Origin of the sequence: Actinokineospora bangkokensis, assembly GCF_001940455.1 — a bacterium.
GTDB classification, from domain to species: domain Bacteria; phylum Actinomycetota; class Actinomycetes; order Mycobacteriales; family Pseudonocardiaceae; genus Actinokineospora; species Actinokineospora bangkokensis.
This window is the reverse complement of record NZ_MKQR01000025.1, coordinates 1-57,671: the sequence shown is the minus strand read 5'-3', so window position 1 is coordinate 57,671 and position 57,671 is coordinate 1. Positions and strand designations below refer to the sequence as shown.

General features: G+C 73.1%; 52 protein-coding genes and 2 tRNA genes (1 of these 54 running past the window's edge). 35 read left to right on the top strand and 19 right to left on the bottom strand.

All coding sequences use genetic code 11. The features are described from left to right. The 6 genes from BJP25_RS22145 to BJP25_RS22120 form a co-directional block, all read left to right on the top strand. Nucleotides 1–877, top strand: partial view of a selenium-binding family protein gene (locus BJP25_RS22145; RefSeq protein ID WP_233158206.1) — the end only. Its footprint begins 962 nt before the window's first position; the window shows 877 of its 1,839 coding nt (coding positions 963–1,839); its start codon lies off the left edge, out of view; its stop codon occupies nt 875–877. 9 nt (nt 878–886) lie between these two features. Beyond that, nucleotides 887–2,629, top strand: a complete 1,743-nt coding sequence (locus tag BJP25_RS22140) for a hypothetical protein (RefSeq protein WP_075976928.1) — start codon at nt 887–889, stop codon at nt 2,627–2,629. Between the two features lie 176 nt (nt 2,630–2,805). Continuing rightward, a complete protein-coding gene (locus BJP25_RS33595) occupies nt 2,806–3,045 on the top strand; it encodes a hypothetical protein (RefSeq protein WP_075976927.1) in 240 nt (79 codons plus the stop codon). 24 nt (nt 3,046–3,069) lie between these two features. Then, the gene (locus BJP25_RS22130) at nt 3,070–3,285 is read left to right on the top strand and encodes a hypothetical protein (protein ID WP_075976926.1); all 216 of its coding nucleotides are present in this window, start codon (nt 3,070–3,072) and stop codon (nt 3,283–3,285) included. Nucleotides 3,286–3,667: 382 nt separating this feature from the next. After that, on the top strand, nt 3,668–4,930 hold the full coding sequence (locus BJP25_RS22125; protein WP_075976925.1) for a YeeE/YedE family protein: 1,263 nt from the start codon (nt 3,668–3,670) through the stop codon (nt 4,928–4,930). A 98-nt stretch (nt 4,931–5,028) separates the two neighbouring features. After that, nucleotides 5,029–5,817 carry a nucleotidyltransferase domain-containing protein gene (locus BJP25_RS22120; RefSeq protein ID WP_084794349.1) on the top strand — a complete coding sequence of 263 codons (789 nt, stop codon included), beginning with the start codon at nt 5,029–5,031 and terminating at the stop codon, nt 5,815–5,817. Between the two features lie 271 nt (nt 5,818–6,088). On the opposite strand, the gene BJP25_RS22115 is transcribed toward BJP25_RS22120, so the two are convergent. The 5 genes from BJP25_RS22115 to BJP25_RS22095 all read right to left on the bottom strand — a co-directional run bounded on the left by BJP25_RS22115 (nt 6,089) and on the right by BJP25_RS22095 (nt 8,176). Beyond that, a tRNA-Ser gene (locus BJP25_RS22115) sits at nt 6,089–6,174 on the bottom strand. After that, nucleotides 6,142–6,774, bottom strand: coding sequence for a PIN domain-containing protein (locus BJP25_RS22110; RefSeq protein WP_075976923.1), 633 nt, complete (start codon nt 6,772–6,774; stop codon nt 6,142–6,144). The genes BJP25_RS22115 and BJP25_RS22110 overlap by 33 nt, the downstream gene beginning before the upstream one ends. Beyond that, a complete protein-coding gene (locus BJP25_RS22105; RefSeq protein WP_233158205.1) occupies nt 6,771–7,745 on the bottom strand; it encodes an ImmA/IrrE family metallo-endopeptidase in 975 nt (324 codons plus the stop codon). The genes BJP25_RS22110 and BJP25_RS22105 overlap by 4 nt, the downstream gene beginning before the upstream one ends. Beyond that, entirely contained in the window at nt 7,631–7,966 is a 336-nt protein-coding gene (locus tag BJP25_RS22100) for a helix-turn-helix domain-containing protein (protein WP_075976921.1), read from the bottom strand. Before BJP25_RS22100 ends, BJP25_RS22105 begins: the two co-directional genes overlap by 115 nt. A gap of 138 nt (nt 7,967–8,104) precedes the next feature. Then, nucleotides 8,105–8,176: transfer RNA gene (locus BJP25_RS22095), tRNA-Arg, on the bottom strand. A 280-nt stretch (nt 8,177–8,456) separates the two neighbouring features. Here BJP25_RS22095 and BJP25_RS22090 point away from each other — a divergent pair. After that, a complete protein-coding gene (locus BJP25_RS22090; protein WP_075976920.1) occupies nt 8,457–9,557 on the top strand; it encodes an ABC transporter ATP-binding protein in 1,101 nt (366 codons plus the stop codon). 79 nt (nt 9,558–9,636) lie between these two features. Here the strand turns inward: BJP25_RS22090 and BJP25_RS22085 are convergent, their stop codons facing one another. The 4 genes from BJP25_RS22085 to rpmE form a co-directional block, all read right to left on the bottom strand. Further along, nucleotides 9,637–11,448, bottom strand: a complete 1,812-nt coding sequence (locus BJP25_RS22085; RefSeq protein ID WP_075976919.1) for an amylo-alpha-1,6-glucosidase — start codon at nt 11,446–11,448, stop codon at nt 9,637–9,639. A gap of 52 nt (nt 11,449–11,500) precedes the next feature. Then, nucleotides 11,501–12,361 carry a peptide chain release factor N(5)-glutamine methyltransferase gene (gene prmC, locus BJP25_RS22080; RefSeq protein WP_075976918.1) on the bottom strand — a complete coding sequence of 287 codons (861 nt, stop codon included), beginning with the start codon at nt 12,359–12,361 and terminating at the stop codon, nt 11,501–11,503. Between the two features lie 12 nt (nt 12,362–12,373). After that, nucleotides 12,374–13,453: a peptide chain release factor 1 gene (prfA, locus tag BJP25_RS22075; RefSeq protein ID WP_075976917.1), complete on the bottom strand. Its 1,080-nt coding sequence runs from the start codon at nt 13,451–13,453 to the stop codon at nt 12,374–12,376. Between the two features lie 78 nt (nt 13,454–13,531). Next, a complete protein-coding gene (rpmE, locus tag BJP25_RS22070) occupies nt 13,532–13,744 on the bottom strand; it encodes a 50S ribosomal protein L31 (protein ID WP_075976916.1) in 213 nt (70 codons plus the stop codon). A gap of 238 nt (nt 13,745–13,982) precedes the next feature. On the opposite strand from rpmE, the gene BJP25_RS22065 reads away from it, so the two are divergent. Continuing rightward, nucleotides 13,983–14,426 carry a hypothetical protein gene (locus BJP25_RS22065; protein ID WP_143219254.1) on the top strand — a complete coding sequence of 148 codons (444 nt, stop codon included), beginning with the start codon at nt 13,983–13,985 and terminating at the stop codon, nt 14,424–14,426. A 362-nt stretch (nt 14,427–14,788) separates the two neighbouring features. On the opposite strand, the gene rho is transcribed toward BJP25_RS22065, so the two are convergent. From rho to BJP25_RS22035, 6 genes are all read right to left on the bottom strand, one after another. Further along, nucleotides 14,789–16,777, bottom strand: coding sequence for a transcription termination factor Rho (gene rho, locus BJP25_RS22060; protein WP_075976914.1), 1,989 nt, complete (start codon nt 16,775–16,777; stop codon nt 14,789–14,791). A 1,829-nt stretch (nt 16,778–18,606) separates the two neighbouring features. Then, nucleotides 18,607–19,494, bottom strand: a complete 888-nt coding sequence (gene thrB / locus BJP25_RS22055; RefSeq protein WP_075976913.1) for a homoserine kinase — start codon at nt 19,492–19,494, stop codon at nt 18,607–18,609. Further along, a complete protein-coding gene (gene thrC, locus BJP25_RS22050; RefSeq protein ID WP_075976912.1) occupies nt 19,491–20,579 on the bottom strand; it encodes a threonine synthase in 1,089 nt (362 codons plus the stop codon). Before thrC ends, thrB begins: the two co-directional genes overlap by 4 nt. Continuing rightward, nucleotides 20,576–21,913 carry a homoserine dehydrogenase gene (locus BJP25_RS22045; RefSeq protein ID WP_408607185.1) on the bottom strand — a complete coding sequence of 446 codons (1,338 nt, stop codon included), beginning with the start codon at nt 21,911–21,913 and terminating at the stop codon, nt 20,576–20,578. The genes thrC and BJP25_RS22045 overlap by 4 nt, the downstream gene beginning before the upstream one ends. Further along, nucleotides 21,910–23,346 carry a diaminopimelate decarboxylase gene (gene lysA, locus BJP25_RS22040; protein ID WP_075976910.1) on the bottom strand — a complete coding sequence of 479 codons (1,437 nt, stop codon included), beginning with the start codon at nt 23,344–23,346 and terminating at the stop codon, nt 21,910–21,912. Before lysA ends, BJP25_RS22045 begins: the two co-directional genes overlap by 4 nt. A 69-nt stretch (nt 23,347–23,415) precedes the next feature. After that, nucleotides 23,416–24,330 carry a DALR anticodon-binding domain-containing protein gene (locus BJP25_RS22035; RefSeq protein WP_075976909.1) on the bottom strand — a complete coding sequence of 305 codons (915 nt, stop codon included), beginning with the start codon at nt 24,328–24,330 and terminating at the stop codon, nt 23,416–23,418. Between the two features lie 89 nt (nt 24,331–24,419). On the opposite strand from BJP25_RS22035, the gene BJP25_RS22030 reads away from it, so the two are divergent. From BJP25_RS22030 to BJP25_RS21995, 8 genes are all read left to right on the top strand, one after another. After that, the gene (locus BJP25_RS22030) at nt 24,420–25,061 is read left to right on the top strand and encodes a DUF3105 domain-containing protein (protein WP_075976908.1); all 642 of its coding nucleotides are present in this window, start codon (nt 24,420–24,422) and stop codon (nt 25,059–25,061) included. Between the two features lie 163 nt (nt 25,062–25,224). Continuing rightward, nucleotides 25,225–26,037, top strand: coding sequence for a DUF3105 domain-containing protein (locus BJP25_RS22025; protein WP_075976907.1), 813 nt, complete (start codon nt 25,225–25,227; stop codon nt 26,035–26,037). 11 nt (nt 26,038–26,048) lie between these two features. After that, nucleotides 26,049–26,765, top strand: coding sequence for a DUF305 domain-containing protein (locus BJP25_RS22020; RefSeq protein WP_233158204.1), 717 nt, complete (start codon nt 26,049–26,051; stop codon nt 26,763–26,765). 194 nt (nt 26,766–26,959) lie between these two features. Next, nucleotides 26,960–27,337: a hypothetical protein gene (locus BJP25_RS22015; RefSeq protein ID WP_075976906.1), complete on the top strand. Its 378-nt coding sequence runs from the start codon at nt 26,960–26,962 to the stop codon at nt 27,335–27,337. Continuing rightward, nucleotides 27,334–27,852 carry a hypothetical protein gene (locus BJP25_RS22010; protein ID WP_198943580.1) on the top strand — a complete coding sequence of 173 codons (519 nt, stop codon included), beginning with the start codon at nt 27,334–27,336 and terminating at the stop codon, nt 27,850–27,852. The genes BJP25_RS22015 and BJP25_RS22010 overlap by 4 nt, the downstream gene beginning before the upstream one ends. Then, on the top strand, nt 27,821–28,120 hold the full coding sequence (locus tag BJP25_RS22005) for a hypothetical protein (protein ID WP_143219253.1): 300 nt from the start codon (nt 27,821–27,823) through the stop codon (nt 28,118–28,120). The genes BJP25_RS22010 and BJP25_RS22005 overlap by 32 nt, the downstream gene beginning before the upstream one ends. 66 nt (nt 28,121–28,186) lie before the next feature. Next, a complete protein-coding gene (locus tag BJP25_RS22000; protein ID WP_143219252.1) occupies nt 28,187–28,594 on the top strand; it encodes a DUF4279 domain-containing protein in 408 nt (135 codons plus the stop codon). A 152-nt stretch (nt 28,595–28,746) separates the two neighbouring features. After that, a complete protein-coding gene (locus BJP25_RS21995) occupies nt 28,747–29,079 on the top strand; it encodes a hypothetical protein (RefSeq protein ID WP_075976903.1) in 333 nt (110 codons plus the stop codon). 27 nt (nt 29,080–29,106) lie between these two features. Here BJP25_RS21995 and BJP25_RS21990 read toward each other — a convergent pair whose 3' ends face one another. Further along, a complete protein-coding gene (locus BJP25_RS21990) occupies nt 29,107–30,030 on the bottom strand; it encodes a cation diffusion facilitator family transporter (RefSeq protein WP_075976902.1) in 924 nt (307 codons plus the stop codon). A gap of 263 nt (nt 30,031–30,293) precedes the next feature. Next, nucleotides 30,294–30,875: a hypothetical protein gene (locus BJP25_RS21985; protein WP_143219251.1), complete on the bottom strand. Its 582-nt coding sequence runs from the start codon at nt 30,873–30,875 to the stop codon at nt 30,294–30,296. A gap of 169 nt (nt 30,876–31,044) precedes the next feature. Between BJP25_RS21985 and BJP25_RS21980 the strand changes: the two genes are divergently transcribed. The 13 genes from BJP25_RS21980 (at nt 31,045) to BJP25_RS21920 (ending at nt 42,539) form a co-directional block, all read left to right on the top strand. Next, on the top strand, nt 31,045–31,872 hold the full coding sequence (locus BJP25_RS21980) for a tetratricopeptide repeat protein (protein ID WP_075976901.1): 828 nt from the start codon (nt 31,045–31,047) through the stop codon (nt 31,870–31,872). A 10-nt stretch (nt 31,873–31,882) separates the two neighbouring features. Further along, entirely contained in the window at nt 31,883–32,536 is a 654-nt protein-coding gene (locus BJP25_RS21975) for an L-threonylcarbamoyladenylate synthase (protein WP_075976900.1), read from the top strand. 84 nt (nt 32,537–32,620) lie between these two features. Continuing rightward, entirely contained in the window at nt 32,621–33,784 is a 1,164-nt protein-coding gene (locus BJP25_RS21970; RefSeq protein ID WP_075976899.1) for a glycosyltransferase family 4 protein, read from the top strand. A gap of 40 nt (nt 33,785–33,824) precedes the next feature. Further along, entirely contained in the window at nt 33,825–34,301 is a 477-nt protein-coding gene (locus BJP25_RS21965; RefSeq protein ID WP_233158203.1) for a hypothetical protein, read from the top strand. Nucleotides 34,302–34,770: 469 nt separating this feature from the next. Then, the gene (gene atpB / locus BJP25_RS21960) at nt 34,771–35,553 is read left to right on the top strand and encodes a F0F1 ATP synthase subunit A (protein ID WP_075976898.1); all 783 of its coding nucleotides are present in this window, start codon (nt 34,771–34,773) and stop codon (nt 35,551–35,553) included. Between the two features lie 94 nt (nt 35,554–35,647). Then, nucleotides 35,648–35,905, top strand: coding sequence for an ATP synthase subunit c family protein (locus tag BJP25_RS21955; protein WP_075976897.1), 258 nt, complete (start codon nt 35,648–35,650; stop codon nt 35,903–35,905). Between the two features lie 31 nt (nt 35,906–35,936). Continuing rightward, nucleotides 35,937–36,491 carry a F0F1 ATP synthase subunit B gene (locus tag BJP25_RS21950; RefSeq protein WP_269844565.1) on the top strand — a complete coding sequence of 185 codons (555 nt, stop codon included), beginning with the start codon at nt 35,937–35,939 and terminating at the stop codon, nt 36,489–36,491. An 11-nt stretch (nt 36,492–36,502) separates the two neighbouring features. After that, nucleotides 36,503–37,312: a F0F1 ATP synthase subunit delta gene (locus BJP25_RS21945; RefSeq protein ID WP_075976896.1), complete on the top strand. Its 810-nt coding sequence runs from the start codon at nt 36,503–36,505 to the stop codon at nt 37,310–37,312. Between the two features lie 41 nt (nt 37,313–37,353). Then, nucleotides 37,354–38,997: a F0F1 ATP synthase subunit alpha gene (gene atpA / locus BJP25_RS21940; RefSeq protein ID WP_075976895.1), complete on the top strand. Its 1,644-nt coding sequence runs from the start codon at nt 37,354–37,356 to the stop codon at nt 38,995–38,997. 4 nt (nt 38,998–39,001) lie between these two features. Continuing rightward, nucleotides 39,002–39,925 carry a F0F1 ATP synthase subunit gamma gene (locus BJP25_RS21935; RefSeq protein ID WP_075976894.1) on the top strand — a complete coding sequence of 308 codons (924 nt, stop codon included), beginning with the start codon at nt 39,002–39,004 and terminating at the stop codon, nt 39,923–39,925. 3 nt (nt 39,926–39,928) lie between these two features. Next, entirely contained in the window at nt 39,929–41,371 is a 1,443-nt protein-coding gene (gene atpD / locus BJP25_RS21930) for a F0F1 ATP synthase subunit beta (RefSeq protein WP_075976893.1), read from the top strand. A gap of 329 nt (nt 41,372–41,700) precedes the next feature. Further along, on the top strand, nt 41,701–42,066 hold the full coding sequence (locus BJP25_RS21925; RefSeq protein ID WP_075976892.1) for a F0F1 ATP synthase subunit epsilon: 366 nt from the start codon (nt 41,701–41,703) through the stop codon (nt 42,064–42,066). Between the two features lie 29 nt (nt 42,067–42,095). Beyond that, nucleotides 42,096–42,539 carry a DUF2550 domain-containing protein gene (locus BJP25_RS21920; protein WP_075976891.1) on the top strand — a complete coding sequence of 148 codons (444 nt, stop codon included), beginning with the start codon at nt 42,096–42,098 and terminating at the stop codon, nt 42,537–42,539. Between the two features lie 531 nt (nt 42,540–43,070). Here the strand turns inward: BJP25_RS21920 and BJP25_RS21915 are convergent. Then, nucleotides 43,071–45,089, bottom strand: a complete 2,019-nt coding sequence (locus tag BJP25_RS21915) for a protein meaA (protein ID WP_075976890.1) — start codon at nt 45,087–45,089, stop codon at nt 43,071–43,073. A gap of 128 nt (nt 45,090–45,217) precedes the next feature. Between BJP25_RS21915 and BJP25_RS21910 the strand changes: the two genes are divergently transcribed. Further along, nucleotides 45,218–45,511 (top strand): hypothetical protein, encoded by a 294-nt coding sequence (locus tag BJP25_RS21910; protein ID WP_075976889.1) that lies wholly within the window; start codon nt 45,218–45,220, stop codon nt 45,509–45,511. Between the two features lie 48 nt (nt 45,512–45,559). Here the strand turns inward: BJP25_RS21910 and ggt are convergent, their stop codons facing one another. After that, nucleotides 45,560–47,362, bottom strand: coding sequence for a gamma-glutamyltransferase (gene ggt / locus BJP25_RS21905; protein WP_075976888.1), 1,803 nt, complete (start codon nt 47,360–47,362; stop codon nt 45,560–45,562). Nucleotides 47,363–47,514: 152 nt separating this feature from the next. On the opposite strand from ggt, the gene BJP25_RS21900 reads away from it, so the two are divergent. The 5 genes from BJP25_RS21900 to BJP25_RS21880 are packed head-to-tail and all read left to right on the top strand — an operon-like array spanning nt 47,515 to nt 57,610. Further along, the gene (locus BJP25_RS21900) at nt 47,515–51,195 is read left to right on the top strand and encodes a DUF4132 domain-containing protein (RefSeq protein ID WP_075976887.1); all 3,681 of its coding nucleotides are present in this window, start codon (nt 47,515–47,517) and stop codon (nt 51,193–51,195) included. A 37-nt stretch (nt 51,196–51,232) separates the two neighbouring features. After that, nucleotides 51,233–52,315 (top strand): ATP-binding protein, encoded by a 1,083-nt coding sequence (locus tag BJP25_RS21895; protein WP_075976886.1) that lies wholly within the window; start codon nt 51,233–51,235, stop codon nt 52,313–52,315. Beyond that, complete coding sequence (locus BJP25_RS21890) at nt 52,315–54,567, top strand: DUF5682 family protein (protein ID WP_075976885.1); 2,253 nt, start codon at nt 52,315–52,317, stop codon at nt 54,565–54,567. The genes BJP25_RS21895 and BJP25_RS21890 overlap by 1 nt, the downstream gene beginning before the upstream one ends. Further along, nucleotides 54,564–55,679 carry a VWA domain-containing protein gene (locus tag BJP25_RS21885; protein WP_075976884.1) on the top strand — a complete coding sequence of 372 codons (1,116 nt, stop codon included), beginning with the start codon at nt 54,564–54,566 and terminating at the stop codon, nt 55,677–55,679. Before BJP25_RS21890 ends, BJP25_RS21885 begins: the two co-directional genes overlap by 4 nt. Continuing rightward, nucleotides 55,676–57,610 (top strand): hypothetical protein, encoded by a 1,935-nt coding sequence (locus BJP25_RS21880; protein WP_075976883.1) that lies wholly within the window; start codon nt 55,676–55,678, stop codon nt 57,608–57,610. The genes BJP25_RS21885 and BJP25_RS21880 overlap by 4 nt, the downstream gene beginning before the upstream one ends. Nucleotides 57,611–57,671: the final 61 nt, after the last annotated feature.

Here is a 57,671-nt window from a genome sequence, read left to right as displayed (position 1 = left end):
CCCGACCGTGCGCACCTGGGACATCTCCGACCGCAACAACCCCAAGCTGCGCGCGGTGTCCTACCTGCAGGACGGCCCGCGCGCCAACGCGGCCGACCCGCTGCACAACGAGTCCCGCGCGGTCATGGAGACCACCGTGACCAACCTGCCCGGCCACAAGGGCGCCTTCGCCCAGACCATGCAGGGCGGCGCGGTGCACTACACCCCGGACATCACCGCGGCCGAGCCGCACTGGTACGAGGTGTTCGACGACGGTGCCGCCGCGCAGGACATCTACGCGGGCAACGACAGCAACGGCGCGGGCTCCAACGGCGGCTGGATCCAGACCAGCCCCGACGACAAGTACCTGTACCGGGCCATCACCGGCCGCGGTAAGGGCGCGCTGGGCCCCAACGACCCGGGCTCCACCGGTGGGGTCTACGTGCTCGACATCCAGAAGCTGCTGGCGGCGGGCACGGACTTCAAGTGCCGCATCGACACCCTGGCCGAGGCGCAGAACGGCGGCGCCGAGGAGGACTGCCCGACCGTCGCGGGTGCCGCGCCGATCAACCCGGGCCAGCCCGCCGCGGGTCCGCACTGGGGCGCCTACGACAACTTCGCCCTCGGTGAGGACGGCTACTACCACGAGACGACCACCCCGCAGCGCATCGCGGTGTCGAACTACTTCGTGGCCCGCTCCGGCCTCGACGGCGACCACAAGGTGAACATGCTCAAGCTGGGCGCCGACGGCAAGGTCAGCGTCGACACCACCTTCAAGGACGAGTTCTCCGGCCAGGTCGGCATCAACTTCAACCGGCAGTCGTGGCCGCACGGCCCGTTCGGCAACGCCAAGCCGCACTCGGAGATCTTCGTCGTCGCCGACGCGGACCTGAAGTAGGGACACCCCATGGAGCACCCTCACGGTGGTCTGGCCACCGGCGGCGTGGACACCGCGCTGCTGCCGCTGGTCCTGCGCCTGGTCCTGCTGCTCACCGGCGCCGTCGTCGCGGGGATCGGCCTGCTGCGCCCGCAGCTGACCGCCCTGCCCGGGCGGTTGGTGCTCGTCGCGTCCGCCGCCTCGGCGGTCTCGGCGGCCCTCGCGGTGGTCTCGGTGGCGGCGGCGGACGTGCACTGGCTCGGCGCGCTCGGGCACGTGCTGCTCGTCGCGGCGGTGCCCGCGCTGCTCGCCCGACCGGTCGCGGCCCGCTGGGCCGCGGTGGCGCTGGGCCTGCTGCTGGTGGTCGAGACCACCGCGGGGCGCTCCGGGGTGGACTTCGCACTGGACACGGTCTACGTGGCCGCGTCGACCGCCTGGCTCGGCCTGGCGGCGGTCACCGCCCTGGTGCCCGCCGACCAGCGCCGGGCCCCCAGGGCCGACCAGCTCACCGTGACCCTCGGCGGCGCCCTCGCCGTCGTGGGCGCGGTGCGGCTGGTGTCCTCCGGGCTGGCCTTCGACCGCAGGGTCGTGGGCAGCGCGCTCGGCCTGGTGCTGGTGGCGGCGGTCGCGCTGCCGCTGCTGGTCACCGCGCTGGCCGTGGTCCGCGCGGGCACCGCCCGCCGCTGGGGCGCGGTCGGGGTGGCCGCCGGGTTCGTCGCCTGGACCGCGATCGCCGCGGTCCCGGTGCCGCCCGCGCTGCCCACCCCGGGCGTGCCGGTGCTGGTGGACCTGGCCGTGGGCGACACCCTGGTGCCGACCCTGGTCACCCCGAACCGCCCGGGCACCAACCTGGTGCACTTCCCGGCGTCGGCGGGCCGCGACCTCACCGTCGCGGTCGCCGGTGGCGCGGAGGTGCCCGCGGTGCCCCGGGCGGGCGCGGAGGGCACCTGGGCGGAGGTGGAGCTGCCGCAGGGCCGGTCGGACCTGACCGTCACCCGCGGCGGCGACACCGACCGGGTGGACCTGGACACCGGCACCGACCTGGTCGACCTGCGGGCCACCGGCCCCGACGGCCCGGAGTGCGCCAGCGCCGCCCTGGGCTCGCTGGTGGCGGGCAGGCGCGACACCCTCACCGCCTGCCCGGGCGACGCCCTGTCGCCCCAGGACGACGAAGCGCTGCGCAAGCTGGTCGGGTTCCTCAAGGCCAGGGGGGCGGCAGGCGTGGTCCTGCGCTCGGACACCTCCCCCCGCGGCTCCCGCGCGGCGCAGGTCGTGCAGGACGAGGCCACCGCCCAGGGCCTGCGGGTGGACACCGCCGGTGGCGAGGACAACGCCCTCGTCGTGGTGGGCGGCTGGGAGTCCGCGGCGGGCGCGCTGAACGTGGCGCGCACGCAGCAGAGCGAGGCGCCGGTGTACCAGTACGGGCTGTACGTGGCCCCGTGGCTGGTCAACACCCCGCTGGTCACCTCGGTGACCTCGGTCAACGCCCCGCTGCGCTTCGACCCCAGGGAGACCCAGCCGGTCACCTACGCCATCGCCGTGGGCAACGCCTTCGGCGGCGAGAGCCCCACCCTCGAAGGCCTCCGCGCCTGGCTGGGCGACCGGGTGTCCGACGTGGACGGCAAACCCCGCATCTACGCGGCGGCCCAGGTCACCGTCATGTCCATGGCCCCGGGCGAACCCCACGCCCCCGGCATGCCCATGTCCGAGGACCTCCCCGGCCAGTGGGTCGGCAAGGCCACCATCGTCCCGGTCAGCGGAGTCCTGCTGTAGCGCGTGTTCCACGAACCCGCCACCCACCCCGCGTCCCCGCCCGGCATCGTTCCCCACCTGCCACCACGGCCGCCTGCACCGCCCCAGGCGACCCGGCACAAGGACAACCGGGCTGACGCGCACCTCTTCAGGAACACCTAGCCCGCACTCAAGCTGACACCACAAGGAGAACAACCGTGAAGACCCTCTCGCGCGCGCTCGTGGCGGGAATCGCCACCGCCGCCCTCACCACCGGCGCGGCAGGCATCGCCGCCGCCGACACCACCGCCGAGACCACCGCCCCCGTGACCACCCAGGACACCCCCGCCATCTGGGTCCTCCCCGGCGTGGACCTCGGCGGCCTGCTCGCCCCCACCACCCTCGTCCCGGGCGCCCTCGCCCCCGTCTTCGGCCTCATCCGCTTCATCGGCGGCTGACCCACCCCCACAGGAGGAACCACCATGCGCACCACCATCACCCGAGGCCTCATCGCCGCGACCCTCGCGGCCACCACCCTCACCGGCCTCGCCACCACCGCCACCGCCGACCCGGTGATCGTCGACCAGCCCGACACCAGCCAGCTCAACGACATCTACACCTTCGCCCCCCTGGGCATCCCGGTCTTCGGCCTCATCCAGTCCATCGTCCGGGCCCCCACCTACATCCTCCCCCAGTAACCCCCCGCACCCCCGGGCCGCCCGACCCCCCACGGGGCCGGGCGGCCCCCCTCACGCTGCTCAACCTGAGCACCCAGCCACCGCACCAACTCGCTCCCCAAAGAACGGGCGCACAACGGATTCGGCGGCCCGGCTACGGGTCTGCCCGGGTGGGTGGTTGTGCTTGACAGGGGAAGGCGATCATGTGCTACCCACGGCCGGGGGGTGGGGCCGCAGGCCTCACCTTTTCCCCACCCCGAGCACGTGATCGCCGCAGGGGCCCCTGTCAAGCAGAACCACCCACCCGGGCACGCCAACAAAATCCCGCTTCTTTTGCTCTGCTTAGAACCTGAGCAAGCAGGAACCCCACCCGCACAAGCAAGCACCCCCCATGGAGTCCCCCATGTCCACCACCGCCGACCAGACCTCGGACGAGAGATTCTTCCCCACCTCCTGCGCCGCCCCCACCGCCCCGCCCGAGGAACCCGTCAAGACCGTCCCCCTCGCCGTCTCCGCCCTGCTCGCCGCGGGCCTGACCGCCTACGTCTGGGCGGCGCACGGCCCCAAGTTCGGCGTGCTGCTCCTGCTCGGCCTGGGCCTGGGCGTGGCGCTGTTCCACTCCCGCTTCGGGTTCACCTCGGCGTGGCGGCAGCTGGTCGCGGTGGGCAACGCCGAGGGCGTGCGCGCGCACTCGCTGCTGCTGGGCACCGCCGCCACCCTGGTCGCGCTGATCTGCGCGACCGGCGCGGGCCTGTTCGGCTCGAAGCCCGCCCCGACGGCGTCGCCGCTGGGGCTGGCGCTGCTGGTGGGCGCGGTGCTGTTCGCGATCGGCATGCAGCTGGGCGGGTCCTGCGCGTCGGGCACCCTGTTCGCGGTGGGGTCGGGGCAGTCGACGATCGTGTTCACCCTGTTCGGCTTCATCGCCGGGTCGGTCGTCTACACCGCGGCGTCGCCGGTGTTCACCGGGTGGCCGTCGCTGCCGGGTGTGCTGCTGTCGCAGCACGTGGGCTGGTTCGGCTCGTGGGCGATCACGATCGCGGTGCTGGCGGCGATCGTGCTGGCGACCCGCTGGGTGCAGAAGCGCCGCAACCCCCCGCCGGTGGGCGTGGTGCCCACCGCCCACGGCCTTGCCCGCGTGGTGCGCGGCTCGTGGCCGCTGCTGGTCGGCGCGGTCGTGCTGGGGGTGCTGGCGGGCGCGGTGTTCCTGGTCTCCGGCGGGATCTGGGGCGTCACCTCGGCGTTCGCGCTGTGGGGTGCGAAGGTGCTGCAGCTGGTCGGCCTGCACCCGGAGAACTGGACCTTCTGGCAGCAGCCCGCCAACGCCAAGCAGCTCGCCGGGTCCATCTGGGCGGACAAGAACTCCCTGACCGACATCGGCATCATGATCGGCGCGGCGGTCGCGGCCTCCCTGGCGGGCGCGTGGAAGCTGCACAGCTCGATCCCCTGGCGCACCGCGGTGGCGGCCGTCCTCGGCGGTGTCCTCATGGGAATCGGCGCCCGCCTGGCCGGTGGCTGCAACATCGGCGCCTACCTCGGCGGCGTCTCCGTCGGCAGCCTGCACGGCTGGCTGTGGGCCGTGTTCGCCCTGGGCGGCACGTGGATCGGCCTCAAGCTGCGCCCGCTGTTCGGCCTCACCAACCCGGTCCGCACCGACAGCATCTGCTGACCCCCGGCACTCGACGAGGGCGCGACCGGTCCGCGGTCGCACCCTCGCTGTGGATAACCGCGAGCGCGGATCGGCGCCCCCGTGCCACCATCCCCGCCATGGCAGCGAACCCACACACCGAGTACGGCAACCGCGCTCATGCGATGAGCGGGGAGATCCTGCGCACCGTCGTCGGTTCCGGTGTGCACGGCATCGCGATCCCCGGCACCGACGACCACGACGAGATGGGCGTGTTCGTCGAACCGGCCCCCACCGCCCTGGGCGTCGACAAGCCGTTGGAGCACTACGTCTTCCGCACCCAGCCCGAAGGCGCCCGCTCCGGCCCCGGCGACACCGACCTGATCCTGTACTCCCTGCGCAAGTACCTGCGCTTGGCGGTCCGGGGCAACCCCACCGCGCTCCTACCCCTGTTCGCCCCCGCGGAGTCCGTCATCACCACCACCCCGCTGGGCGACGAGCTGCGCGCGCTGGGCCCGCGCCTGCTGTCCCGCGAAGCCGTCCACCGCTTCCTCGGCTACATGAACGCCCAACGCGAACGCCTGCTCGGCACCAGCAAGCGCGACGTCCCCCACCGACCCGAACTCGTCGCCGCCCACGGCTACGACGTCAAGTACGCCTCCCACGCTCTCCGCCTCGCCTACCAGGGCCGCGAACTGGTCACCACCGGCACGCTCACCCTCCCCATGCCCCACCCCGAACGCACCCGGGTCCTCGCCGTCAAGCGCGGCGACGTCCCCGACAAGTCCGAGGTCCTCGCCGAGATCACCCACGTCCAGCAGGAGGTCGAAGCAGCCCTGCCCACCAGCCCCCTCCCACCCGCCCCGGACCTGGACGCCATCTCCACCTGGTCCGCGAGCGCGCACCTGCGCCACTGGCAGGCCGCCTGACCCGCCCGCGGGAGGAATCCCTGTCCACCACGTGCCCGCCCGCTCACCCCCACGAGCCCCGGCGGCAGGCGCACCCGCTCGAAGATCGCTCGAACCGCGCTCGACGTGCGCTGGAGCCCGTGACCACCGAACGGGCACGGGACGCTCGAACAGTTGTGTTCACGGGCAGGTCTGTGATTGCCCAACACCGCCCACCCGGCCCGTCCCGGCGGCCCCCGGACAGCACAAAGACCAGGTCGACCACCCGTGGTGGGTGGTCGACCTGGTCTGGTGGTGCCCCCGGCAGGATTCGAACCTGCGCTCCCGCCTCCGGAGGGCGGTGAACTACTCAGAAGTCACTCGAGTCGACCACGTGGCCGGGGACAGGAGATATGTGCTGTCGATCGGCGGCAGGCCGTCGTCCAGCCCGCGCTTCTGGGTGTAGATCGAGCGCATCGCGCCCCGATCCGGGATGTGCGGACCGCCTGCTGCTCGCTGGAGGACCGTTTCTGTCTTGACCAGTCGGACGTTCCCAACCGGTCGGCCTCCTGCGCGCAGACGCTCAATACGTCGAATCTCGAGGACGGCCATCTTTATTCCCTGACCGTCGTCCATCAACACTGTCACTTCCTTGCCTGCTTCAGCCGCCACCACCGCGTGCGCGACTACCATCGTTTCGCCCAAGTCCTTGGAGTTGCGTTGCCGCGTCTCCATAGGTACTTGCGTCATCCGGCTCACCACTGCGTCGAGTTCTGACGTCCGGTTGTCTGAGAGCACTTCGAGCCACCTCGGGACCAACTTCGGCAACGTTGCACCGACACGCTGGAATCGGGAGTCGCGCTCTGCTTTGCGCATCATCTCATCTCGGACGGTCTCTGGGGTGCTGAGAGGCCCTAGAACCTCGATGAGAAGTCGCTCCTTTCCGATGGAAAGGAAGTTCAGGCCGGGTCCCGCGTCGATTATCGGACGCTCTGTCATCCCGAGTCTTTCTGAGGGGCTGTGCTCTCAGGTTCGCAGGGGCCGCCCAGATCGACATCCAAGGCGGCCATATCGACCTGGGGGGTCTCCAGCTCGGCTGCCCCGGTCCACGTCGCAGGCGGGATGACCGGCACGATGCCCGCGTCGTGGAGGTCGGTCTCAACCTGCGCGACGGGAACCTCCAACAGGGTCGCGATAGCCTGCGCGGGTAGGATGCCCTCGGCATAGCCTCGGATGGCGCGTGCCAGCAGACGTTGAGGCGCGCGGCGCTTGTTCGACAGTTCCTGGAGTGAGCGGTATTGATCGATCCATCCGAAGCGAATGGCCAACTGAGGGGTAGTCACGGCCATCCATCGTTGCTTGGTCGCGAAGTCAATCTGCCCTGCTTGGTGAAGGGCGATCGCCGCCAGTTGCGGTGACACCAGGAAACGCTGGACTACCTCAGACAGCACAGCTTCGTCGGTGGCGGTCCTGCCCGCGACGATCGTGACAACACCTTCCACTGGAATTAGCAAATGACGAGCGAAGGCGTCCGCCCGCACTTCTTCAAGGCTGCGATCTCGGCTCCGATCGCTCCATTCTGTCCAGTCCTCGAACAGGACGTGCGCCAATTCATGCGCGAGCGTGCTCCTCTGCCGCATCGGGTGCGTGGTGCGGGCCACCCCGATGAAGACAGCGCCGCTGGCAGGATCGCGCATTGTCAGGCCGTGCTCATCGGGATCGGTATCGAGCACGGCGACATCGACGCCCGTCGTCAACTCGACTAATGCGATGAGATCGCCCAAGGGCAGGACGCCCAGGTTGTGCTCATGGCGGAACCTTGTCGCTGCGGCGCGTCCTTCTTCTTCTCTTGTCATCAGATCGTGGCGGGGATCGCTTGGTCGTCCAGATAATCGTTGAGCTGCAAGAAGTGCAGCAGAGATCCACGCAATTGCTCCATGGCCGAGTTGCTGGTCGACCTTGCCGCGCACTGCACGCGATCAGCCACTGCTGTGTTCCCAGTCAACTGGGCCACGGTGTGGCCAGTCGCGAGTGCCAAGGCAACTACTTCAGGCACCTTTGCCTCGCGGTCTCCCGAGATGATCCTCGACAAGGTCGACTGAGATATCCCGGCTGCCGCGGCCAGATCGCGTTGGCTCAGTCCCGCCGCCCTACGCGCGCGGTCGACGAGCCCTCCTAGCTCCGCAGTCATGGTCCCCCCAAGTCTTGAATCAGTCTTCCCCGTATTGATTCAGTCTACCTCTGGTCGAGCTGATCTGCCACCGCGCCTGAGGCTGAAATGCGCGAAGCCCGCCAGCTGCGGTGCAGCTGGCGGGCTTCGCGTGACAAGTGCCCCCGGCAGGATTCGAACCTGCGCTCCCGCCTCCGGAGGGCGGTGCTCTATCCCCTGAGCTACGGGGGCCCGTCGCTCTGTGCTGAGAAGACTAGCGCATCCCCACAACCGGGTTGCGCACGCCCCCGGCACCCGGTCCCGTGCCCGTTTCGGCCCCGGCGGGTGACCGGGTTGTGCGCGGTTGGGCCGGGTCCGGGCGGGCGGCTGCCCGCCCCGGGCACAGCGGGTGCCCGTTTGCGCCCGGGCAGGCGCGGGCGGCTCTGGTGGATGAGGTGTGACCTGGGGCATCCTGTGGGCTCGCGGCCGGCGTTGGATGCGGGTGGCGCTTATCACTTGGAGGCGAGGCAACGTGGCCGAGGTCCGTTATGAGGCAGCGTCGAGGGTCTACCCCGGGTCGCCGCCGGTGCGCGCGGTGGACGGGCTGGACCTGGAGGTCGAGGACGGCGAGTTCCTCGTGCTCGTGGGGCCCTCGGGGTCGGGCAAGTCGACCGCGCTGCGGATGCTGGCGGGCCTGGAGGACGTCAACGAGGGCGCGATCCGCATCGGTGACCGCGACGTCACCAACGTCCCGCCCAAGGGGCGCGACATCGCGATGGTGTTCCAGTCGTACGCGCTCTACCCGCACATGACGGTCGCGCAGAACATGGGCTTCGCGCTCAAGCTGCAGAAGCTGCCCAAGTCCGAGATCGACCAGAAGGTCCAGGAGGCCGCCCGCCTGCTCGACCTCACCAAGTACCTCGACCGCAAGCCCAAGGCGCTCTCGGGTGGTCAGCGGCAGCGGGTGGCGATGGGCCGGGCCATCGTGCGCGACCCGGCGGTGTTCCTCATGGACGAGCCGCTGTCGAACCTCGATGCGAAGCTGCGGGTGGAGACCCGCGCCAACATCGCCGCCCTGCAGCGGCGGTTGGGCACGACCACGATCTACGTCACCCACGACCAGGTCGAGGCGATGACGATGGGGCACCGGGTCGCGGTGCTCAAGGACGGCCTGCTCCAGCAGTGCGACACCCCCCGCGCCCTCTACGACCGGCCCGCCAACGCCTTCGTCGCCGGGTTCATCGGCTCCCCCGCCATGAACCTGCAGGCCGCCCCGGTCACCGCCGAGGGCGTCCGCCTCGGCGGCCTGGACATCGCCCTGCCCCGCGAGCTCAACACCGCGGTCCGCGGCGCGAACCTGGACACCGTCACCGTCGGCGTCCGCCCCGAGTCGCTGGCCCTGGCCCCCACCGGCACCGCGGGCGGCTTCGGCCTGGTGGTCGAGCTGGTCGAGGAGCTGGGCGCCGACGCGCTGGTCCACGGCACCATCGAGGGCTCCGACTCCGCCGACCGCCTGGTCATGCGCGTCGACGGCCGCACACCGCCCGCCCTGGCGCAGACCGTCACCGTCACCGTCCGCGACGCCGAGGAGCTGCACCTGTTCCACCCGGAGACCGGCGAGCGCGTCGCCTGACCCCTCCCGCGCCACGCCGCCCTGGCCACCACCACCCCGGTGACCAGGGCGGCGTTTCGCGTCCGGGGCCCGTGAAGGATCAGGTCCGCACCTCGAACCCCGCGGGCGCGTCGACCTCGACCGAGTCCCCGACGCGGACGGACAGCTCGCCGCCCGCCAGCCGGATCCCCGCTGCCTCGAACGGGCCGAGGGGCAGCGGGCGGGGTGGCCGCACCCGCAGCACGCGCGCGGGCACGTCGACCTCCAGGCCGAGCAGCCGCCACAGGACGCTGACCCCCGCCGCCGCCGACCAGGCCTGCGGGTGGCAGGAGGACGGGTAGGGCGTGCGGGTGACCTGGCCGCCGAGCAGCTCCGGCAGCTCCCCGTCCCGGTCCGCCGCGGCCAGCAGCCGCAGGGCGATGTCGGCGGCCTCCTCGGGGAAGTCCGCCGCCAGCGCGCGGGCGGTGATCGCCGTGTCGTGCGGCCAGGTGGACCCGCAGTGGTAGCTCAGCGGGTCGTGGACGGCCGAGCCGGTCGACAGGGTGCGCAGGCCGAACGGCCCGAGCAGGTCCGGTCGGCGCAGGCGGGCGACCACGAGCGCCTCCTCCTCCCGGGTGAGCAGGCCCGTGCCCACCAGGTGGCCCGCGTTGCTCGTCACCTGCCCGACCGGGCGCCCGGTGCCGTCGACGGCCAGCGCGGGGAAGCCGTCCACCCAGAACGCCGCCCGGAAGTCCGCGCGCAGCCGGGCGGCGCGCTCGCGCAGCGACGGGTCCGGCTCGCCGAAGGCGTCGAGCAGGTCGGCGCCCCTGGTCAGCGCCTCGTGCGCGTACGACTGGACCTCGCACAGCGCGATCGGCGCCGCGGCGCGGGTGCCGTCGGGGAAGCGGACGGCGTCGGGGGAGTCCTTCCAGCCCTGGTTGGCCAGGCCGGTGCCCGTCCGGTCGACGTAGCGCAGGAACGTGTCGTGGCCCGCGGTCCAGGCCAGCGCCGCCTTGAGCGCGGGCAGCAGCTCGCGCACCTGGTCGTCGGGGAGCCCGGCTCGCCAGGCGTCGTGCAGCAGGCAGGCCCACAGCGGGGTGGCGTCGACGGTGCCGTAGTAGAGCGCGGGCAGGCGCATGCCGTCGAGCTCGAAGGGGCCGCGCCGCAGCTCGTGCGGGATCTTGCCGGGCTCCTCGGCGGTCGCGGGGTCGTGCTCGCGGCCCTGCAGCCTGGCGAGCGCGCGCAGCGTGCCCGCGGCCAGGTCGAGCGACACCGGCAGGGCGAGCCGGGCGGCCCAGATGCTGTCGCGGCCGAACAGCGTCAGGTACCAGGGGGCGCCCGCCGCGGCGAAGGCGTTCTCGCCGTCGGAGAGCGCCAGCGCGTTGAGGTCGTCGACGCCGCGGGTGACCACCGTGGACAGCCTGGGGTGGCTGGTCGTGGGGCTGTGGACAACTTTCCCCGCCGAGTGGTGCAGACCGCTAGCGTCGTGGAAGGTCGCTGACCACCGCGCGGTGAAGTGCTGTTCACCGATGTCCCAGACGAGGCTGGAACCCTCGACGCGGGCACCGGGGGCGGTGACCACGCAGCCGATCCCGCCCGCCGCCCACTGGAGCGGGGGAGAGGGGTCGACGGACACCGGTTCCGCACCGGACTTGATGTCCTCGACCCCGGCGAGGTCGGAGGCGAGCACGACCCGGAGGCGCGAGCCCGCGCCGCCGGTCACGGTGATGTCCTCGACCAGGGAAGTGGGGGTGAGGGATCGACGGGTTTCGACCTGCCCAGGGCACTCGACGTCGATGCGCGAGAGCACCCGCCGGTCGCCGTGCAGCACCCCGGTGGCACCCCCTCCGACCCGGCGGTCGGCGGTGGTGATCAGGACGGACGTGCCCGCCACGGTGATCAGCAGGTCGTCGAGCCGCGGCTGTCGGGTCACCCGCTCACCCTAAGCGCGCCCACCACCCCTGCCCACCCGCGGACGGGCGGCCTCAGGTGCGGCGGGCGGTGGTGAAGCGCGGCCTGCCCGCCAGGTCCCGGTGCAGCGCGACGTCCGCGAACAGGGTGCGGGCGGCGAACAGGGCCGGGACGGACTCGCCGTGGGTGTCGTCGTGCTCGACGGCCACCGCGCCCCCCGGGCGGAGCAGGCAGGCCGTCAGGTCCACCAGGGACCTGATCACCGCCAGGCCGTCCGCGCCCGCGAAGACGGCGTGGTGGGGGTCCGCGGCGACCTCCGGGGAGACCGGCGTGCCCTCGGGCACGTACGGCGGGTTGCTCAGGACCAGGTCCACCCGCCCGTCGAGGTCGGGCAGGGGGTCGGGGGCCGTCACGTCCGCCGCGTGCAGGCGGACCGGGGCGCCGCCCGCCGCCGCGAGCGCGTCGACGTTGCGGCGGGCCCAGGCCAGCGCCGCCGGGTCCTTCTCCACCGCGTGGACGGTCGCGTCCGGCCGGGCGTGCGCCACGCCGAGGGCCAGAGCACCCGTGCCCGTGCACAGGTCGACCACCACTGGTGCGCTGACACCCCCCAGCGCTTCCAGTCCCCACCGCAGGAGCAGCTCGGTCTCCGGGCGGGGGACGAACACACCAGGGCCGACGGCCAGGTCCAGGTCGCCCAGCGGGGCGGTCCCGGTCAGGTGCTGCAACGGCTCCCTGGCGGCCCGGCGGGCCACCAGCGCGCCCAGCGCGGCCACCACCTCGTGGTCCACCAGCGGCACCATCAGCAGCTTACCGCGGGGCACGCCGAGGACGTGGGCGGCCAGCAGCTCGGCGTCCACCCTGGGGGTGTCCACACCGGCCGCCGCGAGGGCGCGCTCGGCCTCGGCGACGGCCAGCCGCAGGGGTTGCCTGGTCACCGGGTCAGCCTCTCACCCGCTGCTGTGCGCCGCGAGCCGCTCGGCCCGGTCGGCCGAGGCCAGGGCGTCGAGCACGCCGTCGAGGTCACCGTCGAGCACGGACTCCAGGTTGTGCGCCTTGTAGCCGACGCGGTGGTCGGAGATGCGGTTCTCCGGGAAGTTGTAGGTGCGCACGCGCTCGGAGCGGTCGACCGTGCGGACCTGGCTGCGCCGGGCGTCGGAGGCCTGCTTGGCGGCCTCCTCCTCGGCCGCGGCGGCCAGCCGGGAGCGCAGCACCTGCATGGCCCGCGCCTTGTTCTGCAACTGGGAGCGCTCGTTCTGGCAGGACACCACGATGCCGGTGGGCAGGTGGGTGATGCGCACGGCGGAGTCGGTGGTGTTGACGCTCTGCCCGCCCTTGCCCGAGGACCGGTAGACGTCGATGCGCAGGTCCTTGTCCGGGATCTCCTCGAAGTCCGCGGCGTCCTCGGCCTCCGGGTACACCAGCACGCCCGCGGCGGAGGTGTGGATGCGGCCCTGCGACTCGGTGGCGGGCACCCGCTGCACCCGGTGCACCCCGCCCTCGAACTTCAGCCGCGCCCACACCCCGTCGGGGTCGCTGCCGCGGCTCTTGATCACGACGGTGACGTCCTTGTAGCCGCCCAGGTCGGACTCGGTGCCGTCGAGCACCTCGGTGCTCCAGCCGTGCCGCTCGGCGTAGCGCAGGTACATCCGCAGCAGGTCGCCCGCGAACAGCGCGGACTCCTCGCCGCCCTCGCCGGACTTGACCTCCAGCACCACGTCGTCGCCGTCGTGCGGGTCGCGGGGCAGCAGCAGCTCGGTGAGCTTGGACTCCAGCGCGGGGATCCGCTCGCGCAGCGCGGCGGCCTCCTCGGCGAAGGCGGGGTCCTCCGGCGCCAGCTCCTCGGCCGCGCCCAGGTCCGCGCGGGTCGACTCCAGCTCGCGCAGCACCTTGACCACGGGGGTCAGCTCGGCGTAGCGCCGCCCGAGCTTGCGCGCCCTGGCCTGGTCGGCGTGCACGGCGGGGTCGGCGAGGTCCTGCTCCAGCTCGCCGTACTCGGCCACCAGCTCGGTGAGTGCGGGGGAGTCCACCTGCGGTCCTTCTGCTCGTCGGGGTCGGAACACGGCGACGGCGCCCGCCCCGGGTGGGGTCGGGCGCCGTGCACGGGGCTAGCGGGCGGCGCGCTTGCCGTAGCGCGCCTCGAAGCGGGCGATGCGGCCACCGGTGTCCAGGACCTTCTGCTTGCCCGTGTAGAACGGGTGGCAGGCGGAGCAGACGTCGACGGTGAACCCGGGGTTGCGGGTGCTGCCCGTGGTGAAGGTGTTCCCGCAGCCGCAGGTGACGGTGGTCGCGGCGTAGTCGGGGTGGATCGCAGTGCGCACGGTGGTCGCCTCTCTGGAGTGGCCGCCGGGTCCCCGGGTCGTGCTGGGGTGAACCGGTGCCTGGCTCGACCTGACAGTCTGCCAGATCCGGCAGACAGCTCGTTCAACACGCCTGGTCGATGCAGTATTCCGACCGCTCACCGAACCATAACGGCGTCCCACCGCCCCCTGCGCCCGCTCGCAGACGGCGCCCCACCACCCGCTGCGGGTGATCGACACTGGTCCGGTGCTGTGCGGCGTGGGCAGACCCCTCTCGGTGGCGGCGTGGCTGGTCCTGCCGCTGCTGTTCGCCGCCGCCGTCCTCGCCCTCACCGCCGCCGGTGGCCTCCTGCTCGACGCCACCTGGCCCGTCACCCTCTCCAGCTGGCTCGGCGGTGGCGCCGCGGCCATCGCCGCCGCCCTCGCCCCCTCGGTCAACTGGCGCGGCCGCAGGCAGCGCCTGGTCCTCCCCGCGACCTACCCCCTGCTCCTGCTCACCGCGGGCCTCGCCTCCGACGCCGTCGCGGTCCCCCAACCCGTCGGCCTCGCCCTCGGCGCCCCCGCCCTGCTCGCCGTCGTGGTGGGGGTCGCCCGCAGGCTGCGCAGGCCCACCCCCCGCCCGGCCGACACCGAGTCCACAGTGGTCATCCCGACCCAATCCCGCCCCACCCCCAGCAGAACCCCCCGCGGCGTCAACGCCTGACCCGCACCTGCCCACTCCGCTTCGGCCACCCCGCAGCCACACCCGTTCCGGCCGTGCACCCACTCCAGCCCCGCGCCCAGCCAGGCACCGCACCGTCCGGCCCCGCACCACCCGACCCGGAACCCGCCCCAACCCCGCAGCCACTCCCCGTCCCGCACCGATCCCCGCCCCATCTCCGGGCGCGCTGCCGCCCGGGTACCCCGGGCAAGGGGACCCCTGTTTTCAACGCTACCGACGCTCAGCGCGAGCTGGAAGACGCGCGCTCGGGCTGTGGACAGCTCGCAGGGCTGTGGACAGCTGGGGGAGCAGGAAGCACTGCGGCCCCCCACCGGGATCGGTGGGGGGCCGCAGCGGGGGTGCGCCTAGTCGTCGTTCTGCGACGGGGTGGTCTTGGCCACCTGCATCAGGAACTCGATGTTGGTGCGGGACTTGCGCAGCCGGTCGAGCAGGAGCTCGATGGCGGCCTGGCCGTCCAGGGCGTGCAGGACCCGGCGGAGCTTGACCGTGACGGCCAGCTCGTCGGGGGAGAGCAGCAGCTCCTCCTTGCGGGTGGAGGACTGGTCGACGTCCACCGCGGGGAAGGTGCGCTTGTCGGCGATCTTGCGGTCGAGCTTGAGCTCGGCGTTGCCGGTGCCCTTGAACTCCTCGAAGATCACCGTGTCACCGGCCGACCCGGTCTCCACCAGCGCGGTGGCGAAGATGGTCAGCGAGCCGCCGCCCTCGATGTTGCGCGCCGAGCCCAGGAAGCGCTTCGGCGGGAACAGCGCGGTCGAGTCGACACCACCGGAGAGGATGCGGCCCGAGGCGGGGGCGGCCAGGTTGTAGGCGCGGCCCAGCCGGGTGATCGAGTCCAGCAGCACGACCACGTCGTGCCCCATCTCCACCAGGCGCTTGGCGCGCTCGATGGACAGCTCGGCGACCGTGGTGTGGTCCGACGGCGGCCGGTCGAAGGTCGAGGCGATGACCTCGCCCTTCACCGAGCGCTGCATGTCGGTGACCTCCTCGGGGCGCTCGTCGATGAGCACCACCATGAGGTAGACCTCGGGGTTGTTCGTCGTGACCGCGTTGGCGATCGACTGGAGCACCGAGGTCTTGCCCGCCTTGGGCGGGGACACGATGAGCGCGCGCTGGCCCTTGCCGACCGGCATCACCAGGTCGATGACGCGGGTGGTGAGGATGTGCGGCTCGGTCTCCAGGCGCAGCCGTTCGTTCGGGTAGAGCGGGGTCAGCTTGGTGAACTCGGGGCGGTTCTTGGCCGCGTCCGGCTCCAGGCCGTTGATCGTCTCCACCCGGACCAGCGGGTTGAACTTCTGCCGCTGCTGCTCGCCCTCGCGCGGCTGCTTGACCTGGCCGGTGATGGCGTCACCGCGGCGCAGGCCGTACTTGCGCACCAGCGACAGCGACACGTAGACGTCGTTCGGGCCCGCGAGGTAGCCGGAGGTGCGCACGAAGGCGTAGTTCTCCAGCACGTCGAGCACGCCCGCGACGGGCAGCAGCACGTCGTCGTCGCGCACCTCGGTGTCCGGCGCCCCGCCGCCGCCCTCGACGCGGCCACCGCGGCGGCGCCGGTCGCGGAAGCGGCGACCGCGGCGGCCACCGCGCTCGTCGTCGTCATCGTCGTCCGGGCCGGTGGAGCGGTTGTCCTGCTGCTGCGGACGGCCGCGGTCACCCCGGTCGCCCCGGTCCTGGCGGTCCCCGCGGTCCTGCCGGTCACCCCGGTCCTGGCGCTCGCCGCGGTCGGAGCGGTCGCCCCGGTCCTGGCGGTCCTGCCGGTCGCCGCGGTCGGGGCGCTCGCCACGCTCGCGGCGCGCCTCGCGCTGCGGGCGGTCCTGGCGCTCGTCGGTGCGGGCGGCGCGCTGCTCGGGCTGCTCGCCGTCGGCACCCCCCGCGGGCCGGGTCGCCCGGCGGCGCCGGGTCTCGCGGCGCGGGGCGTCGTCGGTGTCGGGGCGCTCGTCCTGCGCGGGCGCCTCGACCCTGGCCGCGGGCGCCTCCTGGACGGGCTCGGCGACGCGGCCCACCGCGGCGGCGTCGGCGACGGCCTCGGCCACCTTCGCGGGGGCGGCGGCCCGGGTGGACCGGCGCGGCTCGCGCTTGGGCTTGGCCGGGGACTCCTCGCCGTTGAGCGGCAGCTGCTGGGGGGCGGCGGACGCCCCGCCCTGCCGCTCCTTGATCGCAGCGATGAGGTCTCCCTTGCGCATCCCGGTGGTGCTGGCGATGCCCAGCTGCCCGGCCAGCTCCCGGAGGTCGGCGAGCACCATCCCGGACAGGCCCGCCCGGCGCTTCGGCGCGGCGCTCGACTTGTCCGCGGTCGCCTCAGCCGCGTCGCTGCTCAACAGATCGGTATTGCTCACACAAGTCCTTCCTGACCGGTCCCCGCCTCCAACGTGGACCAGCGGACCACCGTCCGGCGGTGTGCGGGACGGTGCCTGCCTCCTCCGGTTGACCACCCCGGCCGCGACATCGGCGAGGCGCCGCGCGAGTCGTACGACCCGGCTGCCAACTGGGAGCATCTGGTCACCACAGTCGTCGGGAACCCGCGAGTCCCGACCCCGACCTCTGGAGAAGGACTGGGCCGGCGCTCCGGCAGATGATGCGACCCGGGGAAGACCCCCCGGGCACGATACCGGGCGCCCGTGCGCGCGGTGACTGAACGCCCCCGAGGGTAGACGCCCCTCACCCGAGGTGCAACAACCGGGTCACAGCGCGTCGCACCCGCCCACCTGGTGATCTCGGTCACGAGGGACCGCTCCCGGCGCCCGACCTCCACCCCTCCTCCCCGGCACCGCCCGCCTCCCTCGCTGCCCTCGCCCCTAACCCCCCGACCCAGCCCACGCTCCCGCTGGCGTCCCCCGGGCGAGGGGACCCCTGTTTTCAACGTTACCGCTGCTCAGCGACGTTCTAGAAGGGGTTGCGCCGCCCCTGTGGATAAGTCGACGGCATGTGGATGAGCGCGGCGAGGGTGGCGTCGAGGGGCGTGCGCAGGCACGGGCGCGGCTACTTCACGCGGCGAAGCCGTGGCGGTGCGCGTTGACGCGCGGGGCGGCGATGGGTGGGGTGCGTACTCGTCGCGAGCTGGCGCACGGGTCCCCCGGCCAGGGGGACCCCTGTTTCTCACGCTATCGGCGGGCCGGGCGGGGCCGGAAGATGTGAAGTTGGGCTGTGGATGGTTGGGGCGTGCGGGTTGTCCACAGCCCAACGGGTGTGGACAACGGGTTCCGAGTTGGCTCCGTTGGGTGAATGGGGCGGCTGATCGCGCGACGGGGGTTGGTTCTGGTGAGTGAAGTTCTGGTGGAGGTCTGGGGAATTGACGCGGATCGGCGTCGTGGCGGGTGCGCGGCGATGCGGGGAGCGATGCGCATGCGGCGGCTCGGGTACCCCGGGCAAGGGGACCCCTGTTTTCAACGTTACTGCTGGTCAACGCGGGGGTGGAAGGGGTGGCTCCGGGCTGTGGACAACTGGGGTGGGGTGCGTTCCATGTGGAAGGCGGCGCGTGGCGGGGGATGTCGGAGGTGCGGTTGCCAGTGATGGCTGGGGAGCGGTCTGCACGCCGTTGGTGACGGCGCGCGCGGGGTTGTGGATACGGGCGAGGTGGCAGATGTGGACAACGGTGTCGAGCTGGATAGCGATCTGGATGGGTAAAGACGTGGCGGCGGGAAACGTGCTGCGGTTCAGCTGAACGAGCAATGACAGCGAGTTGGGCACGGACAGGCATGACATCCAGCGAGAGCAACTGGTGGCAGAAGGCGACGAGTTGAACGGGGATGACTGGCCGGATGCAGGCAGAGGCATCGGGCCAGCGCGGGCACACCGAGAGGTGCGTACGCCCGGCCGAGGTGAGCGGCGGAATGAGGGGTGCCCCAACGCATGAAGCCAGTCGCCACTAGGTGAGGAAACGGGTAGCCGACCGGGCACCGACAGCCACGCCGAGCAACACAAGCAGCCAGGCGCCGGCAGTCAGCACAACCGGGTCGACGCAGCAGGGCCCACACATCACGCATCGCATCGAGCAGCCACAGCCCAAACGTGCAGCGGCACGGAAGGCGCAGCAGCAGAACACGCGCTGGTACCCGGCCAGGGGGCACAGCCCATCAGGCCAGGCAGCCGAGCATCAGCAGCTCGCCGCACCGGAGCAAGCGCACCCGGCAGATGAGCAGGACCCGTCGAACGAGCGCGGAGAGCGTCAGTCGAAGGGCGTGATGCGGACGCCTTCGGTGTCGATGGGGAGTTGCTCGATGCGGAAGCCGGTGGTGTCGACTTCTGGGGGCAGGGTGCCGGTGAGGGTGAAGGCCAGGACGGTGGGCCCAGCTCCGGAGACCGTGGCGGGGGTGCCCGCCGCGCGGAGGGCCCGGACCAGGGCGAGTGTCTGGGGGTAGGCAGGCTCGCGGTAGTCCTGGTGGAGCAGGTCCGCTGTGGCGGGGAGGAGGAGGTCGGGGGCGGTGGTGAGGGCGTGGACGGCGAGGGCGGCGCGGCCCGCGGCGTGGGCGGCGTCGGCGTGGGGCACGTGGGCGGGCAGCAGGCCGCGGGTGGTGGAGGTGGCCGACTGGGTGTCGGGGATGGCGACGACGGGGCGCAGGGCGGGGTGGGGGGTGAGGGGGGCGGCGCGGTAGCGGGGCTTGTCCTGGTCGGTGTCGGCCCAGGCGACGACGAGGCCGCCGAGGAGGCTGGCGGCGACGTTGTCGGCGTGGCCCTCGAACTCCGCGGCCAGGTGCAGGGCGTCGGGGCCCGGGGGGAGGCCCGCGAGGCCGTGGGCGGCGGCGACGCCCGCGACGATGGCGGCGGCGGAGGAGCCGAGGCCGCGCGAGTGCGGGATGCGGTTGGTGCAGCGCAGGGCGAGGCCGCCGGGGTCGAGGCCGAGCAGGTCGCAGGCGGCGCCGAGGGCGCGCACGACCAGGTGGGTGCCGTCGAGCGGGACGGCGCCCGCGCCCTCGCCCTCCACGTGCACGGTGAGGCCGCCCGCGGTGCGGGTGACCTCCACCTCGTCGTGCAGGGCGAGGGCGAGGGCGAGGGCGTCGAAGCCCGGGCCCAGGTTCGCCGAGGAGGCGGGGACCCGGACCCGGACGCCGCTCACGCCAGCTCCAGCGCCGCGGCCACCGCCGAGGCGTCCACCGGCACCGGCTCGACCTCGGCCAGGCCGAGCAGGGCGGTGTCGGGGTCCTTGAGGCCGTGGCCGGTGACGGTGCACACCACCGTCGAGCCCGCGGGCAGCCTGCCGTCGCCCGCGACCTTGAGCAGGCCCGCGACGCTGGTGGCCGACGACGGCTCGACGAACACGCCCTCGCGGGAGGACAGCAGCCGGTAGGCCGACAGGATCTCCTCGTCGGTGAGCTTGTCGAACAGGCCGCCGGACTCGTCGCGGGCGGTGACGGCGCCCTTCCAGGAGGCCGGGCTGCCGACGCGGATGGCGGTGGCGACGGTCTCCGGGTTGGCGACCGGCGCGCCGAGCACCAGCGGCGCGGCGCCCGCGGCCTGGAACCCGAACATCCGCGGCGCGGCGGCGACGAGGCCGTCGTGCAGGTACTCGGAGTAGCCGCGCCAGTAGGCGGTGATGTTGCCCGCGTTGCCCACCGGCAGGCAGTGCACGTCGGGGGCGCGGCCGAGGGCGTCGCAGATCTCCCACGCGGCGGTCTTCTGGCCGATGAGCCGCACCGGGTTCACCGAGTTCACCAGGCCGATGGGGTACTCGGCCGCGGTCTTCTGCGCCAGCTCCAGGCAGTCGTCGAAGTTGCCCTCGATCTGCAGGACCTTGGCGCCGTAGGCGACGGCCTGGGCCAGCTTGCCCTGGGCGATCTTGCCGCGCGGGATGAGCACCGCCGAGGTCATCCCGGCGCGCGCGGCGTAGGCCGAGGCGGAGGCGGAGGTGTTGCCGGTGGACGCGCAGATCACCGCCGCCATGCCCGCGGCCTTGGCGTGGGTGATGGCCACGGTCATGCCGCGGTCCTTGAACGAGCCGGTGGGGTTGCTGCCCTCGACCTTGAGGAACACCTCGGCGCCGACCCGGTCGGACAGGTGCGGCGCGGGCAGCAGGGGGGTGCCGCCCTCGCCCAGGGTGATGACCTCGGCGCCCTCGGGCACCGGGACCCGGTCGCGGTAGGCGGCGATGATGCCGGGCCCGCCCGCGCTGGCGGCGCGTGCCGGGGTGGTGGGGGTGGTCATTGGTCCTCGCCTTCGACCCGCATCACGCTGACCACCGCGTTCACGAACGGCAGCCCCGCGATCTTGTCCACAGTGGAGCGCAGCGCGGCGTCGGGTGCGCGGTGGGTGACGACGACCAGGCTCGCGTCCTGGGTCCGCCCCTCCTGCCGCACCGCCGCGATGCTCACGTCGTGCTGGGCGAACACGGCCGCGACCGCCGCCAGCACGCCCGCGCGGTCGGCCACGTCCAGGCTGATGTGGTACCTGGTCGAGGCCTGCGCGATCGGGCGGGCCGCCAGGTCGGCGTAGGCCGACTCGCGCGGTCCGCGCCCGCCCGCGACCCGGTTGCGGGCCACCGCAACGAGGTCGCCGAGCACGGCGCTGGCGGTGGGTGCGCCGCCTGCCCCCTGCCCGTAGAACATGAGCTGACCGGCGGCCTCCGCCTCGACGAAGACCGCGTTGAAGGCGCCGCCGACGCCCGCGAGGGGGTGGCTGCGCGGGATCATCGCCGGGTGCACCCTGGCCGAGACGGACTCGGTGCCGTCCTCGCCGACGACCCGCTCGCAGATGGCCAGCAGCTTGATCGTGCGGTCCAGGGCGCGGGCGGCGAGCACGTCGGCGGGGGTGACCGCGGAGATGCCCTCGCGGTGCACGTCGCCCATGGTGACCCGGGTGTGGAAGGCCAGCGAGGCCAGGATGGCGGCCTTGGCGGCGGCGTCGTAGCCGTCGACGTCGGCGGTGGGGTCGGCCTCGGCGTAGCCCAGGCGCGCGGCCTCCGACAGCGCCTCCTGGTAGCCGGCGCCGGTCTCCTCCATCGCCGAGAGGATGAAGTTGGTGGTGCCGTTGACGATGCCCATGACCCGGGTGATCCGGTCCCCGGCCAGCGACTCGCGCAGCGGCCGCAGCAGCGGGATCGCGCCCGCCACCGCCGCCTCGAAGTACAGGTCGGCGCCGGAGGCGTCGGCGGCGGCGAACAGCTCGCCCTGCGCCTCGGCCAGCAGCGCCTTGTTGGCGGTGACCACGGACTTGCCCGCCCGCAGCGCGGCGAGCAGCCACTGCCGGGTGGGCTCGATGCCGCCGACGACCTCGACGACCACGTCGACGTCGTCGCGGGAGACCAGGCCGAGCGCGTCGGTGGTGAGCAGCCCCGCGGGCACGTCGCGGTGCCGGTCGGCGCGGCGGACCGCGACCCCGACCAGCTCCACCGGCGCGCCGACCCGGGCGGCGAGGTCGGCGGCCTGCCCGGTGAGCAGGCGCACCACCTCGGTGCCCACGGTCCCGCAGCCCAGCAGGGCCACCCGGACCGGGGTCCCGGCCACCGGTGCCGCCGTCGCGCCCGTCCCCGATGCGGTCACGTCATCTCCAGTCTCAGCAGGTCGTCGGTGGTCTCCCGGCGCAGCAGCAGCCGCGCCCGCCCGTCGCGCACCGCCACCACCGCGGGCCTGGGCAGCCGGTTGTAGTTGCTGGCCATGGAGTAGCAGTACGCGCCGGTGGCGGCCACCGCCAGCAGGTCCCCGGGGGCGAGGTTGTCGGGCAACCAGCAGTCTCGCACCACCACGTCGCCGGACTCGCAGTGCTTGCCCACCACCCGGGACAGCACCGAGCCGCCGTCGCGCTCGCCCTCGGCGGCGGAGCGGGAGACCAGCCGGGTGTCGTAGAGGGCGTCGTAGAGGGCGGTGCGGATGTTGTCGCTCATCCCGCCGTCGACGCTGACGTAGCGGCGACCACCGCCCCCGCCGAGCGCGACGTCCTTGGTGGTGCCGACCTCGTAGAGGGTGACCGTGCCGGGGCCGACGATGGCCCGGCCGGGCTCGACGGCGATCTCGGGCACCGGCAGGCCCGCCTGCTCGGACTCCTTGGCGACCACGGTGCGCAGCTGCTCGGCCAGCCAGGCGGGCGGCGGCGGGTCGTCCTGGGCGGTGTAGGCGATGCCCAGGCCGCCGCCGAGGTCGACGGTGGTCAGCTCGGCCAGCGCCTCGGCGCCGTGCTCGGCGTGCAGTTCCGCCAGCAGCCCGATGACCCGGTGCGCGGCGACCTCGAAGCCGTCGGCGTCGAAGATCTGCGAGCCGATGTGGCTGTGCAGGCCGACCAGGGCCAGCCCGCCGGAGGCGAGCACGCGGCGGGCGGCCTCGGCGGCGGCGCCGCCCGCCAGCGAGAAGCCGAACTTCTGGTCCTCGTGGGCGGTGGCGATGAACTCGTGGGTGTGCGCCTCGACGCCGACGGTGACCCGGATGAGCACGGGGGCGCGCAGGCCGCGGTCGCGGGCGAGCTTGTCCAGCCTGGCGATCTCGAAGAAGGAGTCGACCACGATGTGCCCGACGCCCGCGTCGAGCGCCTCGGCCAGCTCGGCGGTGGACTTGTTGTTGCCGTGCAGGGTGATGCGCTCCGGGGGGAAGTCCGCGCGCAGCGCCACGGCCAGCTCCCCGCCGCTGCACACGTCCAGGCTCAGGCCCTCGTCGGCGACCCAGCGGGCGATCTCCACCGACAGGAACGCCTTGGCCGCGTAGTGCACCCGGTGCGCGGCGCCGAAGGCGGTGGCGTGGTCGCGGCAGCGCGAGCGGAAGTCGTCCTCGTCGACGACGAACAGCGGGGTGCCGAACTCCTCGGCCAGGTCCCGCACGTCCACCCCCGCCAGCCGCACCGCGCCGTCGTCGCCGCGGGCGGCGCCGCGCGGCCACACCGCGGGGTGCAGCTCGTCGAGCGCCTCGGCCGCGGTCGGCCGCTCGCTGGCGGTGTTGCCGGGCGGGAGGATCTCCGCGTGCCGCGGTCCCGCCGGGTGTGCCCTCATCGCGCTTCCTGGTCCTCTTCGGGTCGTGCCGGGTCGTGCCGGGTCCTCGGGGTGCTGTGCCGCCCGCCGCTACAGCCGGTCCGGCGCGTCGACGCCGAGCACGCCGAGCGCGTGGGCCAGGGCGTGCCGCGCGGCCGCGCACAGCAGCAGCCGCACCGGGGCGGTCGGGTCCGGGTCGGCGTCCCCGCGCGGCAGGATCAGGCCGCCGTCGACGAGGGCGCACGTGGCACCGGCCAGCTCCACCGCGGCGCGGGCGACCCGGTGCGGTTCGCGCAGCCGGGCGGCCAGCCCCAGGGCGGGGCGGTGGTCCGCCAGCGCGCGGACCAGTCCCAGTGTGTCGGGCGGGGGCACCGCGGCGGAACCCGGGGTGGCGGCGGTGAGGCGCAGGTCGCGCGCGGCGCGCAGGGCGCCGGCGGCGCGGGCGTGCGCGTGCCGGGCGGCGAAGGCCGGGTTGGCGGGCAGCCGGGGGCCCCACACGGCCGGGTCGACCACGACCGGGTCGGCGGCGGGGGTGGCCAGCAGGGCGAACCGCAGCGAGTCGCGCTCGACGCCGCCGGTGCTGGTGGCGGGGCCGACGACCACCCCGTCGGCGTCGGTGCCGAGCCGGGCCAGGGCGGCCGCGACCAGCTCGGGGCGGGTGTCACCGGAGTCGACCGCGGGCAGCGGGGGCAGGTCGAAGGCCGCGTCGACCACCCGGGAGCGGGCGCGGTCGGAGAGGGTGAGGTTGACGAACCCGGGCCCGGCGACCGCCGCGGTGACGTCCGGGCCGGTCACGGCCTGCGCGAGGCGGGCGGCCAACCGGGGGGCGGGGACGCCCGCGGGCCCGGCCAGGCACAGGGCGAGGCTGGTGGAGTAGTCGACCCCGGCTTCCAGGGGCGCGCGCAGCGGCACGTCGTCGAGCAGCGGTGCGGGCGGGTGCGCGGGGTCGCCGAGGACGCCCAGCGCGGCTCGGCGCACCAGGTCGGCCAGCTCTGCCCGGGTCACGGCACGAGTCTAGGGAGCCGGGCGCCGGGGGCCGAATCCGATTCGAGCCACCCGGTGCCCCCCGCGCGCCCCGCATAGGCTCGGTCACCATGCGCACCCGACCCGCCGCCGCCGTGCTCGCCGCCTGCCTGGTCGCGGCCGGGTGCGGCGCGGAGGAGAGCTTCACCCCGACCGACGCCGACCACGACCCGACGACGCGCATCCCGGGCGTGCTCTCGATCGACTACCCGGACATCCAGCACGTCGCGCGGGAGCAGCGGGTCGCCTACAAGCACCTGCCGCCGCTGGGCGGCAGCCACGACAGCTTCTGGGCGGCCTGCGACGGGGTCGTCTACCCGCGGGCCGTGCGCACCGAGAACATGGTGCACTCGCTGGAGCACGGTGCGGTGTGGATCGCCTACGCCCCGGACAAGGTGGCGGGCGATGACCTCGCCGCGCTCACCGCGAGGGTGGAGGGCCAGCCGTACACGATGCTGTCGCCGTTCCCGGGGATGGCCGCGCGGGTGTCGGTGCAGTCGTGGGGCAGGCAGCTCCAGGTGGACGCCGTGGACGACCCGCGCATCGACCACTTCATCACCGCCACCAGGGGCAACCCGTACCTGACGCCGGAGCCGGGGGCCAGCTGCGGCAACATCGGGGACGAGCGGTTCGACGAGAACGCCGCGCCGCCGTTCGACCCGTCGCCGCCGGGGCCCGACGCGAAGCCGGACGACAAGCCCTCGTCGAACTAGGCACGCCGCCGTTGCCGCACTCGGGCCCGGGAGCGGTTCCGGAGACCTGGCCCGCACGCCGCTGACCTGCTGCGTCCGGGTGGTTGACGTCCACCAGACACGGGCTCCTTAGACTGGCCGACGCACAACTCCCCCGGCGTCGACACTGTTCCCGAGGACGGCAATGGCCAGCGGCACGAGCAACAAGGGCAAGAAGGGCAGCAGCGCGGTCAAGGCCGCCCGCTCCTCCGTGGTGGTCCGCAAGGGCAAGCCGTGGGGGACCATCCTGGCCGTGGTGGCCGTGCTCGTCGTGGCGGGCGCGGTGTTCGGCTACGCCATCACCAAGGTGAACGCCGCGAAGGAGTTCACCGTCAGCGAGGACAACCAGGACCCGTCGGAGAACATCCCCGGCGTGGTGAAGGTGTCCTACGCGCCCGGCTCGCACGTGCAGGCCACCCAGCGCGTCGCCTACGACCAGAGCCCGGCCTTCGGCGGCCCGCACGACGCGACCTGGGCCGACTGCCAGGGCACGGTGTACCCGAACCCGGTGCGCACCGAGAACATGGTGCACGGCCTGGAGCACGGCGCGGTGTGGATCGCCTACAACCCCGACCAGGTCAAGGGCGCCGACCTCGACCTGCTGCGGTCCAAGGTCGAGAACCAGTCGTACATGATGATGTCGCCCTACCCCGGCCTGGACAAGCCGATCTCGCTCCAGTCCTGGGGCCACCAGCTCAAGCTGGACAGCGCCACCGACGAGCGCGTCGACCAGTTCATCCGCTCGCTGCGCACCAACACCTACCTGACCCCGGAGCCCGGCGGCAGCTGCGACGCCACCGGCAGCACCTTCAACGTGGCCAACCCGCCGCCGTTCGTGGCCGAGAAGCCGGGCGCCGACGCGGTGCCGATGGACAGCACCGGCACCGCGGGCACCCCCGGCGACGCGGGCCTCACCGGCACCCCGATGACCACCACCGGGGCGGCGCCGAGCCAGTGAGCACCGAGCCAGTGAGCACCGAGCCGGTGGACCCCGACGAGCGCGACCTCGACGACCGGGCGGCGGGCGCGCCGCGGCGGCGGGTGCTGGTGTACTCCGCCGCGGCGCTGGCGGTGCTGCTGGTGGGCGCCGCGATCGGCATGTTGGTGACGTTGACCGCGGTGGGTAGCGACGCGCCCCCCGGCGAGGGGTCGGTGGACGTGGGCTTCTCGCAGGACATGCGCACCCACCACCTGCAGGCGATCACGATGGCGGGCATCGCCAGGGACCGGACCACCGACCCGGAGGTCAAGGGGCTCGCGTTCGACATCGAGACCGGCCAGCTCGACCAGAGCGGGCAGATGTCGGGGTGGCTGACCAGCTGGAACCAGCCGACCCTGCCGCCGCCGGGGCAGAAGCACATGCGGTGGATGGCCGCGGGCGGGCACGACCACGGCGGCATGGCGATGTCGCCGGACGGGGTCGACCGGATGCCGGGCATGGCCTCCACCGAAGAGCTGACCAAGCTGCGGTCGCTGACCGGCCGGGAGTTCGACGTCTACTTCCTGCAGCTCATGCTGCGCCACCACGACGGCGGGCAGGACATGGCGGCCTACGGCGCCGACCACGCCCAGCTCGCCTACGTGCGCAACCTCGCTGAGAAGATCAAGACGGCGCAGGGCAAGGAGATCGAGCTGCTCACCGACATGCTCCGCGCCCGGGGCGCGCAGCCGCTGCCGGACAACTGACCCGCTGGACGCGCCGCAGAAACTGATTCGTGAACAACGCACCGCCCGGCCACAATGGTGGTCGGGCGGTGCGTCGTTCCACCACTCGCCACCCTGGCGAATTCGGACGTCCGGGTCGGCGATCAAGTCCTCACGCGGACCCCGACACGGGTCGGGGGCCACACGGGCACAAGATCAACAAGAGGGGGGCGCTGGTGGATCGTGACATCGACCAGTCGTGGCGCGCGGAGATGACGGGGTGGATCCACAGCGGTGACAGCGACCTCGCCACCAAGGGCCTGCTCCGGCTGGTCCTGCACGACCCCGACGGCCCGTGGGTGGAGCGGGTGATCAAGGAGTGCATGCACGGCGACTTCGGCTACGACGTGCGGTTGCTCGCGGTCACCTGCGTGGGGCACGTGGCCAGGTTGCGCGGCGGGGTGACGGACGAATCCCTCGTCGAGGACGTCCGCGCGCTGCGCCACGACGCCAACCTTGAGCTGGCGGAGGAAGCGGGGCACGTGCTGGAGGAAGTCGAGCTGTACACGTCCCGCCACCAGCCTGCTCACGACGGACCGCACCGAAGCCCATGAACACACCCCCCACCAGCCCAAGCCCCCGCGGGTTCGCAGCGGAGATCATCGGTGGCGCCCAGTGCCCGCCGTTGCAGGTGCTCGGCCGGATCACCATCGGCGACGTCACCGAGCACTTCCGGATGTCCACGGCCCACTGGCAGCCGCAGGACTACCGCAACAGCTGGGCGTTGGCGCTGCGCGAGCTGCTGGCGGCCGAGGTGGTCGACTCGTGCCTGGTCACCTCGATCACCGAGCCCGCCATGAGCAACTTCATCTCGTGCTGGCCGCTCTACCGGCGCGGCGAGAAGGTGCACGTGCAGGAGGCGCTGATCTTCCTGGACGTGCTGGAGGTGCCGTTCGACGAACACCGGCCCTGGTTGTCGGTCAGGCCCCGGCGCACCGTGAGCGAGGACGGGCTGGCGATCTCGGAGTGGGTGACCTCGGTGGGTGATGTCCGCGAGTTCGCCAGGACGCTGGGGACTGCTGAGGGGGGTGAAGTGGATGATGGTCTTCGCGAAGACCTACGGGGGTGATGTCCTGGCCAGTTCGTCGGCGGGGGCCATCCCCGGGGCGCTGGCGACCGCTGCCCGGCACCGCGATCGGTTCGTGATGGCGGGGCACATCGACCCCTACGACGACACGGTGTTCAACCGCGTGCAGCTGGGGGTGCTGGTCGAGGAGTTCGAGCAGCTGGGCGAGCTGTGCGATGCCGAGCAGGTCGAGGCGTTGCGGGAGCTGATCGGGTTGGCCCGGGTGGCGATGGGCAAGGTGCACGCCACGCTGCTGTTCTCCGGTGACTGAGCTGGTGAGGGTGCTGCCCAGCGCTGAGATCATCCCGACCTGCACGCACGAGGATGGGGGCCCTGGATGAGTCGCGAGGTGACCGCACCCCGCCGGGTGGAGGTCGTCGCCACCGGCGTGGCGGACACCCCGGAGCAGGCCGAACGGATGGCGGCCGCCGGGTTCGGCAGGCAGGTCCTGACCCCCGGGCCGACGTGGGTCGACCAGGACTCGAAGGTCGCCTTCGACCTGGTCGTCGGTGGCGACGGCGGCACCGACGTCGACGCGCTGCTCAAGCAGGCGTTCGACCGCCTCGCCCAGGCTGAACCGGGGTTGCTCGACCTGCGTGCCGCCGGGTTCGGGGTGCTCGTCACGGTGGTGCTCCAGCTGTCCGACGACGACGAGGTCAACCCGGGCTTCGTGCTGTCGACTGAGCAGCTGGCCGCGCTGGCCCGGATCGGTGCCGAGTTCCAGGTGGCCGTGTACGCCGTCTGAGTGGAGGGGCCCGCCCGAGTGGCAGGCCCCCTCACCTGCATGCGCACGCGGGTCTTCTCCCGGGAGGTGGATGGCGAGGTGGGGATCCTGGCCAAGTCAGGCAAGGACGAGGAGCCGGGCGTGATCAAGCACTTGCTGAACGAGTACGGGAAGTGAGCTCCCACGAGATCAGCCGGGACGGGGTGACCCTGCACGTGCAGCTCGGGGACAGCTCGCCCGGCGAGGTGGAGAACGCCGACGCCTGGGTGACCGTCCCGGACGGGTCGACGTGGACCATCACCTTCCTGACCTACGCCGAGCTGGGTCGTCTGCTGGCCTGGTGGGAGAGGACCGGGGAGAGCCTGTCGGGGCTCTACTTCACCTGCCCGGACCTGGTGCTCACGACCAGGCCGGGGGTGGAGCCGCTCTTCGAGGCCGTGCGGGAGATGGTGGCCAGGGGCGAGCACGAGTCCGTGCTGATCCGCTCCGACCCGCTGGACGAGTGAGGGCGGGGGACTCCCGCACCCACCCCCTCACCAGCTCAGCTCGTGGCAGTTCTTGGCGGCCTTGGGGCACTCGACCTGGAGGGTGGCGTGCTCGATGCCGTACCTGTCGGCGAACAGGGCCCTGGCGGACTCCAGGACGTCGGCCTGCTCGTGGCCCTCGGCCATGGTCAGGTGGGCGGAGGCGACCTCCATGCCGGAGGTGAGGGTCCACAGGTGCAGGTCGTGGACGCCCGAGACGCCGGGGAGGGCGGCCAGCCTGGTGGTCAGCTCCTCGACGTCCACGCGCTCGGGGGCGTGCTGGAAGAGGATGCGCAGGGAGCGGCGGGCGAGGGCGAAGGTGCGGGGCAGGACCCACAGGCCGATCGCGACGCCGATGAGGGGGTCGGCCCAGCGCCAGCCGAACGCCAGCGTGACCAGGGCGCTGACCAGGACGCCGACCGAGCCGACCAGGTCGGCCAGGACCTCCAGGTAGGCACCTCGGACGTTGATGCTCTCCTCGGCGCCGCCGCGCAGCAGCAGGAACGACACGACGTTGGCCACCAGGCCCGCCAGCGCCGCGTAGAGGACCGGCAGCCCGGGGACCTCGGGCGGCGCGGAGAAGCGGGTGATCGCCTCGTACACCACGTAACCGGCGACGCCGAAGAGCAGCACCGCGTTGGCCAGGGCGGCGAGGACCTCCGCGCGGTAGAGGCCGAACGTGCGGCTGCCACCCGCCCGGGACCGGGCGGCGGCGATGATGGCGGCGAGCGCGAGCCCGACACCCACGACGTCGGTCAGCATGTGCGCGGCGTCGGAGATCAGCGCCAGCGACGACGTCGCGACACCGACGGCGAACTCGACGACCATGACCGCCGCCGCGATGCCGAAGGCGGCCCACAGCCTGCCCACCAGCCGCCCCGAGGCGCTGGTCGGGACGCCGTGCCCGTGCCCGTGGCCATGCCCGTGCCCCACAGCTCTCCCCTTCGTCGACCTGGACCACGGTCAACATATGCGCGGTCACGCATACAATCAAGGTGGGTCCACCGGACGAGACGTTCACCGATCGGTGCTGGGACGGGCTCTCTCGCTCCGCTGCCGCGCTCGTCGTGTCCACCCCGTGCGGGTGAACGCTCCAGGTGCGGCTGGGCCCTGCGAGGCAGCAGTGGCGGGTCACCGCGGACGAGGCGATGCCCTTCGCCCGCGAGCCCGGAATCCGACCAGGGCTCGACCAGGGGCTACGGCGTGGTCTGGTCGACCAGCGTGTCGTAGACCGGCTCGGTCTCCGCCCAGCGGGCCGCCGGGGCCGCGGCGTAGATGAAGAACTCGACGCCGCCCGAGCGCCAGTACATCGAGTGCGCGTGCCTGCGCCCGCCGCCTGCCAGGTCGTGCTCGAACTCCCAGTCCACGGCCTGCGTGCCGTGGTAGGTCGTGGTGCCCAGGCTCAACCGCACGAACCCGGGGTGCGCGGCGGCGAAGGTGCGCTCGTAGTCCAGGTGCGACTCCAGCAGCCCCGCCGCGGGGGCGGGCGCGCCGCCGTAGCGGACGTAGCGGGCCGGGTCGGTGGGGTCGGTGGCCTGCATCGCCGCCGGGCCCGACGAGCGGGTGACCACCCAGCCCTGCGGGATGGCCGTGACCAGGCCGTTCGGCCCGGAGACCCGCTGGTAGCCCGCGGGCACCGGCATCGCCACGCGCGAAGGCGAGGGCGCCGCGGGGGTGGTCTCGCCGGGGGTGGGCTCGGGGCCGGGGGCGTCGACGTAGGTGACCGACGGGGCCTGCGGCAGCGCCACGACCGGGTCCTTCGGGGCGTTGAGCAGCACCACCCCCACCGCCGCGCTGACCCCCGCGTAGGCGACGACCAGCGACGACGCCAGCCAGCGCGAGCTCAGCTGCCGCCGTCGGCGCGTCGATGGGCGGTTCGTGGCGACTCCCCTGGTCGGCTCCCCGGTTCCGGCGAACTGAGGGTAGCGTGCTGCCCCGGGTGATCCAATGCTCCGTACCTGGGAAGACGTCATCGCCAAGTGGCGCGCCGCGCCCGCGGCGCCCCCCGGCGCGCCGTCCGCGGCCGACCGCGGCCGGTCCGCCCTGCTCAGCGGGCACCTCGACGAGGCGCGCGCGCAGTTCGAGGCCGCGCTGGCCGAGCGCGGGCACCCGCACGACCACGTCGGCCTCGGCGACGTCGCGCTGGCCCGGGGCCAGGTCCGCTCCGCGGTGCGCAGCTACCGGGCCGCCCTCGGCCAGGCCCCCGGCGACCGGCTGGCCCTGCTCGGGCTCTCCCAGGCGCACGTGGCCAACGGCGAGGCGCTGGCCGCCGCCGAGGAGCTGGAGCGGCTGCACGGGGGCGACCCCGACCCGGTGCTGCGCTACTACCTGGCCAGCACCTGGTGCTCGGTGGCCGACCAGGCCCGCGCCGCCGCCCCCGGCGAGCGGGCCGAGGCCGGGGCCACCGGCGCGTTCACCACCGCCGAGCAGGTGGCCACCTGCGAGCGCGCCGCCCGCCGCATCCTCGACCTCGACGTCGACGACGAGGAGCTGCGCCGCACCGCCGAGCGGCTGCTCGCCGAGGTCGACACCGCCCGCCGCTACCGCTGGCAGCCCGAGGGCATCGCGGTCAGCCTGGCCGTGCTCGCCGCCTCGCTCGGGCTCACCCTGGTCGCCATCGGCGGCGTCTCCGGCAGCGTCGCGCTGGTCGTGGCCGGGATCGTCACCGGCAGCGCCCTGCTCTACCTGATCGTGGTCCGGTTCCGCAGACCCGGGTGGCGCGGCCCGCGCCGGGGCCCGTGGGTCGCGGGCACCGGGCACCCCGGGCACCGCTAGAGTCGCCCGGGTGAGCACGGTCTACGACTGCAGCGTGCCGGAGGAGCGCGCGGACGGCCTGCGCGCCGCAGCGAGCGCCGTCCGGGCCGGGCGGTCGGTCGTGGTCCCCACCGACACCGTGTACGGCATCGGCTGCGACGCCTTCTCCGCGGGCGCGGTGCGCGCCCTGCTGGCGCACAAGAACCGCGGCCCGGACATGCCCGTCGGCGTCCTGGTCGGCTCGTGGTCCACCGTGGACGGCCTGGTGCTGTCGGTGCCCACCGCGGCCAGGCAGCTGATCGAGGCGTTCTGGCCCGGTGACCTGTCGATCGTGCTCCCGCACGCCCCCTCGTTGCAGTGGGACCTCGGGGAGACCGGGCAGACGGTCATGCTGCGCATGCCGCTGCACCCGGTGGCCCTGGAGCTGCTGCGCGAGGTCGGCCCGATGGCGGTCTCCAGCGCCAACAAGTCCGGCCGCCCGCCCGCGGCCACCGCCGCGGACGCGGTGGCCCAGTTCGGCGAGGAGCTGCCGGTCTACCTCGACGGCGGCCCCGTCGTCGAGGCGGTGCCCTCCACCATCGTGAGCCTGGTCGGCCCCGAGCCGGTCGTGCTGCGCGAGGGCGGGGTGAGCCTGGCGCAGGTGTCCGAGGTGCTCGGCACCGAGGTCGCCACCGCCCCCCGCTGACGTGCGCCCCCCGTCCCCCTTCCCGCCGCAGGAGAGCACAGCCGTGGCCAGCCCGTCCCCCGCCGACCCCAGGAGCGCCGCAGGGTGACCCCGCTCAGCGGCTTCGCCCCCGCCGGGCTGCCGGTGCGGGAGTACCTGCTCGTCGGGCTCATCACGGCCGTGCTGACCTTCCTGCTCACCGGGCTGGTCCGGCTGTTCGCCATCCGGGTCGGGGCGGTGGCCTACCCCCGGCAGCGCGACGTGCACGTGGTGCCCATCCCGCGGATGGGCGGCGTGGCCATGTACCTGGGGGTGTGCGGCGGCATCCTGCTCGCCCACCAGCTGCCGGTGCTGCGCCGCGCCTTCGACTACAGCCTCGACCCGGTGGCGGTGCTCATCGGCGGCGGCGTGATCGTCCTCATCGGCATGCTCGACGACCGGTTCGAACTGGACTCGCTGACCAAGTTCGCCGGGCAGACCACCTGCGCGGGCGTGCTGGTGCTCTTCGGCATCCAGTGGTTCGTGCTGTGGGTGCCCTGGGGCGGCGGGGACGACCACTTCGGCTCGGTGCTCATCCTCGACCAGAACCAGGGCGGGATCCTGGCGATCCTGCTCGCGGTCACCATGGTCAACGCGATGAACTTCGTCGACGGCCTCGACGGCCTGGCCGCGGGCATCGGGCTCATCGCCGCCATCGCGACCTGCGCGTTCTCCCTGCACCTGCTCGACCAGTCCAACGGGGACGTCAACAACTACCCGCCCGCGCTGATCGCGGCGACCCTGGCCGGGGCGTGCCTGGGCTTCCTGCCGCACAACTTCCAACCCGCCCGGCTGTTCATGGGCGACTCCGGCTCGATGCTCATCGGCCTGATGCTCGCCGCCGCCAGCACCTCGGCCTCCGGCCGGGCGAACCCGACGCTGTGGGGCGCCACCGAGACGATCGCGACGCTCTCGCCGCTGTTCATCGTGGCCGCGGTGCTGTTCGTGCCGCTGCTGGACCTGATGATGGCCGTCGTCCGGCGCACCCGGCGCGGGGAGAGCCCGTTCTCGGCGGACAAGATGCACCTGCACCACCGGATGCTCGCCGTGGGCCACTCGCAGCGCCGCGCGGTGCTGCTCATCTACCTGTGGGCGGGCGTGCTGGCCTTCGGCGCGGTGGCCCTGACCATCTTCGACGTGTTCTTCGTCACCTCCGGGGTGCTCATCGCGGTGGTGATCGCCGCGGCGGCCTCCTTCCTGCCCCGCGTGCTGGCCCGCAGGCAGGGCTGAGCCGGGGCCGGGCCGGGCCGCGCCTACACTGGACGCCGAGATGAGCGAGGACGTGATGAGCGAGCACCCCACCACCGGCACCCAGGACGAGGTCTCCCCGCACGCGCGGGCGCAGCTCACCCTGGCCAGCGCGATGTTCCGCTACGCGCTCTGGCCGTCGCTGGCCACCGTCGCGCTCGGCGCGGTCCTGTTCGGCGTGCTGCACGGGACCCCGGGCGTGGTCAGCGCGCTGATCGGCGGCGCGCTGGCGTGCGCGTCCTCGCTGATCACCCTGGCCCTGATGCGGTTGAGCGCCAACTCCGGCCCGCACATCGGCATGGCCGCCTCGCTGGGCGGGTTCGTCGGCAAGATGCTGCTGCTGTTCGTGGTGATGACCCTGCTGCGCGGGGTGGACGGGCTGCACGCGAAGTCGCTGGGGCTGACGATGATCGCCGTCGTGCTGGTGGCCGCCGCCGCCGAGGCCGTGGCGTTCCGCCGCACCAAGATCCCCACGATCGTGCCCGCGGGCGAGCGCTGAGGCGCAGCGCTTTTCCGCTATTCGGCCCAATAGTCGAAATCGCCCCATTCCTGTCGCGAAGTCCTTTTCCCACTTCTGCCCACGGCGGGTGAACGGGAACGGGCGCGGAGTTGTCGATCACAGGTCGTGCACCGCCGGGCACTCACCGCTGTCACACCGAACAGGCCCCGATGCTCGCCGGCGTGAGGGTTCGGGCCGCCCCGCGCGACAGCCGATCAGCCGCCGTTCACCCGGCGTACACCGACCGCGCGCTACCGGGCAGTACGCGCGGTCGGTGGTCCACAAGGGGCCTGATAGGGTCCCCTTCGACGGCGGTGATGCCGCGTTGCGCGCACGCCGCCGGGAGGTCGTCCTGGCAAGGGGTGGCCGAGTGAGGACCCCCAGAGGTTGTCAGGTACGTTACGTCCTGATCGTGACGATTCCCCCGGCGGAGTGAACGCCGGCCGGGAGAACCGGAAGGAGCCCACAGTTGGGCAGGCTGGTGCTGGCCGAGGGTGACACGTTCAACCCGCCGGGCGTGAAGGACTTCTTTCTCCCGCCGATCTTCGGCGACGTCACGAAACCGATGGTCCTGGTGGTCCTGTCGGTCGTGATCATCGCGGCCTTCTTCCTGATCACCTCGCGCAACCTCAAGGTCGTGCCGAGCAAGTGGCAGTTCGCCGCCGAGTCCGTCTACGACTTCGGCCGCAACAACATCGCCAGGGACCAGATCGGCTCCAAGGAGTTCCAGCCGTTCGTCCCGCTGGTGCTGAGCCTGTTCACCTTCGTGCTGGTGAACAACATCTACGGGATCATCCCGTTCATCCAGTTCCCCACGATGTCCAAGATCGCCTTCCCGCTGGCGCTGGCCGTCCTGGTGGTCTACCCGGTCTACCACGGCGTGGGCATCAAGAAGTTCGGCCTGGGCGGCTACCTCAAGAACCAGCTGATCCCGCCGGGCGTGCCCAAGCCGGTGCTGCTGCTGCTGACGCCGATCGAGCTGTTCCTGAAGTTCCTGGTGGACCCGATCACCCTGGCCATCCGGGTGTTCGCCGCGATGTTCGCCGGTCACCTCATCCTGCTGGTCTTCACCCTGGGCGGTGAGTACCTGCTGCTGCACGCCGCGGTGCCGCTCAAGCCGGTGTCGATCGTCGCGTGGGCCTTCGCGATCGCCATGACGTTCCTGGAGGCCTTCATCCAGGTCCTGCAGGCCTACATCTTCGCGCTGCTGGCCGCGAGCTACATCGGCCGCGCGCTGGCCGAGGACCACTGACCGGTCGCCGGTCGCACCGCGTGGCCACACCGGTCAACGCACAGACCCCCGATCCGCGGGTGCCCGCGGACCGAGTTGGAAAGGGATACACACAGTGAGCGCTCTTGTTCTGGCCCAGGATGCCTTCTCGGGGAACCTCAACCCGGGCCTCGCGGCCATCGGCTACGGCCTCGGTGCGATCGGCCCGGGCGTCGGCGTGGGCCTGATCTGGGCCGCGGTCATCAACGGCACCGCGCGCCAGCCCGAGGCCCAGGGCAAGCTGATGAACATCGCGTGGACCACCTTCGTCCTCGTCGAGGTCCTCGCGCTGATCGGCCTGGTGCTCTACTTCATCGCTTCCGGCGCTGCCTGATCAGGTCCACCTTCACGTCTAGGGAGTCGTCGTGCTGAAGACCGCACTGGTCCTGGCCCAGGAGGCGGAGGACCTGAACCCGGTCCTGCCGCACCTGGCGGAGATCATCCTCGGCCTGGTCGCGTTCCTCCTGCTGCTGTTCATCATCGCCAAGTTCGTCGTCCCGCGCTTCGAGAAGCTCTACACCGAGCGGACCGAGAAGATCGAGGGCGGCATCCGCAAGGCGGAGCAGGCGCAGGCCGAGGCGGAGGCCGCGCTGCAGCAGTACAAGGCGCAGCTGGCCGAGGCCAGGGCGGAGTCCGCGCGCATCCGCGACGACGCCCGCGCCGAGGCGGAGCAGATCAAGGAAGAGCTGCGCGCCCAGGCGCAGGAGGAGTCCGCCCGCATCGTCGCGCAGGGGCAGGCGCAGCTGGAGGCCCAGCGCGCGCAGATCGTCGCCGAGCTGCGCGCCGAGCTGGGCCGCAACGCCGTCGAGCTGGCGGGCCGCATCGTGGGTGAGTCCCTGGAGGACGAGACCCGCCGCCGCGGCACCGTCGACCGGTTCCTCGCCGAGCTGGACTCGGTCTCGGCCCCGGCGAAGAACTAGGGGACGCGCAGATGACATTCCACGCCGCGAGCCGGGAAGCCCTCGCCGCCGTCGAGCTGACCCTGCTCGACGTGGCCGAGGGCGGCGCGGACGGCCTGGGCGGCGAGCTGTTCGCCGTCGCGGGCCTGCTCGACCGGGAGGTCGGCCTGCGCCGCACCCTGGCCGACTCGTCCACCGAGCCCGCCGCCCGCCAGGGGCTGGCCACCAGCCTGCTGACCGGCAAGGTCTCGGACGCGACCCTCGCGGTGGTCTCCGCCGCCGTGGGGGCCCGCTGGTCCTCCCCCCGCGAACTGGTCGACGGCCTGGAGTCGCTGGCCACGACCGCGGTCCTGGTCTCCGCCGAGCGGGTGGGCGAGCTGGACTCGGTCGAGGACGAGCTGTTCCGGTTCGGCCGCATCGTGGCCGACCAGACCGAGCTGGAGCGGGCGCTGACCGACCGCAACGCCCCCGCCGAGGGGCGGGTGTCGCTGGTCCGCGACCTGCTCGGCGGCAAGGTCACCGCCGCCACCGCCACGCTGGTGGAGAACCTGGTGGCCCAGCCGCGCGGCCGCGGCCTGGTGACCGGCCTGGAGGCGCTGGCCGCGGCGGCGGCCCGCCGCCGCGAGCGCTCGGTCGCGCACGTGGTGTCGGCCGGTCCGCTCTCGGCGGAGCAGCAGGACCGGCTCACCAGCTCGCTGCAGCGGATCTACTCCCGCCCGATCGCCCTGCACCTGGAGGTCGACCCCGACCTCGGCGGCGGCCTGGTGATCAAGGTCGGCGACGAGGTCATCGACGGCAGCACCCGCGGACGGCTCGACGCGCTGCGGCGCCGGTTCGCCTGACCCCGAGAACTTTCCAGAAACGAAGCGAGAGCAGGAACGACATGGCGGAGCTGACGATCTCGTCGGACGAGATCCGCAGTGCGATCGAGAACTACGTCTCCAGCTACTCCCCGGACGTCAACCGGGAAGAGGTCGGGGTCGTGGCCGACACCGGTGACGGCATCGCCCACGTGGAGGGCCTGCCCTCGGCCATGGCCAACGAGCTGCTGGAGTTCCCCGGCGGCATCGTCGGCGTGGCGCTGAACCTGGACGCCCGCGAGATCGGCGCGGCCATCCTCGGCGACTACGACAAGATCGAGGAGGGCCAGGAGGTCAAGCGGACCGGCCGGGTGCTGTCGGTGCCCGTCGGCGACGCCTTCCTCGGCCGGGTCATCGACCCGCTCGGCGCCCCGATCGACGGCCTCGGCGACATCGAGGCCGAGGACAACCGCGCGCTGGAGCTGCAGGCCGCGACCGTGGTGCAGCGCCAGCCGGTCGAGGAGCCGATGCCCACCGGCATCAAGGCCATCGACGCGATGACCCCGATCGGCCGCGGCCAGCGCCAGCTGATCATCGGTGACCGCAAGACCGGCAAGACCACGGTCTGCGTCGACACCATCATCAACCAGAAGAAGGCCTGGGCGACCGGCGACCCGAAGCAGCAGGTCCGCTGCATCTACGTCGCGATCGGCCAGAAGGGCTCCACCATCGCGGGCGTCAAGGCCGCGCTGGAGGACGCGGGCGCGATGGAGTACACCACCATCGTCGCCGCCCCCGCCTCGGACTCCGCGGGCTTCAAGTGGCTGGCGCCCTACACCGGCTCCGCGCTCGGCCAGCACTGGATGTACCAGGGCAAGCACGTCCTGATCATCTTCGACGACCTGACCAAGCAGGCCGAGGCCTACCGCGCGATCTCGCTGCTGCTGCGCCGCCCGCCGGGCCGCGAGGCCTACCCCGGCGACGTCTTCTACCTGCACTCCCGCCTGCTGGAGCGCTGCGCGAAGCTGTCCGACGACCTCGGTGGCGGCTCGATGACCGGCCTGCCGATCATCGAGACCAAGGCGAACGACATCTCCGCCTACATCCCCACCAACGTCATCTCCATCACCGACGGCCAGTGCTTCCTGGAGTCCGACCTGTTCAACTCGGGCCAGCGGCCCGCGGTGAACGTCGGCACCTCGGTCTCGCGCGTCGGCACCGCCGCGCAGACCAAGGCCATGAAGTCGGTCGCCTCGACGCTGCGCCTGGAGCTGGCCCAGTACCGCGAGCTGGAGGCCTTCGCCGCCTTCGCCTCCGACCTCGACGCCACCTCCAAGGCCCAGCTCGAGCGCGGCACCCGGATGATGGAGCTGCTCAAGCAGGGCCAGTACTCCCCGGTCGCGATGGAGGAGCAGGTCGTCTCCATCTTCGTCGGCACCAAGGGCTTCCTCGACGACGTGGCCGTCGACGACGTGCGCCGCTTCGAGACCGAGCTGCTGGACAACATCCGGCACCGGCACGCGGGCATCCTCGACGAGATCCGCACCGACAAGAAGCTCACCGACGACAACATCGAGCGCCTGCAGGCGGCGGTGCAGGAGTTCAAGAAGTCCTTCACCGCGGGCGACGGCACCCCGCTGGGCACCGGCGACCAGGCCGACGCGATGGCCGAGTCCGAGGTCGGCCAGGAGACGGTGAAGGTCAACAAGTCGCAGCCGAAGGCCTGACGACATGGCGCAACTCCGGGAAATCCGACAGCGGATCCGCTCCGCCCAGTCGTTCAAGAAGATCTTCAAGGCGCAGGAGCTGATCGCCACCTCGCGGATCAGCCGCGCGCAGGCCCGGGTCGCGGCGGCCAAGCCGTACTCGGACGAGATCACCTCGGTGCTCACCGAGCTGGCCACCGGCTCGTCCAACCTGGACTCGCCGCTGCTGGTCGAGCGCGGGCGCACCGGCCGGGCGGCCGTCGTCGTCATCACCTCCGACCGGGGCCTGTGCGGCGGCTACAACGCCAACGTGCTGCGCGCCGCCGAGGAGCTGCAAGCGCTGCTGCGCGAGCAGGGCAAGACGCCGGTGGTGTACGTGATCGGCCGCAAGGGCCTGAACTACTACCGGTTCCGCAACCGCGAGGTGGCGGGCAGCTGGAGCGGGTTCTCCGAGGCCCCGGGGTACACCGACGCCGCCGCGGCGGGCGACACCCTCGTCGAGGCGTTCCTGCGGGGCGCCGACGACGAGGGCGACCAGCCCGGTCCCGACGGCGTGCTCGGCGTGGACGAGCTGCACGTGGTCTACACGGAGTTCGTGTCCATGCTGTCGCAGCGCCCGACCGCCACCCGGGTCGCCCCGATGGAGGTCGAGTACTCCGAGCAGACCCTCAGCTCGGCGTACTCGTTCGAGCCCAGCGCCGAGGTGCTGCTGGACAACCTGCTCCCGAAGTACGTCAACACGCGGATCTTCGCGGCGCTGCTGGAGTCGGCGGCCTCGGAGTCGGCGGCCCGGCGGACGGCCATGAAGGCGGCCACCGACAACGCCGACGAGCTCGTCCGCAGCTTCACCCGCGTTGCCAACCAGGTTCGCCAGGCGCAGATCACCCAGGAGATCAGCGAGATCGTCGGCGGCGTCGAGGCGCTCTCGGCCGCAGGAAGTGATGAATAAGCCATGACCGCAGTCCAGGAACCCACCACCAGCACCGGCACCGGCCGCGTGGTCCGCGTCATCGGCCCCGTCGTCGACGTCGAGTTCCCCCGCGACTCCGTGCCCGACCTCTACAACGCCCTCAAGGTCGAGGTCGAGCTCGAGGCGCTGAAGAAGACCATCACCCTCGAGGTCGCCCAGCACCTCGGCGACAACCTGGTGCGCTGCATCTCCATGGCGCCCCAGGACGGCCTGGTCCGCGGCACCCCGGTGCGCGACACCGGCGCGGCCATCTCGGTGCCGGTCGGCGACGCGGTCAAGGGCCACGTGTTCAACGCCCTCGGCGAGTGCCTCGACGCCCCCGGCCACGCCGCCGACGCCGAGCGCTGGAGCATCCACCGCAAGGCGCCCGCCTTCGACCAGCTCGAGGGCAAGACCAAGATGCTGGAGACCGGCGTCAAGGTCATCGACCTGCTGACCCCCTACGTCGAGGGCGGCAAGATCGGCCTGTTCGGCGGGGCGGGCGTGGGCAAGACGGTGCTCATCCAGGAGATGATCACCCGCATCGCCCGCAACTTCGGTGGCACCTCGGTGTTCGCCGGGGTCGGCGAGCGCACCCGCGAGGGCACCGACCTCTTCCTCGAGATGGAGGAGATGGGGGTGCTGCCGGACACCGCGCTGGTCTTCGGCCAGATGGACGAGCCGCCGGGCACCCGCATGCGCGTCGCGCTGTCCGCGCTGACCATGGCGGAGTACTTCCGCGACGTCCAGAACCAGGACGTGCTGCTGTTCATCGACAACATCTTCCGGTTCACCCAGGCGGGCTCGGAGGTCTCGACGCTGCTGGGCCGCATGCCCTCCGCCGTCGGCTACCAGCCCACCCTGGCCGACGAGATGGGTGAGCTGCAGGAGCGGATCACCTCGACCCGCGGCCGCTCGATCACCTCGATGCAGGCGATCTACGTGCCCGCGGACGACTACACCGACCCCGCCCCGGCGACCACCTTCGCCCACCTGGACGCGACGACGGAGCTCTCCCGCCCCATCTCGCAGAAGGGCATCTACCCGGCGGTCGACCCGCTGACCTCCTCCTCCCGGATCCTCGACCCGGGCGTGGTCGGCGCCGAGCACTACCGGGTGGCCCAGGAGGTCAAGCGGATCCTGCAGAAGTACAAGGAGCTGCAGGACATCATCGCCATCCTCGGCATGGACGAGCTGTCCGAAGAGGACAAGGTGACGGTGAACCGGGCGCGCCGCCTGGAGCGCTTCCTGTCGCAGAACTTCTTCGTCGCGGAGAAGTTCACCGGCGACGCGGGCTCGTTCGTCAAGCTGTCGGACACCATCGAGGCGTTCGACAAGGTGACCAAGGGCGAGTACGACCACGTCCCGGAGCAGGCGTTCCTCTCCATCGGTGGTCTCGACGACCTCGAGCGCCGCTACCACGAGCTGACCGGCAAGAAGGCCTGAGGCCCGCCAGCCGCTCACCGAGGCCCGGTGCCCCCCAGCTGGGGGCACCGGGCCTCGGTGCGTCCCGGGGTGCGGCGGCCCAGTGGCGTGACAGGACGCGGGGAGGGACCACTCGGCAGGATGACCCCGATCGCCTGTCGCGGTTGCCCTGCGGCGCCAGGAGAGCCCCGGTGCCCGGAACGGGGTGCGGGCGGCCTCGGTCGATCGGGTTGTCCTGTGCGCGGCGACACCGGCCTGCCTGGGGATCGCGCGCCGCGTCCGACTAGACTGGACCCCGACCGGGCGCGTCACCGCTGCCCGGCCCGAGTCCCGACCCGAAGGAGCACCCCGTGGCCGAGATGTCCGTCCAACTGGTCGCCGTGGAACGACGCCTCTGGTCGGGCACGGGCACCTTCGTGGTCGCCCAGACCACCGAGGGCGAGATCGGCATCATGCCGGGCCACGAGCCGGTGCTCGGCCAGCTCGTCGAGGGCGGCGTGGTCAAGATCCGCACCGCCGACGGCGAGACCGTCGTCGCCGCGGTCTACGGCGGCTTCCTCTCCGTCACCGCCGACGCGGTGAGCATCCTCGCCGAGGCCGCCGAGCTCTCCACCGAGATCGACGTCTCCGCTGCCCGCTCCGCCCTCACCGCCGACGACGACGCGACCAGGACCAGGGCCGCGGCCCAGCTCCGCGCCGCCGAGCAGACGGCCTGATGACGGCCTAGCGGGCAGGGGAGCGGCCGGTGGACATCAGCTCGGTGGTGGTGGTGCTCCTGGCCGCGGTCCTGCTCGTCCTGCTCGCCCTCGTCTACCGCCGCCTGCGGCTGCTGCGCTCCGGCGGCGTGCACGTCGCCATGCGCGCCAGGGCCGACGACTCCGGCAAGGGCTGGCACCTCGGCGTCGCCCGCTACCAGGGCGACGAGTTCGCCTGGTTCCGCGCGCTGAGCCTCAAGGCGGGCCCGGACCGCCGGATCAGCCGGGAGGTCCTGGAGATCGCCTCCCGGCGCGACCCCGAGCGCGGCGAGACCCCCAACATGCCGCTCGGCTCCAAGGTGCTGCGGTTCGAGCCGCCCGCGGGCACCGGCATCCCGCCCTTCGAGATCGCCATGGCGCCCGACGCGCTCACCGGGTTCCTCTCCTGGTTGGAGAGCGCTCCTCCCGGGCGTCGCATCCCCTGGGCTTCTTGACCCCGTGCTTCCCCGCTGCCGCGGGGCTTTGGACAAGCGGGGGTTTGGGTGGTGGGCCCGGTTGGGTGGATCCGCTTGGTCGGGGCCCCTATGACGATCATGTGCTGCGGGCGGGGAAAAGGCGGGCTGAAAAGACGCCCGCCCGTCCCGTTTGGATAGCACATGATCGTCACCCCCGACCAAGCGAATCCACCCAACCGGGCAGTGCCTGCTGTCCGGACTCGGTTTGTGGGGGTGGTCGCCTTGGTGTCTTCTCGTGCCACTTTGACCCAGGCTGGCGCGGGGGTAGCCCGGGCAAGGGGACCCCTGTTTTCAACGTTACCGGTGGGGGGCGACGGAACTTGACCACCGCGAAAGGGCTGTGGACAACTCGGCCGAGTGGTTGATGGGGGCCGGGGGCTTGGGGATGGCCGTCGCGAACAGGACCAACCGGCAGGGCCAACGCACAGCGGGGCCGGTTCGTGGGTGGCGCCGTGGTGAGCAATGCGGCAGGGGCGGGTTCCCGGAGGAACCCGCCCCTGGTGGCGGGGGTCAGGCCAGGTCGTTGGCCTCGCGGATGACGTCGACGATCTCGTTCATGATCTGGGTCATCTCGTAGTCCTTGGGGGTGAAGACGCGGGCCACGCCCTTGGCCGTCAGGACGGCGGCGTCGTCGGGGGGGATGATGCCGCCGACGACGACGGGGATGTCGCCCGCGCCCGCGGCGCGCAGGCCCTCGACGACGGCGGGGACGGCGTCGAGGTGGGAGCCGGAGAGGATGGAGAGGCCGACGACGTGCACGCCCTCCTGGACGGCGGCGGCGACGATCTGGTCGGCGGTGAGGCGGATGCCCTGGTAGACGACCTCGAAGCCGGTGTCGCGGGCGCGGACGGCGATCTGCTCGGCGCCGTTGGAGTGGCCGTCGAGGCCGGGCTTGCCGACCAGCATGCGCAGGCGCTCGCCGAGCTCCTCGCCGGTCTGCTTGACCCGGTCGCGGACGGCGCCGAGGGCGGCGCCCGCCTCGCCGGTGGCGGAGGCGCCGGAGACGCCGGTGGGGGCGCGGTACTCGCCGAAGACCTCGCGCAGGGCCTGGGCCCACTCGCCGGTGGTGACCCCGGCCTTCGCGCAGGTGATCGTGGCCTCCATCAGGTTCGCGTCGGTCTTGGCGGCGTCGCGCAAGCCGGTGAGGGCGTCCTCGACGGTGGTGGCGTCGCGGCCCGCCCGCCAGCGCTTGATGGCGTCCACGGCCTCCTGCTCGGCCACCGGGTCGACGGTCTCGATCGCCTTGGCGCCCTCGGCCTGCAGCGGGCTGGGCTCGGTGGTGTCGAACTTGTTCACCCCGACGATGACCTGCTCGCCCGCCTCGATGCGGCGGCGGTGGTCGGCCAGCGAGCCGACCATCTGGGTCTTCATGTAGCCCGACTCCACGGCCGCGACGGCGCCGCCCATGGCTTGCACCCGGTCGATCTCGGCGCGCGCGCCCTCCAGGATCGAGTTGACCTTCGCCTCGATCACCGGGGAGCCGTCGAAGATGTCCTCGTACTCCAGCAGGTCGGTCTCGTAGGCGAGCACCTGCTGCATGCGCAGCGCCCACTGCTGGTCCCAGGGCCGGGGCAGGCCCAGCGCCTCGTTCCAGGCGGGCAGCTGGATCGCGCGGGCGCGGGCCTTGCGCGACAGCGACACCGCCAGCATCTCCAGCACGATGCGCTGCACGTTGTTCTCCGGCTGCGCCTCGGTCAGGCCCAGGGAGTTGACCTGCACGCCGTAGCGGAACCGGCGGTGCTTGGGGTCCTCGATGCCGTAGCGGTCACGGGTGATCTCGTCCCACAGCTCGGTGAAGGCGCGCATCTTGCACATCTCCTCCACGAACCGCACGCCCGCGTTGACGAAGAACGAGATGCGGGCGACCACGTCGCCGAACTTCTCCTCCGGCACCTGCCCGGAGTTCTTCACCGCGTCGAGCACCGCGATGGCCGTGCACATCGCGTAGGCGACCTCCTGCACCGGGGTCGCGCCGACCTCCTGCAGGTGGTAGCTGCAGATGTTGATCGGGTTCCACTTCGGCACGTTCTGCACCGTGTAGGCGACCATGTCGGTGATCAGCCGCAGGCTGGGCCCGGGCGGGAACACGTAGGTGCCCCGCGACAGGTACTCCTTGATGATGTCGTTCTGGGTCGTGCCCGCCAGGCGGCCGACGACCTCGTGCCAGTCGGTGCCCTCGGCGTCGGCCTGCTCCTGGGCCACGGTGACGTAGAGCGACAGCAGCCACATGGCCGTCGCGTTGATCGTCATCGACGTGTTCGCCCCGCCCAGCGGGATCTGGTCGAACAGGGTGCGCATGTCACCGATGTGGCTGACCGGCACGCCCACCTTGCCCACCTCGCCCTTGGCGAGCTCGTGGTCGGGGTCGTACCCGGTCTGGGTCGGCAGGTCGAACGCGACCGACAGGCCCGTCTGGCCCTTGGCCAGGTTGCGCCGGTAGAGCTCGTTGGACTTGGCCGCGGACGAGTGGCCGGCGTAGGTCCGCATGACCCACGGGCGGTCGCGCTCTCCATCAGTGGGGTACGGCACCGGTTAACCTCCGTTAGCAACCGACGTTTTGGTGAAGGATACTGGCCGGTAACAGAGATCGCCCCCGTGCAGTTGCTCACAAGGCGCCCTGGTCGGCACCGGATCGGTCAAGACGGGAGGATGGCGGCATGGACCTGCCCGCCCCCTACCTCACCCTCGTCGCGCTGCTGGTGATCGGCGCGCTGGGGCTGGTGCTGCGCTGGTCGTTCGCCTCCGACACCCGCAAGGACTACGGCCTGCTCCGCGAGATCGCCAAGGTGCCCAGCCGCACCGCGGCCCAGTTCGTCGAGGAGCGGCTCAAGCAGGCCGGGGTGCGCGCCACGACCGTCCCCGCCGAGGACGGCGAGGGGCTGCGGGTCATGGTGTTCCCGGGCGACGAGCGCGCGGCCATCAAGGCCCTGCTCGACGACGGCACCTCCTGACGCGCCGGTGCCCGGCCCCCAGGGGAGCCGGGCACCGGGCAGCGCAGGTCAGCGGGTCGGGAAGAGCACCCCCGCCGAGGTGCCGCCGCGCCGCGTCGGCTCACCGACGGCCAGCACCTTGCCGTTGCCCAGGAACTCCAGGCCCGCCGCCACGCCGATCTCGGCCTGCGGGTTGAAGGTGTGGCCGAGCGCGGTCAGCCCGCCCGCGCCGGAGATGAACGCCGGTTCGGCGGTCACCGCCGCGGTGTTGCGCTGGCTGGCCCGGGGCGCCGCGATGGCCTCCGGCAGGGACATGCCCAGGTCGATGCGGTTGACCAGCACCTGGAGCACGGTGGTGATGATCGTCGAGCCGCCGGGGGAGCCCACCGCCAGCCACGGGCGGCCGTCCTTGAGCACGATCGTCGGGGACATGCTCGACCGCGGCCGCTTGCCCGCCGCCGGCAGGTTCGGGTCCGGGGCGCTGCCCTGGGTCGGGGCGAAGTTGAAGTCGGTCAGCTCGTTGTTGAGCAGGAAGCCGCGGTCCGGGACGACGATGGCGCTGCCGCCCAGCTGCTCGATGGTGTTGGTGTAAGAGACGACGTTGCCCCACGCGTCGGACACGACGAAGTGGTTGGTGTGCACCTCGGTGTCCGGGGTGGCGGTCGCCGTGCCCGCCTTGCACGAGCCCGGCTTGGCGGGGTCGCCAGGCGCCACGGGGGCGGTGGCGGCCTTGGCGGGGTCGATCAGGCAGGCGCGGGAGGCGGCGTACCGGTCCGACAGCAGCGCGTCCTGCGGAACCTTGACGAACCTGGGGTCGCCGATGAACCGGTTCCGGTCGGCGTAGGCGAGCTTGGAGGCCTCCAGGTAGTGGTGCAGGGCCTGCGTGCGGTCCATCTTCCGCAGGTCGAAGTTCTCCAGGATGTTCAGCGACTCGCCCACGGTGATGCCGCCGCTGGAGGAGGGCGCCATGCCGTAGACGTCGAGGCCGCGGTAGCGGATGTGCGTGGGCGCCTGGTCGACCACCTTGTAGGACTTGAGGTCGTCGAGCACCATCCGGCCCTGCGGCGGGGTGATCGTGTGGTCAGGGGCCAGCGGCGGGTTCTGCACCGCGTCCACCACGTCGCGGCCGACCGCGCCGCCGTAGAACGCCTTGGCGCCGCCGCGGGCGATGTCGCGGTAGGTGTTGGCCAGGTCGGGGTTGCGCAGCACCGTGCCGACCGCGGGCACCGAGCCGCCCGGCAGGAACAGCTCCGACGACGAGGTGAACTGGCGCAGCCGTGACTCGTTGTTCGCGATCTGGGTGCGCAGCGCCGGGGTGAGCGGGTAGCCGCGGTCGGCCACCTCGATCGCCGGGCGCAGCGTGTCCGCGAGGCGGAAGCGGCCCCACTTCTGCAACGCGCGCTCCCAGGTGGCGAGCATGCCGGGCACGCCGACGGACAGGCCGCTGGTGACCGCCGTGGCGAAGTCGTAGGGCTGGCCGGTGGCGGGGTTGACGAACATCTTCTCGTCGCCCGCGCGCGGGGTGGTCTCCCGGCCGTCCAGTGTGGACACGCGGCCGGTGCGGGCGTCGTAGTAGACGAAGTAGCCGCCGCCGCCGAGGCCCGCGACGAACGGGTCGGTGACGCCGAGCGTGGCCGCCACCGCCACGGCGGCGTCGGCCGCGGTGCCACCGCGGCGCAGCACCGACAGGCCCGCCTCGGTCGACTGCACGGTGTCGGAGACGACCGCCCCGCCGCGCCCGGTGGCCACCGGGCCGGTGGGCGGGGCCGGGGTCGCGGGGGTCGCCGCGGACGGTGTTGCCGGGATCAGCGCGACTCCGGCGGCGGTCAGCACCGCCGCGGAGAGTGCGCCCAAGCGGTGCCGAGCACCCATCTGGACCTCTTCCCTTCGGACCGGGAACAACCGGGCACCCAGTTCTACCCGTGCCCCTGCCCCGGTGCACTCCGGCGAACGCCCCAAAACTGTCGGTGGCGACCGGTACGTTGGCTGTCAATCGGACGAACAGGTACGGGTTGAGGGGCACCATGCGGCGGTTGGAGTACGTCGGCGGCGGGTCGGAGAAGTTCTGGGAGGGCGGGCTCACCTCCGGTGGGCTCGTCGTGTCGGTGCGCTGGGGGCGCTTGGGCACCACAGGGCAGGCCAAGGACAAGGAGTTCGCCACCCAGGCGGCGGCCACCGCGCACCTGGACAAGCTGGTCGGGGAGAAGCTGCGCAAGGGGTACTCCGAGGTGGGCGCCCCGGTCGCGGTCGGACAGTCCACCCCGGACGAGGCCGCCGCACCGCCCGCGGGCGGCGACCAGACCCCCGCCGCCGAGCCCGCTGAGCCCACCCAGGCGCCGGAGCCCCTGGTGGCCGCTGGGCCCGCTGTGGCCGCCGGGCAGGACGTGGCGGAGTGGCCGGACGAGGACGTCTGGCAGCCGCACACCTCGGTGGCCCGCTACGCCGTGCCCCGCCGCGGCACCGCCACCAGCCCCCGCAAGCTCACCCCGGGCGCCACCGCCGCCGCCACCGAGCTGGTCGAGCTGCGCCGCAGCGCCCTGGTGGCCACCCTCGCGGACCCGCGCACCCACCCCGAGCTGCGCGCCGCCGCCCACGCCCACCTGGGCGGCTCGCCCCACCCGCTCGGCGCGGCCGTCGTGCTGGCGGTGTGCACCGGCTCCGCCCGCTGGTCCGACGAGTCCAAGTACGTCGTCTTCGCCGACCACTGGCTCGCCGAGTGGGGTCCCGCGTTCGCCACCGAGGCGGTGCTGGCGCTGACCGCGATCGCGCACAACGCGACCCACCGGGAGCCGGGGACCTTCGTCGACCGGGTCGACGTGCAGGCCAACTGGCGGTGGTCGGGGGAGGGGCTGGCCGAGCGGATCCGGTACGCGCTGGCCACGGCCCCCGACGCCGACCACGCCGCCGCCGTGGAGGCGGCGGGCCGCTGGCGCACCAGCGACAGCAGACGCGCCCTCGCGGCCTACCTGCTGCCCACCGAGGACGACTGGCGCCGTGAAGCGCTGGCCGCGCAGGCGAGTGTCCAGGGCACGTTCCTGCGCCTGCTCGCCCAGGCCGCGCAGGACCTGGCCGAGCTGGACCAGGTCCGACCCCGCGTGTCGGTGTGGATGCTGACGTACTCGCCCCGGATGCTGCCCACCCTCGTGCACACCCACGGGGTCGAGCTGGTGCCCGCGCTGCTGGAGTGGCTGGCCGACGCCAGCACCGACGCCGAGCGCGCCGTGCTGGGCCACCTGGCGACCTTCCCCGGCGACGAGGCGTTCTCCGCCCTGCTGGAGCGCGCCCCGAAGAGCAAGAACGCCCCGTCCGCGGTGCAGGAGGCGCTGCGCCGCTTCCCGTGCCGGGGCGCGCGCCTGCTGGCCGAGGCGATCGCGGGCAAGCGCGACCCGGGGGTGCTGGGCACCCTGCTCACCGCGCACGTCCTCGCCCGCCCGGACGTCGTCGAGCGCGTCGAGGTGTCCCCGCAGGCCCGGTCGGTGCTCGACGGCATCGTCACCACCTCCGCCGAGCGGGTGCCCGACGCCGACCCCGCCGACCTGCCCCCGGTGCTGGCCGACCCGCCGTGGCTGCGCCCGCGCTCGCGGACCAGGGCCCAGGTCGTCGCCGGTCTCGAACCCCGGGGCGGGCGCGGCATCGCCTGGGCCGAGGGGGAGCGCGACCGGTGGGCGCGCGAACCGCGCGAGGAGGGCGCGTTCGAGCGCGGCGACTGGGACGCCGAGTACCGCTCGGCGTTCTCGCCCACCGCCCGCTACGGGAACTGGAAGCAGCTGCCGCTGCTGGTGCAGGGGCCCGTCGACCGCTCGCTCGCCGTCCTGCGGCGGTGGCGCCCGGACGACGGCTGGTACTTCGACGGCTGGGGCAGGCCGCTCGTCGCCCGCTTCGAGCTCGACGCCCTCGACGCGCTGCTGCACCTGGCGGGCGCGCAGCCGCAGGCCGCGGTGGACCTGCTCCAGCCGTTCACCGGCCCGGAGGTCTCGGCGCTGATGGCGGGCTGGGTGGGGCGGCTCAAGAGCGTGCGGTCCCGGGCCATGGCCTACTTCGCCCGGCACGGCGCCGCCGCGCTGCGCCCGCTGGTGCCCGTCCTGGTGGGCAAGGCGGGCAAGGACCGGACCGCCGCCGAGCTGGTGGCCCGCCAGGTCGCCGCCCGCGACGGCGACGAGGCCGTGCTGGCGGTGGCCGCCGAGTACGGCCAGGAGGCCGAGGCGGCGGTGAAGGCGGTGCTGGCCACCGACCCGCTGGAGGTGCTGCCCGCCAAGCTGCCCGCGGTCGAGGACTGGGCCAACCCCGGGCTGCTGCCGCAGGTGCTGCTGGCCGACCGCCGCTCGGCGCTGCCGCTGTCCGCCGCCGGGCACCTCATCACCGTCTTCGCGTTGTGCAAGCCCGGCGACCCGTACCCGGGGCTCGCGCAGGTCAAGGAGCACGTGGACGCGGCGTCGCTGGCCCGCTTCGGCTGGCAGCTGTTCCGCTACTGGCTGACCACCGGGGCGCCGTCGAAGCAGAGCTGGGCGCTGACCGTGCTCGGCGACATCGGGGACGACGAGGTGGTGCGCGGCCTCGCGCCGCTCATCCGCGCCTGGCCGGGTGAGGGCGGCCACCAGCGCGCGGTCACCGGCCTGGACGTGCTGGCCGAGATCGGCAGCGACGTGGCGCTGATGCACCTCAACGGCATCGCGAACAAGGTGAAGTTCAAGGGCCTGCGTGGCCGCGCCCAGGAGAAGATGCTGGAGGTGGCCGAGGGCCTGGGCCTGTCCACCGAGCAGCTGGCCGACCGGCTGGTGCCCGACCTGGGGTTGGACGAGACCGGGTCGATGGTGCTCGACTACGGCCCGCGCCGGTTCACCGTGGGCTTCGACGAGCAGCTCAAGCCGTTCGTCCGCGACGAGGACGGCACACCGCGCAAGGTGCTGCCCAAGCCCGGCGCCAAGGACGACCCGGCCCTGGCCCCGCACGCCTACCAGCTGTTCTCCGGGCTGAAGAAGGACGTCAAGGCCGTCGCCCAGGAGCAGGTGCGCAGGCTGGAGCGGGCGATGGTGGTGGGCCGCCGCTGGCCTGCGGAGGAGTTCACCCAGTTCTTCGCGGGGCACCCGCTGCTGTGGCACCTCGTCCGCCGCCTGGTGTGGGGCACCTACGACCGCGCGGGCGCGCTCACCGGGTCGTTCCGGCTGGCCGAGGACCGCACCCTGGCCGATGTCGAGGACGACACCTTCACCCTGCCCGAGGACGCCTCCGTCGGGGTCGCGCACCCGCTGCACCTCGGGGACGCGCTGGGCGCCTGGAGCGAGCTGTTCGCCGACTACGAGATCCTCCAGCCCTTCCCGCAGCTGGGCAGGCCGGTGCACGAGCTGACCGACGAGGAGCGGGCCGCGCGGTCGCTGGCCCGGTTCGAGGGCGCGGTGGTGCCGGTGGGCCGGGTGCTCGGCCTGGTGCACCGCGGCTGGGAGCGCGGCACCCCGATGGACGGGGGCGTGGAGGGGTGGGTCTCCAAGCCGCTGTCCGACGGGCGCGCCCTGGTCATCGACCTCGACCCGGGCATCGCCGTGGGCATGGTCGACATGTGGCCGGAGCTGACCCTGCGGCACGTCTGGCTGGCCGACGAGTCCACCTACTACTGGGGCCGCGACCAGGTCAAGCACACCTTCTCCGGCATCGACGCGGTGGTGGCCTCGGAGTTCCTGGCCGACCTGCTGATGCTGACCGCCCAGTGACCCCCGACCACCGACCCCGCGCGAACACGGAAGAGCGATGAGCGACAACGACACCCTCCAGCGGCCGCCCGCCGAGGTCCGCCACGCCGACGAGCTGGCCAGGCTGCGCGCCGAGGACACCGGCGCCCGCCCGCCGGGGTGGTGGCTGAGCATGGACGCCGCCCGCCGGTTCATCGTCGGCGACGAGTCCGCCGGGATCAGCCGCAAGTTCGTCGGCGACCCGTCGCTGATCGACCGGTCGCTGGTCACCCTGGCCACCAGCCGCGGCCTGATGCTCGTCGGGGAGCCCGGCACGGCCAAGTCGCTGCTGTCGGAGCTGCTGGCGGCGGCGGTCAGCGGCCTGTCCACGCTCACCGTGCAGGGCGGCGCGGCCACCACCGAGGACCAGATCAAGTACTCCTGGAACTACGCGCTGCTGGTCTCCGAGGGCCCGTCCACCCGCTCGCTGGTGCCCGCGCCGATGCTGCGCGGCATGGCCGAGGGCGCGGTGGTGCGGTTCGAGGAGATCACCCGCTGCCCGCTGGAGGTGCAGGACTCGCTGCTGTCGCTGCTGTCCGAGCGGGTCATCGCTATCCCGGAGCTGACCGGGCCGGACGGCATGGTGTTCGCCCGCGCGGGCTTCAACGTCATCGCCACCGCCAACACCCGCGACCGGGGCGTCAACGAGATGAGCGCGGCGCTCAAGCGGCGGTTCAACTTCGAGACGGTGTTCCCCATCGCGGACTTCGGCACCGAGTTGGCGCTGGTCGAGCAGGAGGCGGGGCGGCTGCTGCGCCAGTCCGGGGTGGCCGTGCCGCAGCGGCAGGACGTGCTGGAGGTGCTGGTGCGCGCCTTCCGCGACCTGCGCGGCGGCGCCGGCCGCGACGGCGAGCGGCTCTCGACGGTGATGTCCACCGCCGAGGCGGTGTCGGTGGCGCACGCGGTCGGCCTGCGCGGCTGGTTCCTGCGCCGCGAACCCGGCTCGGCCGCCGACGTGGTGGCCTGCCTGGCGGGCACCGCGGCCAAGGACGACGCCGAGGACCTGGCCAGGCTGCGCCGCTACCTGGAGCAGCAGGCGGGCAAGCGCTCCGGCGCCGCCTGGTCCGAGCTGCACGGCGCCCGGCACCTGCTGCCCGGCTGATGGGCGCGGAGTTCATCGGCGTGCGCCACCACAGCCCGGCGTGCGCGCGCCTGGTGCGCGCGCGCATCCGCGAGCTGCGGCCCGCGCACGTGCTCGTGGAGGGGCCGGTCGACATGAACGACCGGCTCGGTGAGCTGCTGCTCGGCCACACCCTGCCCATCGCGGTGTTCAGCTACCTGCGCGGCGAGCACGGCAGTCAGCTGTCCTGGTCGCCGCTGTGCGACTACTCCCCGGAGTGGGTGGCGCTCACCGAGGGCACGGCGGTGGGCGCGCGGGTGCGGTTCATCGACCTGCCCGCCTGGCACAGCGCCTTCGCCGACCGGGACAACCGCTACGCCGACGGCGCCCTGCGCTACGGCGAGGTCGTCGACCGGCTGTGCCGGGAGTTCACCGTGGACAACGCCGACACCCTCTGGGACCACATGGTCGAGGTGCACGGCGACGACGGGCTGGCCGAGCGGCTGGCCGCCTACTTCGACCTGCTGCGCGGCGACACCTCGGTGTCGGCGGCCGACGACGACCGCGAGCGCTACATGGCCGCGTGGGTGCGCGCCGCGGTCGCGGACGCGGGCGACCGGCCGGTCGTGGTCGTCACCGGCGGCCTGCACCGGCCCGCGCTGGTGAAGCTCGTCGCGGCGGGCGGCGGCACCGACTGGCCCGCGGTGCCCAGCCCGCCACCGGGGTCCGAGGGCGCGAGCTACCTGGTGCCCTACTCCAACCAGCGGCTCGACGCCTTCACCGGCTACCAGTCCGGGATGCCCTCGCCCGAGTACTACCAGCGCCTGTGGGAGGACGGGCCGGAGGCGGCCGCGCAGGGGCTCGTGCAGTCGGTGGCCGACCGCCTGCGCGCCCGCAACCAGCCGGTGTCCACAGCGGACCTGATTGCCGCGCGCACGCAGGCGGGCGGGTTGGCCGCGCTGCGCGGGCACGCCCACCCCGCGCGCACCGACGTGCTCGACGCCCTGGTGTCCGCGCTCGTCTCCGACGGCCTCGACCAGCGCCTGCCGTGGACCACCGAGGGCACCATGGCCCCCGGCGGGCACCCGGCCGTGGTGCAGATGGTCGCCGCCCTCACCGGCGACCGCACCGGCCGCCTGCACCCGGACACCCCCCTGCCGCCGCTGCTGGCCGCCGTGGACGCCGAGCTGGTCGACCTGGGCCTGGACACCGGCGGCGCCGTCCGCATCGACCTCACCGACCCGCGCGGCCTGGCCCGCAGCAGCTTCCTGCACCGGCTGCGGGTGCTGGGCATCCCCGGCGCCACCCGCACCGCCGGGCCCACCGGCGGCGCCGACCCCACCGCCCGCGAGGAGTGGGAGCTGCGCCGCACGGACCGGTGGCTGCCCGCGCTCATCGAGGCCGCCGCGCACGGCGCCACCCTGCCCGACGCCGCCGCCGCGGCGCTGCGCCGCCGCGTCCTGGGCCGCGGCACCGGGGTGGGCGAGCTGGCCGGGGTGCTGTTCGACGCCGCCCTGTGCGGGGTCGACGCGCTGGCCGCCGACCTGGGCGAGCGCATCGCCGACGCCGTGGCCACCGCCACCGACCTGGGCGGGGTCGGCGCCGCGCTGGCCACCACCCTGGGCCTGTGGCGCCACGACCGGCTGCTGGGCACCGCGGGCAGCCCGGCGCTGGCCGCCGTCGTCGACACCGCCACCACCCGGGTGCTGTGGCTGGCCGAGGGCACCCACGGCGCCGGGCCCGCCGACGTGCCCCGGCTGCTCGCCCTCGCCGCCGTCCGCGACGCCGTCCGGCACGCCCCCACCGTGGTCACCGCCGCGGTCGAGGACGTCATCGGGGTGGCCCAGCGCATCGCCACCCGCGCGGACGTCCCCGCCGACCTCGCGGGCGCGGGCCTGGGCCTGAGCTGGTCGCTGGGCGCCCCCGGCCCGGTGCGGCTGCCGCCCACCCCGGCCCGCCTCGGCGACTTCCTGGCCGGGCTGTTCGCCCTGGCCCGCGAGGAGGTGCTGGCCGAGGACGCGGTCCTGGGCCTGCTCGACGAGCGCGTCGGGGACCTCGACGACGAGGAGTTCCTGATCGCGCTGCCCGCGCTGCGCCAGGCGTTCGCGTTCTTCCCGCCCGCCGAGCGCGAGGCCATCGCGCACGGCCTGCTGGCCCGCCGCGGCCTGCGCCGCTCGGCCCGCTCGCTGCTGCGCACCACCACCGACCCCGTCCTCGCCGCCGAGGCCGCCGCCCTGGAGACCAGGGTCGACGCGCTGCTGGCCCGCGAGGGCCTGCTGAGGGGGACCCCGTGACCGACCCGCACCTCGAGCGCTGGCGGCTCGTGCTCGGCGAGCCCGCCCAGGAGTGCGCCCCCGACGGGCTCAGCGCCCGGGCGCGCTCCCGCGACGCCGCCCTGGACTGGCTCTACGGCCGCGACACCGACAACGACAAGCGGGGGGTGCGCACCGGCGGCGCCGGGGCCTCCGAGCTGACCACCCTGGACTGGCTCGACGACATCCACCGGCTGTTCCCCCGCGAGACCGTCGAGCGCCTGGAGCGCGACGCGGTGGAGCGCTACGAGATCGACGACATCGTCACCGACCCGCAGGTGCTGGCCAGGGTGGAGCCCAACCAGTCGCTGCTGCGGGCGGTGCTGCGCACCAAGCACCTGATGAACCCGCAGGTGCTCGCCCTGGCCCGGCGCATCGTCGAGCAGGTGGTGCGCGAGCTGCTGGAGAAGCTGCGCGCCGAGGTGCGCCCCAGCTTCACCGGCACCCGGGTGCGCAGGCCCAGCTCGTTCCGGGTGGCCGCCAACTTCGACTTCCGCGGCACAATCCGGGCCAACCTCGCCCACTACCGGCCCGAGGACGGGCGGATCGCGATCGAGACCGCGAAGTTCCACTCCCGCGCCCGCAAGCACGTCGAGCGGTGGCAGCTGGTGCTGCTGGTCGACCAGTCCGGGTCCATGGTGGACTCGGTGATCCACTCCGCGGTCACCGCCGCCTGCCTGTGGGGCCTGCCCGGCCTCTCGACGCACCTGGTCGCCTTCGACACCTCCGTGGTGGACCTGACCCGCGACGTCACCGACCCGGTGGAGCTGCTGATGAAGGTCCAGCTCGGCGGTGGCACCGACATCGCCAAGGCGGTCACCTACGGCGCGGGGCTGATCACCAACCCGCGCCGGTCGATCCTGGTGCTCATCTCCGACTTCTACGAGGGCGGCGACCCCGGGCTGCTGCTGTCGCAGGTGCGGTCGCTGTGCCAGCAGGGCACCCACGTGCTCGGCCTGGCCGCCCTCGACGCCGAGGCGGTGCCCCAGTACGACCGGCACCTGGCGCAGCGGATGGCCGACCTGGGCGCGCACGTGGGCGCGATGACCCCGGGCCAGCTGGCCGACTTCGTCGCCGAGCGGATCGGGCGGTGACCGCCGTGCGCGCCGACCTGCTCGCCCTCACCCCCGACGCGTTGGTCGCCCTGGCCAACCGCGGACTGGTCAAGCGGGCCACCAAGGACATCGACGCCGGGACGCTGCCGGTCGTCACCACCGACGCCGACGGCACCGTCCGCGGCGAGTTCCCCGACGGCGCCACCGCCGTGCTGCCCGCGGGCGCGGGCCTGGCCGCGGGCACCTGCTCGTGCGCGGCGCCCGGGGTGTGCAGGCACCGCATCGGCCTCGTCCTGGCCTACCAGCGCACCGCCGCCGCGGACCCGGTCGAGCAGGCCCCCGCCGAGCCCGCCGCGCCGTGGTCGCCGGGCGCCTTCACCGACGAGCAGCTGGAAGCGGCGTTCACCGCCCGCACCCTGGCCACCGCCCGCAAGACCTGGCGCGCCGGGTACCCCGCCCGCGTCCGGCGCCCCGCGGGCACCGACCCGGCGGTGGCGGAGCTGGCCTCGTGCACGGTCCGGTTCCTGGTGCCGGGCGAACTGGGCTACGTCGACACCGACGCCACCGCCACCACCCGCGACGTGCACGTCGTCCTGGCCGTGTGGGCCTTCCGCGCCGCCGACGAGCGCGACCCCGACGCCCCCGAGCAGCGCGTCGACGTCGGCGGCGCGGCCCTGCGGGAGGGCTCGGGCCTCGACGCCGCCCTCACCGCCGTCGACGACGTCCTGCGCTCCGGCGCGGTCAACTCCGGCCCCGTCCTCGCCGCCACCCTCCGCCGCACCGCCGACGACCTCGAACCCCGCAACCTCCGCTGGCCCGTCGCCGTCCTCGACGACCTGTCCACCCAGCTCACCGCCTACACCGACCGCTCAGCCACCTACAGCGCCCACCGCGTCGCCACCCTCGTCGCCGAACTCCACGCCCGCCACCGCAGCGTCACCGCGGGCGGCGCCAGCCTCCGCTCCCGCGTCCTGGGCACCGAGGAGCGCGCCACCACCCCCCTGCGCCGCATCCGCCTCACCGCCCTCGGCTGCCGCATCACCGGCACCGACACCCACCGCACCGCCGAGGTCTACCTCGCAGACCCCAACAGCGGCACCGTCCTGCTCCTGCGCCGCGCCTGGGACACCGACGACTCCACCACCGGCCCCGACCTCGCAGCCCGCCGCGTGGTCGGCACCCCCCTCCACAAGCTCGCCACCGCCAACGTGGTCAGCGAGTCCGCCACCCGCAGCGCGGGCAGGGAAATCCGCATCACCCAGGGCAGCCTCGCCAAGACCGCCATCACCCCCTTGGGAGACGCCTGGACCGCCCTGCCCCCGTCGGTGCTCGTCACGTCCTATGAGGCGCTGTCGGAAGAACTGGCCTCCCTGCCACCGTGGTGCGTCCGTCCTCGGGTCGCCGCGGAGTTCGTGCGCGTGCTGCGGGTCGCTGAGGTCGGAGCGCTGTCGTACAGCCCTGGGGCGCAACGGCTCACGGCCCAGGTCCACGACGGGGTGGGGGGCACTGCGCTGGTTTCCTGTGACTACCGCGGGGTGTGCCCGGGAGCGCTGGACGCCCTTGCCGATCAGCTGGTGGCGGGGCCCACGGAGATCAGCGGGACGGTGTCGCGGGTTGGCGGGGTGATCACTGTGGACCCGGTGGCCGTGCGCGCTGGGGGTGGGGTTGTGGTGCTGGACCTGGCGCCTTCGGACCGGCGCGCCGATCTTGGGGTGGTGCAGGCTGAAGCGGCCGATCCGTTGGTGCTGGCGCTGGAGAACGCGTTGGCGACGCTGGCCGAGCCCGCGCACCGGGGGTTGTCGCACCCTTCGCCGAGCTACGGGGAGCGGGTGGAGGCCGCTGCTCGGAGATTGGCGGGGGTGGGGCTTCGGCGTTGCGCTGACGTGGTTTCCGCTTTTGGTGGGGAGGGGTCGGTGGACGCGTGGGTGGACGCTTGGGTGCGTCTGTCCACTGTGGCTGAGTTTCGGTGAGGTGTGGTGGTGTGTCGCCTCGCCTTCGGCTTCGGCGGTGTGAAGAGCCCGGTCGTTTGTT

Bases quoted from the DNA above. Each gene is read 5' to 3' on its own strand.
- BJP25_RS22140 (WP_075976928.1), top strand. From the start codon at position 887: ATGGAGCACCCTCACGGTGGTCTGGCCACCGGCGGCGTGGACACCGCG.
- BJP25_RS22130 (WP_075976926.1), top strand. From the start codon at position 3,070: ATGCGCACCACCATCACCCGAGGCCTCATCGCCGCGACCCTCGCGGCC.
- BJP25_RS22125 (WP_075976925.1), top strand. From the start codon at position 3,668: ATGTCCACCACCGCCGACCAGACCTCGGACGAGAGATTCTTCCCCACC.
- BJP25_RS22120 (WP_084794349.1), top strand. From the start codon at position 5,029: ATGGCAGCGAACCCACACACCGAGTACGGCAACCGCGCTCATGCGATG.
- BJP25_RS22110 (WP_075976923.1), bottom strand. From the start codon at position 6,774: ATGACAGAGCGTCCGATAATCGACGCGGGACCCGGCCTGAACTTCCTT.
- BJP25_RS22100 (WP_075976921.1), bottom strand. From the start codon at position 7,966: ATGACTGCGGAGCTAGGAGGGCTCGTCGACCGCGCGCGTAGGGCGGCG.
- thrC (WP_075976912.1), bottom strand. From the start codon at position 20,579: ATGACCACCCCCACCACCCCGGCACGCGCCGCCAGCGCGGGCGGGCCC.
- lysA (WP_075976910.1), bottom strand. From the start codon at position 23,346: ATGAGGGCACACCCGGCGGGACCGCGGCACGCGGAGATCCTCCCGCCC.
- BJP25_RS22030 (WP_075976908.1), top strand. From the start codon at position 24,420: ATGCGCACCCGACCCGCCGCCGCCGTGCTCGCCGCCTGCCTGGTCGCG.
- BJP25_RS22025 (WP_075976907.1), top strand. From the start codon at position 25,225: ATGGCCAGCGGCACGAGCAACAAGGGCAAGAAGGGCAGCAGCGCGGTC.
- BJP25_RS22010 (WP_198943580.1), top strand. From the start codon at position 27,334: ATGAACACACCCCCCACCAGCCCAAGCCCCCGCGGGTTCGCAGCGGAG.
- BJP25_RS22005 (WP_143219253.1), top strand. From the start codon at position 27,821: ATGATGGTCTTCGCGAAGACCTACGGGGGTGATGTCCTGGCCAGTTCG.
- BJP25_RS22000 (WP_143219252.1), top strand. From the start codon at position 28,187: ATGAGTCGCGAGGTGACCGCACCCCGCCGGGTGGAGGTCGTCGCCACC.
- BJP25_RS21980 (WP_075976901.1), top strand. From the start codon at position 31,045: ATGCTCCGTACCTGGGAAGACGTCATCGCCAAGTGGCGCGCCGCGCCC.
- BJP25_RS21965 (WP_233158203.1), top strand. From the start codon at position 33,825: ATGAGCGAGGACGTGATGAGCGAGCACCCCACCACCGGCACCCAGGAC.
- BJP25_RS21945 (WP_075976896.1), top strand. From the start codon at position 36,503: ATGACATTCCACGCCGCGAGCCGGGAAGCCCTCGCCGCCGTCGAGCTG.
- atpA (WP_075976895.1), top strand. From the start codon at position 37,354: ATGGCGGAGCTGACGATCTCGTCGGACGAGATCCGCAGTGCGATCGAG.
- BJP25_RS21935 (WP_075976894.1), top strand. From the start codon at position 39,002: ATGGCGCAACTCCGGGAAATCCGACAGCGGATCCGCTCCGCCCAGTCG.
- atpD (WP_075976893.1), top strand. From the start codon at position 39,929: ATGACCGCAGTCCAGGAACCCACCACCAGCACCGGCACCGGCCGCGTG.
- BJP25_RS21910 (WP_075976889.1), top strand. From the start codon at position 45,218: ATGGACCTGCCCGCCCCCTACCTCACCCTCGTCGCGCTGCTGGTGATC.
- ggt (WP_075976888.1), bottom strand. From the start codon at position 47,362: ATGGGTGCTCGGCACCGCTTGGGCGCACTCTCCGCGGCGGTGCTGACC.
- BJP25_RS21900 (WP_075976887.1), top strand. From the start codon at position 47,515: ATGCGGCGGTTGGAGTACGTCGGCGGCGGGTCGGAGAAGTTCTGGGAG.
- BJP25_RS21895 (WP_075976886.1), top strand. From the start codon at position 51,233: ATGAGCGACAACGACACCCTCCAGCGGCCGCCCGCCGAGGTCCGCCAC.
- BJP25_RS21890 (WP_075976885.1), top strand. From the start codon at position 52,315: ATGGGCGCGGAGTTCATCGGCGTGCGCCACCACAGCCCGGCGTGCGCG.